Source organism: Pseudoalteromonas qingdaonensis (assembly GCF_038739665.1).
Taxonomy (GTDB): domain Bacteria; phylum Pseudomonadota; class Gammaproteobacteria; order Enterobacterales; family Alteromonadaceae; genus Pseudoalteromonas; species Pseudoalteromonas qingdaonensis.
The window spans coordinates 288,358-346,028 of the sequence record NZ_JBCGCU010000001.1 but is presented as its reverse complement, the minus strand read 5'-3'; the positions used below and the strand labels follow the sequence as shown (position 1 = coordinate 346,028).

The window sequence follows — 57,671 nt, the reverse complement described above, 5'->3', positions numbered from 1 at the left end:
AAATCGGGTAGCCATGACTGTCACGGCGCGCCTCTAGGTGATGAAGAAATCAAAGCGGCACGTGAATTCCTGGGCTGGAGCCATGATGCTTTCGTAATTCCACAAGAGGTTTACAGCCAGTGGGATGCTAAAGAAGCGGGCCAGAAAAAAGAGCAAAGCTGGAAAGATAAGTTCGCTGCTTATAAAGCCGAGTTCCCTGAACTAGCAGCGGAATTTGAGCGTCGTCAAAACAACGAGTTGCCTGCGGATTGGGCGGAAAAATCACAAGCCTATATCGAGCAGCTGCAAGCGAACCCGGATAATCCAGCAACGCGTAAAGCATCACAAAATGCCTTGAATGCCTTTGGCCCTATGCTGCCTGAATTTATGGGTGGCTCTGCGGACCTGGCCGGCTCAAACCTAACGCTTTGGAGCGGCTCTAAAGGCTTGACCAGCGATGATGCCAACGGCAACTACATCTTCTACGGTGTGCGTGAGTTCGGTATGTCGGCTATTATGAACGGTATCGCGCTGCATAAGGGCTTTATCCCTTACGGTGCCACCTTCCTGATGTTTATGGAATATGCCCGTAACGCGGTACGTATGGCGGCGCTGATGAAAACGCCAAGCATCTTCGTTTACACTCATGACTCAATCGGTCTGGGTGAAGATGGCCCAACGCACCAGCCGGTAGAGCAAATGGCGAGCCTGCGTTATACCCCTAACCTGGTTAACTGGCGTCCTTGTGATCAGGTTGAGTCGGCTATCGCCTGGCAACAAGCTATTGAGCGTAAAGACGGTCCAACGTCACTGGTATTTACCCGTCAGGGTCTGGCGCAGCAAGCGCGTACTGCAGAGCAGTTGGCTAATGTTAAGAAAGGCGGCTATGTACTAAGCTGTGACGGCAACCCTGAAGTGATCCTGATCGCTACCGGCTCAGAAGTTCAACTGACCATGGATGCAGCCGCTGAATTACGTGCTCAAGGTAAGCAGGTACGTGTGGTTTCTATGCCATCAACGGATCTGTTCGATGAGCAAGATGCGGCTTATAAAGAATCTGTACTACCGGCTGCTGTGACTCGTCGCGTTGCCGTTGAAGCCGGAATTGCCGACTTCTGGTACAAGTATGTAGGCCTTAACGGCAAGGTGATCGGCATGACTACCTTTGGTGAGTCGGCGCCAGCGGATGAGCTGTTCAAGCTGTTCGGTTTCACCGTGGAAAATGTGGTAGCAGCGGCTAACAGCCAATTCTAATCGCTTGTTTAAAGACATAAGAAAAAACCGCGCCTGGCGCGGTTTTTTTATGTTCTTAAATAGGTGGGCGACTTATTCGCTGGTCTTCGTCGTTTTAGCTTGTGCCAAACGCAGGGTGCGCTGCTGTACCAGCTGTGACAGGGGCACCAGCTCTATGCCTTCCGCTTGCAGCTCGCCCAGTGCACCTTGCAAAAAGGCAAAGGTTTCCGGGTAGGGATGAGCTATGGCCACCGCATAGTCATGCTTCTTGGCGATACGTTTGAGCTGTTCAAAACGAAAACGCAGTTGTTTTTCGCTGGTGATATTATCTAAAAATACATGTCGCGCTATATTCTCGACGCCATAGAGGCTGGCTATGCTTTGCGCCTTGGAGTGCGGCGTGGTTTTGCTATCGAGAAAATACAGCTCCTGCTCTTTGAGCACTTCCATGGTCCAATTCATCGGCATATTTTGCTGGGTCAGCAGTGAGCCCATATGGTTATTTACGCCCTTGATATTCGGCAAGCTGCTTAAGGCTTCTTTTAATCTGCTTTGGAAATCTTCCTTGGGCATATCCATGGTCAGGGCGCCGGGCCCTAGGGCTAGATCATTGAGCGATTGCATGGGCGCATGGAGCATAATCTCTTTGTTTTGTTCATTGGCTCGACTCGCAAATCGCGTGGCATAAGGGGTGAAGGGCAATATGGCAAAAGTAAGCTGGCCAGGTAAGTTTAAGGCGGACAAGTCATTACGGTGATAACCAATATCGTCGATAACTATGGCCACCTGTTTTGCTTGTACTGCCTGGCTGATCGCTTGATAAGCCAAGAGCACAACCACAGCAATCCATTTTAGTGTGTGCACAGTAATATTAATTCTTCTGTTGATGTTTTTATCTGAGCCAATGTTTTGCGCACTGGCTCACTATTATTATTTTTTAATATTCTTCCAGTAGTTGCTGGGCTTTTATTAACTGTGTGTCTAATAATGCAGTCAAATTGCTATCGGCACTTTTCCCAGCCGCTAAATTGATTATAACCTCTTTATTTGATTGGGAAAGGTCTGGTTGCAAAATAGCGACATCCGGAGTGATCCCTGTACCCTCAATGGAGATGCCGGCCGGGGTATAGTATTTAGCTGTCGTCAGTTTTAAGGCGCTGCGGCCATCGCCCAAGGGAATTAGGGATTGCACCGAGCCCTTACCGTAAGAGCGGGTTCCCACCACCTTGGCTCTGTGGTTGTCTTTTAAGGCTCCGGCTACAATTTCTGCCGCCGAGGCCGAGCCTTGGTTAATCAACACCACTATGGGCGCGCCTTCTAGTATATCCCCTGGCTGGGCATCAAACTTTTGATTGGCTTCGATAAAGCGGCCCCGAGTCGAGACTATGGTGCCGGTACTAAGGAACAGGTCAGCAATATTGATGGCACTGTCGAAGGTGCCGCCGGGGTTATCGCGCAAATCAATAAGCAGGCCTTTAAGTGCCGTGCCGCTTTGCTGCTGCATCTTGGTTATATGGCGGGCGACATCATGAAAACTGTGGTTATTAAAGCTGTTGATGCGCAGGTATCCGGTGCGATTGGCTTGCAGCTCGCTGTTTACGCTTTCTATATGTATGGGTTGGCGGGTGAGGTGAAAATCGAGTCGTTGTGAATGACCGGCACGGGCAATGGCCAAGGTCACTTCACCACTTTCGCGGCTGTTGATCAGCTTGGAGACATCTTCCAAGGATTTATCTATTACAGCTACATTGTTGATGGCCACTAAAATATCACCGCCTAACAGGCCAGCAGCCTGAGCCGGAGAGTTGGGCAGCGCCGAGACGATGACCACATGATTCTGGCGTTTTTCGACCTCTATACCTAGGCCCTTATATTCGCCATTGGTTACATCAAAAAGACGTTTTAATTCCTGCTCATCCAGGTATTCACTGTAGGGGTCAAGCTCGTTCAGCAGGCTGCTCAGCACATGTTGATCCAGCTTGGCACGATCCACTTCCTCGACATAAAAGTGATTTATATGAAATAAAACTTCTTCGAGCTGGCTTTCCTGCGCCGCTGCTGAAACACTGTAAATGCTTAGCGTTATAGCTAGGCACCAGTTTAAAAAGTGCCTAAAAATGAGTGCGTTATATGCAAACATAGGCTGCCCCTTGTGGCACAGCCGCTATTCAATTAGGAGGTCTTGCACCAGGTGGTTGGATTAACGGCACGTCCTTTGTGACGTATCTCGAAGTATAGACCAGGATCAACCTGACCGCCGCTCTGACCAACTAGGGCTATGGCTTCACCTTGATAGACCTGATCGCCCACTTCCTTGAGCAGGGCTTGGGCGTGGCCGTAAAGACTCATATAACCCTTGCCATGGTCAACCACCATGACCCAGCCAAAACCCTTAAGCCAGTCGGCAAATACCACCTGACCGTCTTCAATGCTATTAATATTACTGCCTTCTTTAGCATCGATCACCACGCCTTTCCAATTAAAGCCGGGGCGTTTGCGGGTGCCAAAACGGTGTTTTAACGGCCCACGGGTCGGCCAGGCCAATTTGCCCTTGCTGCTGCCAAGGCCAAGCATAGCAACCTGACGAGCCTTGGACTGTTCAAGCTCTTTTATGGTGGTGATCAGGGTTTGTTCGTTGTCTTTGAGGTAGGCGATGGCGCTTTGCAGTTGGTTCAATTCACCTTGCAGAGCCTTTACCTGAGCTTGACGCTCGGTCTTGGCGGCCAATAATTGCTGCCTTTGCTCTTCTTCCTGGCTGCGAAGCTGTTCGAGTTGTTCGCGGTTTTGCGCCAGCGCCAATTGGTTTTGTTCTATTTCTTCCAGGGTTTCTTTAAGTTCATCAAGCTGTTCCAAACGCGCCTTATTGAGGTAGTCGTAATAACTTATGGTGCGTTCTAATTTCGCGGTGTTCTGCTGATTGAGGAGTAACTTAGAGTAATCGTGACCGCCGACCATATAAGCGCTTTTAAGCTGCGCCGCTAAGGCCGTGTCTAAGGTTTTTCTATGCTGCTCTAATTCCTGCGCCTGGGTTTGTAATTCATTGTGTTGCTGGCGGTTGGCATCTATTTGGCCATCGAGTTCTCTTAGCTCTTTGGCGTTGTTGGCAATGGCTTGCTCTGATTTTTTTAATTGTTGTTGCAGCAAGCCCAGGGATCGTTTCTGGCTTGAGAGATTGTTCTGGTTTTTCTTAATCTCCTGCTGGACCTCGGTTAAGTCTTGCTTGGTGCGGTTTTCATTGCTGCTCGCGGGCAGGGCGCACAAGGACAAGAGTGCCGCGCTTAGCAGCGACACTCTTGTTTGCGAGCCTAGGTGGATAAACCTAAACATATGCGTATCGATTAACGCAGCAGCATGATTGGCGAGCCTGTCATTTCTGCGGGCTGCTCCATGCCTAGTAGATGCAACATGGTCGGTGCCACGTCGCTCAAGGTTTTACCCGCTACCGGCTCGGCATCGCGACCGACATAGATAAAGGGCACTGGCTCACTGGTGTGGGCGGTATGGGCCTGACCGGTTTGTGCATTTTGCATTTGCTCGGCATTACCATGGTCGGCGGTGATCAGTGCTTCGCCACCGCTTTGTTCCAGGGCTTCAAGCACACGGCCAATACAATGGTCAACCGCTTCACAGGCCTTCACTGCCGCTTCGAATACACCTGAGTGACCCACCATGTCGCCATTAGGATAGTTACAGATGATCACGTCATACTTGCCGCTGTGAATGGCTTCAACCAGCTTGTCGGTCAAAAGTTCAGAGTTCATTTCCGGTTGTAAGTCATAGGTAGCTACATCCGGTGATGGGATCAGCTCGCGACTCTCACCTGCAAATTCCTGCTCGCGACCACCACTGAAGAAGAAGGTCACGTGTGCATATTTTTCCGTTTCGGAAATACGCAGCTGAGTTTTATCATGCTTGGCCAGCCATTCACCGAGTACATTGTTAAGCGGCTCAGGCGGGAAGGCTACTGGTGCATCAATATCCGCAGCATATTCGGTAAGCATGACAAAGGCCGCCAGTTGTGGCGTTTTCTTTTTGTTGAAACCGTTAAAGTCGGCATCGACAAAGGTGCGCGTCATTTGGCGGGCACGGTCGGCGCGGAAGTTCATAAACAACACCGCATCGCCATCATTAATGGTGGCAGGGGTATCGCCAATCACGGTCGCTTTTACGAATTCGTCGTTTTCACCACGCTCGTAGGCGGCCTGTAATCCACTTACGGCATCCAGGGAGTGATATTCGGCTTCACCCAATACCATCAGGTTGTAGGCGCTTTCGATGCGTTCCCAACGGTTGTCTCTGTCCATGGCATAGTAGCGGCCAATCAGGCTGGCAATGCGACCCTTACCTACGCGCGCAAAGGTAGCATCGATATTCTTTAAGGTGGCTTCGGCGCTGCGTGGTGGCGTATCGCGGCCATCTAAAAAGGCATGAACATAAATTTCTTGGGCGCCGCGCTCAGCTGCAAGCTCAATGGCGGCAATAATATGGTCTTCATGGCTGTGTACGCCACCTGGGCTCATCAGCCCCATTAGGTGTACTGCCTTGCCTGCATTTACGGCGGCATCAATGGCGTTAACCAGGGCCGGGTTGGTGGCAAAGGTGCCATCTTCAATGGCCTTGGTGATACGGGTAAAGTCCTGGTATACAACGCGGCCGGCACCAAGATTCACATGACCTACTTCGGAGTTGCCCATTTGTCCATCGGGAAGACCTACGTCCATGCCCGAGCCGGAAATTAACGTATGTGGGCGTTGTTGCCAAAGTTTGTCTAAAACCGGTGTATTAGCGGCTAAAATAGCGTTACTTTCGCTTTCTTCACGATAACCCCACCCGTCTAAAATCATCAAAACGAGCGGCTTTTTGGGCTGTGTCATTGTATCTCCTCGGTAATGTACACGTTCTGTTAATATCCTACCGTTTTTTACGCTATATCGCAGTAGAAAAGTTTCTCATCAATTGGTAAGTGCAAGGCAAATGTGTATACTTGTGCCGCCCTCAAGGTTTGAATTAACAAAGTAAAACGTATGGAACAATACATAGAATTTATCGGTAATCATCCGATTTTAAGCGTTATCTGGTTGGTTATCGTGTTTATGCTTATTTCGGGATGGTTTAAAAGTAAGTTTTCGGCCATTAAGCAGATCAATCCACAACAACTCACCTTATTGGTGAATCGTGAAAACGCTGTAGTGGTTGATATTCGCGCCCAGAAAGACTTTACGGCGGGGCGTATTGCCAATGCCGTTCACCTAAGCGCGGAAAAAGCGAAACAAAGTGACTTTGCAGAGCTTGAAAAGCATAAAAGCCAACCCATTATATTGGTATGCGCTACGGGTATGACGGCTTCGGGTATTGCCAATAACCTAAGTAAAGCCGGGTTTGAGAGTGTCTTTATCCTTTCTGGTGGTATGCAGTCTTGGCAAAGTGCCGGCCTACCTCAGGTATCGGGCCGCTAATTATAAGAGCAAGTTATGAGCGATGTAGTTTTATACAGCAAAGATTATTGTCCCTTTTGTCAGCGTGCCAAGGCATTGCTGGATAAAAAAGGTGTAACTTATACCGAGTATGATATTGGTCTTCAGCCTGAGCTACGCGATGAAATGATCAAGCGTGCCAATGGTGGTTACACAGTGCCGCAAATTTTTATTGGCGACCAGCACATAGGTGGCTGCGACGATATGATGGCACTCGAAGCTCGTGGCGAATTAAACGCGTTACTAAACGTATAACAACTTATTAGATAACGGGCCGCAGCGACTGTGGCTCGTTACCCTTAACAGATTGAAAGGAACGACAATGGAAGAGCAAAATCAAGGCGCAGCACAAGAGCAACAACAAGCGCAATTCTCAATTCAACGTATTTACACTAAAGACGTGTCTTTCGAGACGCCAAACTCACCGGCTATTTTCCAAAAAGAGTGGAAGCCGGAAGTTAAACTAGACATAGATACGCGTTCAAACAAGCTTGAAAATGGCATCTACGAAGTAGTGTTGGCTCTAACAGTAACTGCGACTATCGGCGAAGAAACAGCTTTCCTATGTGAAATCCAACAGGCTGGTATCTTCACTATCGGTGAACTAGAAGAGCTACAAACGGCGCATATGCTAGGTGCTTTCTGCCCGAACGTACTTTTCCCTTACGCTCGTGAAGCCGTATCTAACCTGGTTAACCGTGGTACTTTCCCGCAGTTGAACCTGGCTCCGGTTAACTTTGACGCGCTATTTGCCCAATACATGCAGCAACGCGCTGCTGAGCAAGCACAGCAAGCTGACGCATAAGTTATGAGCACAACAGCACCTTCAGCTGTAACTGTTCTGGGGGCGGGGTCGTATGGCACCGCCCTTGCTATTTGTTTCGCCCGTAACGGCCACCCGGTGACCTTATGGGGTCGCGATGCCGAGCAAGTCGAAAAGCTGGCTCGCGAACGCAAAAACGAACAGTACCTCGGCGATATTCCTTTCCCTGAAACCCTGACTCTTGAAAGCTCGCTAGAAAAAGCGGTGCAAAGCAGCGACATCATTTTGGTGGTGGTGCCGAGCCATGCCTTTGCCGGGCTATTGGAAACCATTGCACCCATGTTGCGCAGCGATGCCAAGGTGGCTTGGGCAACCAAAGGCTTAGAGCCGGAAACTGGGCGCTTATTGCAGGATGTGGCGACGCAAAAACTAGGCGATAAGGTGGAACTGGCGGTGTTGTCGGGCCCGACCTTTGCCAAAGAAATGGCGGCTGGATTACCGACGGCTATTTCGGTGTCGGCGACCAGCGACAGCTTCTGTGAGCGCCTATCTAGTCTACTTCATTGCGGCCGCTCATTTAGGGTGTATCGCAATAATGACTTTATTGGTATTCAACTCGGTGGTGCGGTTAAGAACGTCATCGCCATAGGCGCGGGGATCTCAGATGGATTTGGCTTTGGTGCCAATGCCCGTACCGCGCTTATTACCCGAGGTTTAGCGGAGTTGTGTCGCCTGGGCTGTGCCCTGGGCGCCAAGTCGGAAACCTTTATGGGGATGGCTGGATTAGGGGATCTGATCCTTACCTGCACCGATAACCAGTCACGTAACCGCCGTTTTGGCTTAGCCTTGGGGCAGGGCCTGGACGTGGAAGCAGCGCAGCAACAGATTGGCCAGGTGGTTGAAGGCTATAGAAACACCAAAGAAGTCTATATGCTGGCTAAACGCAGTGGTATAGAGATGCCGATCACAGAGCAAATCTATAAGGTGCTGTATGAAAACAAAGACGTGAAAGAGGCCGCTATGGCGCTACTGGGGCGCGAACAACGCGCCGAGTAAGCTGGTAAGCAAGCTCTTTCAGTCATAAAAAAGCACGTTTTTGCCCGTGCTTTTTTTATGCTCTAAGCTGTAAGATCCGGAGAATACCAATTCTGTTAAGTATGTGATCAGAGATAGCGCTGGATAAATGATATGATCACAAGGCGGAATTTTTCTTATGTAGTTATTCTACATAGAAAAACTCCAACACAGTGAGCATGATATTTAGCCCGCTAGAATGATTAGCTATTTAAGTGAATTGGTATAACACCTAAAGGATGGATTCATGGCATCAACAAAGCAGGTGGACACTGAGCGTCGCCACGGCCAAAGGACTTTCAATCAACACTTCGCCAGGCTCACAGGTGAGCGGGTCGACAAGCTGTACAGCCTGACCAAATTAGGTTACGAGCTGGATTTTGTCCGCACCCATTGTCCACCACCTAGGCTGGCGGTGTTACACCGCAACCATGAACTTGTGGCTATTGACGCTCAGGGGGAGTGTGACTTTTATCCCGAAGTGCCCTTGCGCCATCAGTCCTAGGCTTTTACCATGACGGCAAAGTGATGGGAGGGCTTATGGCAATTAATGATCAAGGGATTTACGCCGGCGCGCAGCAGTATCCCTGCCCGCATTTCGATGCGCGACCACAGCAGGAAGTTTCACTGCTGGTGATCCACTGCATTTCCTTGCCCGAGGGGCACTATGGCACCCCTTATATCGATGACTTGTTTGCCGGGTGTCTGGATTGCGATGCTCATCCTAGTTTTAGTTCATTGCAAGGGGTTCGGGTGTCGGCCCATTGCCTCATTGACCGTGATGGCCGAGTGCGCCAATACGTGCCCTTTACTGAGCGCGCCTGGCATGCGGGTGTATCACAATTTGCCGGGCGCGAGCGTTGTAACGATTTCAGCATAGGGATTGAGCTCGAAGGCACAGACTGCAGTGAGTACACTCAAGCTCAATATCTGAGCCTGGCGCAACTGGCCCAGGCCATTATGGAGCGCTACCCAGAGATCACTCGCGAGCGCATTGTCGGTCACAGTGATATTGCCCCAGGTCGTAAAACGGATCCGGGGGAAGCATTTGATTGGACTTACTTTTTTGACCTTACATTTACCAGTAATTGCGATAGACTAAAAGAAATCTAAGTTAACTTATTTGCCACTATGACACTGATAGCCATAATTTTTGCGCTTATTGCCGAACGCCTCGGAGCGCGCTCTAAAACCTGGCAAATCGCCACCTATGCCCACTGGTATCAAGGGCAAAGTTTTGGTCTGCTTAAACGCTTTAGCAGCTTGGGCAAAGAAGCCGGAATGATCCTCTGGTTATTGATCCCTAGTCTGTTGGTTTTTGCCCTGGCTAATCTCAGTGACTTTGTTCTGTGGCAACTGCTTATTAATACCGCTGTTGTTTTAACTTGCTTTGGTTGTGCCACCCTGCGCGGCTATTACAAGGGCTATTTAAACGCTTTAACCCGAGACGATGGTGAAGCCGCTACCCTCTATGCCTTGCAAATGGGACAAAAACGCACCGAAGATGAAGAAGGGGGCGAAACCTTTGCGCAAACCCTGGCCTGGGTAAACTTTCGTTTTTATTGTACGGTTATTTTCTGGTTTGTATTTTTAGGGGCTGCGGGGGCCTTGTTTTATGCCTTAGTGCGCAGTTTCCTAGATTTTAGTGAGCAAACCGAACATGAATTGTCACCCTGGCATCAGGCTCTGGGTAAGATTATCTACTGGCTTGAGTGGCCGGTGGCGCGGGTGGCCAGTTTAGGTTATCTGGTGATAGGTAACTTTTCCAAGGGCACTCAGTGCTGGCTGCGCCACGTGCTTGATTTTTCGGTGTCAAACCGTCAGGTGATCACAGAAACTGCCTTGGCCGCAGAACAAATTGAAATAGAACATTATGGCTGCACCATTGAAGCCCAATGCATGATGCGTTTGGTTAAGCGTAATGTACTCTTCTTCTTAGCCCTTATTGCCTTACTTACCCTGTTCGGTGGTTTGTCTTAGAACCCATGCTAAGCTTGGGCCTCCTACCGAGGGTCTGTTTATCTTTGCGGTTTACTTTATGTTCAATCTAAACGCATTCTGATGAATATAATCACTAATTTATGTGGTCAAATTCATCCATGAAGCTTGGTTACATCGCGCATCCATGCGCTCACCTCGCTAAGCTGCGAAGCATTGCTTCGGTCTTGCTCGCCTATGTTCATAGCGAGTAACATAGAGCAGGATGCGTTTAGATGAACCCGCAGGGCAGCGCTTGTAGCGCATTTCTACTGTGTTGTTACATGTTTATGTAGAATAACTACACCACACATGTGCCGCCTTGTATAAATTCACTGCAAACTGCTGCAGAAACAAACAACAAAGGTCAACAGACCCTAAGGGGCTCGGCGGTTTTTATTTATACTCCCCCCTTACACTTGAGCCCCATGTCTATTACAATAGCGGCCATTCTTTTAAGACCTGCGTATAGGCAACTTTTCAAGGCGGTAGTCTGTAGTTATGGCAATTAAGCTGGCAATTAATGGCTTTGGCCGCATCGGCCGTAATATTTTACGTGCTTTATATGAGAGCGGACGCCGCAACGAATTTGAAATTGTTGCAATCAACGAGTTAGCCAAGCCAGAAGGCATAGCTCATTTACTCAAATATGATACCGCCCATGGGCGTTTTGCTTTTCCCGTGGAGCTAGGCGAGCAGGCCTTGATAGTCAATGGCGACAGCATTGCCTTATATTGTGAGCAAGATGCCAGCGCCTTGCCTTGGCAAGAGCACGAAGTTGATATAGTGCTTGAGTGCACAGGGGTCTATCACTCTCGCCTAGATGCGCAAAAACACTTGGATGCCGGCGCCAAAAAGGTGCTGTTTTCGCAGCCCGCCGATGCCGATGTCGATGCCACCATAGTCTTTGGCATTAACGACCACGAATTAAACGCTGAGCAGACAATTGTTTCCAACGGCTCTTGCACCACCAACTGCATTGTCCCTGTAATTCAGGTGCTTGACCATGCCTTTGGTATCGAGTCTGGCGCCATTACCACCATACATGCTTCCATGCACGATCAGCAGGTCATCGATGCTTATCATGATGATTTGCGCCGCACCCGTGCCGCAAGTCAGTCTATAATTCCGGTGGATACCAAATTAGCCCGTGGCATAGAGCGCATTTTACCTAAATTCCATGGCCGCTTTGAGGCCATTGCCGTGCGCGTACCCACCATTAATGTGACCGCCATGGACCTGAGCGTAACCGTTAACAGCGATGTGTCGCTCAGTGATGTTAACCAAGCCATAGCCAATGCGGTACATGGGCGTCTGGCGGGCATTTTAGACTATACCGAAGAGCCTCTGGTGTCGGTCGATTTTAATCATGATGCACATTCTTGTATCATCGACGGTACACAGACACGGGTTAGTCATAAACGTTTGATAAAACTATTAGTATGGTGTGACAACGAGTGGGGGTTCGCTCATCGAATGCTCGATACCTCGGCTGCGTGGATGCAACAATAAGCATCTAACTTTGTATAAAACGTATAACTAAGGAGATGAGAATGTCGGTCATTAAGATGGCGGATTTAGATTTAGCAGGCAAACGCGTATTGATCCGTGAAGATCTAAACGTGCCTATTAAAGATGGTAAGGTAAGTTCAGATGCACGTTTACGTGCCGCTTTGCCGACCATTCAATTGGCGTTAGACAAGGGCGCTAAGGTGATGATTATGTCGCACCTGGGCCGTCCTACCGAAGGTCAATATGACGATGCATTCTCACTGGCTCCTGTGGTTGATTACCTGAACGACAAGCTGTCACAAGATGTGCGTTTAGCGAAAGATTACCTAAACGGCGTAGAAGTTGCTGACAACGAAGTTGTGGTATTCGAGAACGTACGTTTTAATCCGGGTGAAAAAGCTAACGACGAAGCCTTAGCGAAGCAATTAGCCGCCTTGTGTGACGTCTATGTAATGGATGCCTTCGGCACCGCGCACCGCGCTCAGGCTTCAACGCACGGTGTCGGCATGCATGCTCCTGTAGCCTGTGCCGGTCCTTTGCTTGCCGCCGAACTAGACGCGCTAGGCAAAGCCCTTGATAACCCAAGACGTCCTTTAGTTGCCATTGTTGGTGGCTCTAAGGTATCAACCAAGCTAACCGTGCTTGATTCACTATCAAATGTGGTTGACCAACTGGTAACAGGTGGCGGTATTGCCAATACCTTTATCGCAGCGGCCGGTCACTCGGTAGGTAAGTCTTTATATGAGCAGGACCTTATCGGCGAAGCGCAAAAGCTAACCGAGAAAGCCCGTGCTAACGGCGGTGACATTCCAGTGCCTGTTGATGTGGTTGTGGGTAGCGAATTCTCTGAGTCGGCGGTAGCCCAGCTTAAAGACGTGCAGGAAGTAACCGACGAAGATATGATCTTCGATATCGGCCCGGACACGGCGAAAGAGCTTGGTGACATCATTGCTAAAGCCGGCACTATCGTATGGAATGGCCCGGTTGGCGTATTTGAGTTTGACCAATTTGGTAACGGCACACAAAGCATAGCTAAAGCCATTGCCGAGTCGGATGCCTTCTCGATTGCCGGTGGTGGTGACACCTTAGCGGCCATTGATAAATATCATGTGGCTGATAAAATTTCATACATCTCTACCGGTGGTGGTGCCTTTTTGGAATTCCTAGAAGGGAAAAAACTACCTGCGGTTGCTATGCTAGAAGAGCGAGCAAAACAATAAAATACTATAAGGCCGGCCTCTCACTTTTGCCGGCCTTGTGTTTGGAGCCAAGAGGCTCCTGTTTGAAATAATTCAAACATCATCCCGTTCAAAAAACCCGATAGTCTGGTGCTATCAAAAATTGGAGATAAGCGAAATGGCTTTGATCAGTATGCGTCAACTTCTCGACCATGCGGCGGAATTTGGTTACGGCGTACCAGCCTTCAATGTAAATAACCAAGAGCAAATGCGTGCCATCATGGAAGCGGCCGACAAAACAAACAGCCCGGTTATTGTGCAAGGTTCTGCCGGCGCGCGTGCATACGCGGGTGCCCCTTTTATTCGTCATATGATTTTGGCAGCAATCGAAGAGTGGCCACACATCCCGGTAGTAATGCACCAAGACCACGGTACTTCACCGGCGGTATGTCAGCGTTCTATCCAGCTTGGCTTCTCATCGGTAATGATGGATGGCTCATTGCTTGACGATGGTAAAACGCCTTCATCTTATGAGTACAATGTAGATGTAACTCGTCGCACAGTAGAAATGGCCCACGCTTGTGGTGTTTCTGTTGAGGGTGAGCTAGGTGTACTAGGTTCACTTGAAACCGGTGAAGCCGGCGAAGAAGATGGTATCGGCGCGGTAGGTAAACTATCTCACGATCAGCTGCTTACAGACCCAGAAGAAGCGGCGGACTTTGTTGCTAAAACCGGTGTTGATGCCCTAGCAATTGCCTGTGGTACTTCGCACGGTGCTTACAAGTTTACGCGTCCACCTACGGGCGACATTCTTGCTATCGATCGCATTAAAGAAATCCACAGCCGTATTCCTAATACGCACCTGGTAATGCACGGCTCGTCATCGGTTCCACAAGAGTGGCTAGCTGTGATCAACGAGTTTGGCGGTGAGATCCCTGAAACTTACGGTGTGCCGGTAGAGCAGATCGTTGAAGGTATCAAGCACGGTGTACGTAAGGTAAATATCGACACAGATCTACGTTTGGCGTCAACCGGTGCTATCCGTCGTCATTTAGCGCATAACCCAGCTAACTTCGATCCTCGTAAGTTCCTTGCCGAAGCAACTAAGGCAATGACAGAGATCTGTGTGGCGCGTTATGAAGCTTTCGGTACTGCCGGTCAGGCAAGCAAGATCAAGCCTATCTCGCTTGATGATATGCACCTGCGTTACCTAAGCGGTGAGTTAAGCGCTAAAATTAAGTAATTTTAGTGACTTAGTCCGATAAAAAGCCTCGTATTTCACGGGGCTTTTTTGGATCGGTCTTTTATCAAGAAGGATCTTTTACCAATTCACTTAAATAGCTAATCATTCTAGCGGGCTAAATATCATGCTCACTGTGTTGGAATTTTTCTATGTAGAATAACTACATAAGAAAAATTCCGCCTTGTGATCATATCATTTATCCAGCGCTATCTCTGATCACATACTTAACAGAATTGGTATTTGGGATCAGATTTTTATCAACCTTGGGGCATTTTCGGATCACCATCTTACCTATTGCCCGCTAAGGGCCGTAAACACTGATTAAGAAGTAAACAAATATCAGTATCTTAGTTTGAGCTAACTTGACGCAACTAGGTATAAAACTGATCCCGAGCGGGATCAATTAGTAAAATATTGATCCAAAACACCTGTGCTTGGTAGAAATCTGATCCTGTTAAGCTAGCTTGGTAAAACACTGATCCCTGTGGATCAAAAAGAGATTTTTGCGAGATCAGGGTTAGGGGTGTAATCTTTCATAAAACTGTCACAAAAAGTCATAATAATGACATCAGTTCAATAAAACTGATTAGAGATAAATGGAATGTCACGTAAAGTTCTTGTTGTTGATGATGAAGCACCCATCCGCGAAATGCTGGTGTTTGTATTAGAACAAAATGGTTTTCAGGCTATCGAAGCTGAAGATTACGATTCTGCGATAGCGGCCATGGTTGAGCCTTACCCTGATATGGTGCTACTGGATTGGATGCTTCCCGGTGGCAGTGGTATTCAAATTGCTAAAAAGTTTAAGCAAAATGAGCATACCCGTCAGATCCCCATTATAATGCTGACTGCTCGTGGTGAAGAAGAAGACAAGGTTCGTGGTCTTGAGGTTGGTGCCGACGATTATGTCACCAAGCCGTTCTCACCAAAAGAGCTAATGGCACGTATTAAAGCCGTTATCCGCCGCGTGGCGCCGACTTCTTTGGAAGAGGCCATCGAGGTACATGGTCTACGTCTGGACCCTATTTCACACCGCGTTACCTCGCAGGGCAGTGAATTGGATATGGGCCCGACCGAGTTCCGTTTATTGCACTTCTTTATGACTCACCCTGAGCGCGTGTATAGCCGCGAACAGTTACTGGATCATGTGTGGGGCACAAATGTATATGTGGAAGACAGAACAGTGGATGTGCATATTCGTCGCTTACGTAAAGCCATCTCACCTAAGGGCCATGATCGTTTAGTACAAACCGTACGTGGCGCCGGCTATCGTTTTTCAAGTAAGGTTTAGCCTGCCATCAATTAGATTTCACGGATGAGTGGGCTTGTGCTCGGCTAGCCGAGCCGAGCATAAAGCAGAGATATTTTATGTATCGAGTAGTTAATAAACGAACCCTAACCAAGCGTTTGTTTATGTATTTTTTACCATTGGTGCTGATAGGCGTGCTTGTAGGCGCGCCTTTTTTGCTTATCTTCCTCGGCGCCTTTACCCTCTTGTTATGGCATTATCGCCAACTGTATCGTCTCAGCGACTGGTTGATAAATCAGCGCAGCTTTAATCCCCCCGAAGGAGAAGGGGCCTGGGAGCAGGTCTTTGAAGGGATCTACCATCTGCAACAACGCAATCGCAAAAAGCGCAATGAACTGGCCGATTTAATTCGTCGTTTTCGTGAAGGTGCCGAGGCGGTGCCCGATGCGGTTATCGTGCTGCAGCGAGATCTCAGCATAGGCTGGTGTAACCAATTGGCGCTGCAATTATTAGGACTGCAATGGCCTACCGATCATGGCCAGCGCATCGACAACCTGATCCGCCACCCTAAATTCAGCAGTTATATGGCCGATGGTGAGTATGAGGAAGCCCTGGAGCTGGATATAGCCCACAATGGTGAGCAGGTGTTGGAGTTTCGGGTGATGCCTTATGCTCAGTCGCAGATCATGATGGTAGTGCGCGATATCACCCGTTTAAAACAGCTTGAGCAGATGCGTAAAGACTTTGTCGCTAACGTCTCTCACGAGTTGCGCACGCCGCTGACCGTGGTCACCGGCTATCTGGAAATGATGGACAGCGATAATATGCCGCCGCCAGCGATATGGAATAAGGCGCACGGCACCATGATAGAGCAGTGTCAACGCATGGACTCGCTGGTTAATCAATTGTTGTCTTTGTCCCGCATCGAAGGGGCGCGCAAACATGACAATGATAAGCCGGTGCATGTACCACAGATGCTGGAAATTATTCATACAGAGGCGCAGTCGCTTAATCAGGATAAGGGCCATACTTTGGTCTTTGAGGTGGATGCAGAGCTCGATATTCTCGGCGCCGCCGATGAATTACGCAGTGCGTTTTCGAATTTGGTATTCAATGCCGTACATTACACCCCCCAGGGCGGTGAAATTATCGTACGCTGGCAGCGCAAGGATGGTAACGCCCACTTTAGCGTAAACGACAACGGCGAGGGCATAGCACCTGAGCATCTTAATCGTTTGACCGAACGTTTTTATCGCGTTGATAAGGCGCGCAGCCGTAAAACCGGTGGTTCAGGCTTAGGTCTGGCCATTACCAAGCATGTGTTGTCACGCCACGATTCTCAGTTGCATATAGAAAGCACTGTGGGCGAAGGCTCGTGTTTTTGGTTTACTTTCGCGCCGAGCTGGATAGTGACCAATAACCAGAACTCAGTACTTTCTGCAAAGTCATAAAAGTGTCATTTTCAAGTAATCTAACTGTCATTTTATCACTGCACAATGGTCGCAGTTGAAACATGGGACGATAAATTGGAGAACCCAATGAAATTTAAAAACTTAGTTGCTGCAATGGGCGTTGCTGTTAGTGCCCTAACTGCAGGTCAGGCGATGGCCACAGATAAAGCGATCGCAGAATACGAAAAAACAAGCGGCATCTCTGGTAACTTTTCATCAGTAGGTTCTGATACCTTAGCCAACATGATGACTTTCTGGGCCGAAGAATATAAGCGTATTTACCCTAACGTAAATATCCAGATCCAAGCGGCTGGTTCATCTACTGCGCCACCGGCATTGACTGAAGGTACAGCCAACTTTGGCCCTATGAGCCGTAAGATGAAGTCGAAAGAAATCGAAGCTTTCGAAAAGCGTCACGGTTACAAGCCTACTGAAATCCGCGTAGCGATTGATGCGCTTGCTGTATTCGTACACAAGGACAACCCAATTGAAGGTCTACGTATCGACCAGGTAGATGCTATTTTCTCATCTACTCGTAAATGTGGTGCCGCAGAAGAAGTTAACCGCTGGGGCGACGTAGGCCTTGAAGGTGACTGGACTGCTAAAGACATCCAGCTTTACGGTCGTAACTCAGTATCTGGTACTTATGGTTACTTCAAGAAGAAAGCACTTTGTAAAGGTGACTTCCGTAACAATGTAAACGAGCAACCAGGTTCTGCTTCTGTAGTACAGTCAATCTCGTCATCAGTTAACGCTATCGGTTACTCAGGTATCGGTTATAAAACTTCTGGTGTTCGTACCGTACCTCTAGCGAAGAAGGGCGATAAGTTTGTAGATGCAACGCTAGATAATGTAGCTACTGGTAAGTACCCACTATCACGTTTCCTTTACGTTTACGTGAACAAGCACCCGAATAAACCACTAGCGCCTATCGATGCTGAGTTTATCAAAATGGTACTTTCACAAACAGGTCAAACTATTGTTGAGAAAGACGGTTATGTACCACTTTCTAACACTATGGTTGAAGCTGAGCTTAAAAAGCTAGGCTTGATGTAATCCTTTGAATCTTGTTGATTAGATAGCAAAGCCCCTCATTGAGGGGCTTTTTTGTGCCTGTGTTTTAGGGTTTGGCTTACCAGCAGCTTTGATAGATAAGCTCTTTTATGATCTGCTGTGACGGGGCGATACGCTCCATGGCCAAAAATTCATTGGGCTGGTGCGCCTGCTCAATAGAGCCTGGCCCCATAACTATGGTTTCACAGCCCAGTTGTTGGATAAAAGGTGCTTCGGTGCAGTAGTTAACCGCCACCGCCTGTTGTTGTGAGAGCTTTTCTGCCAGCTTCACCAGGGCGCTGTCCTTGGTGCCGGCAAAGGCAGGAATAGGCTCGTGCATATCCCAAACCTCCACAGAGCCTGGATAGCGGGTATTGATCTCCTTGGTGGCATCAAGCAGCATGGCCTGTAGCTCGGCGATGCTAAGCCCGGGCAGCGGGCGCATATCCAGCTGTAATTCACAGCAGCCGCAAATGCGATTGGCATTGTCGCCACCATGGATATGACCCAGGTTCAAAGTAGGGTAGGGAATAGCAAAATCTGCAACTGAATATTTATTCTTTAATTCTTCTTTTAACTTCAGCAGATTTTGAATCACCAAATGCATCACTTCAATGGCATTGATGCCACGCTCCGGATCTGAGCTATGGCCGCTTTTACCAATAATGCGAATGGCCGAAGTCATATGCCCCTTATGAGTAAATACCGGCACCATGTCGGTGGGCTCACCGATAATACAGCGCTCGGGTTTAAGGTCTGGATAACGGGCCACCTCTTGAGCGCCGGCCATGGTGGTTTCTTCATCGGCGGTGGCCAACAACAATAAAGGACGTTGTTGTTTGCTGCTATCAAGCTCGGCAATGGCATTGAGCACAAAAGCAAAGAAGCCTTTCATATCAATGCTCCCCAAACCATAGAGCTTGTTATCTACAGCACTGAGTGTAAAAGGGTCGCGCTGCCAACGGCCTTCATCAAAGGGCACTGTGTCCGTGTGCCCGGCCAGCATTAAACCACCGGCGCCGCTGCCGCGTTTGGCCAGCAGATTGTATTTGCCGAGGGCGCTTTGCAGTTCGATAACTTCACAGTGAAAACCCAGGGACTCACACCAGGTTGCCAGCAGTTCAATAACACCACGGTTACTCTGGCTAAGCGCAGGATCGAGGGAGCTTATCGAGGGGGCGGCGATAAGCTGCTGGTAGCGCGTTAGAAAATCTGGGTTCGACATATAAATTCCAAATATTTATTCATAAAGATTGCATAACAATATAAATGTCTTTATAGTGAATATCAATTCACATTTTAAGCATAAATATTGGTTTAGGTTAATGGTTCACTACCTCTTTAGCATAACGTCACGACGATAGTTCGAGTACACATATCTCCCTTGTGTGTACTCGCTTTTTTTCGTCGGGCGTCTCGCCCGTTACTTGGTTCCTAATTTTGAGTGTAATTAATGAATATTGTAATTATTGGCGCGAGTGGCTATAGCGGTGCGGAACTAGCCAAATTAGTCGCAACACACCCTCATTTTCAACTTGTTGGCTGTTATGTATCTGCCGGTAGTGCGGATCTTCATAAACCTTTAAGCGCTCTGTATCCAGAGCATAAGGGCATAGTGGATCTGCCGCTGCAAGGCATGGACGAGAATGCGATTGCCAACATAGCGGCGCAGGCTGATGCCGTGTGTCTGTGTACAGATCATAAAGTCAGTGTAGAACTGGCTCCTCAGTTTCTTGCCCATGGCTTGAAGGTGTTTGATCTATCCGGTGGCTTTCGTCTTGCCGATGCCCATTTGTATGAAGAATTCTATGGTTTCGCCCATCAACATCCCGAGCTATTAGCGCAGGCCGTGTATGGTTTAGCGGAATGGCACAGCGAAGCGCTTAAAAGTGCGCAGCTGGTGGCTGTGGCCGGTTGTTACCCAACCGCCAGTTTAAATGCCCTTAAACCTTTGCAGCAGGCAGGCTTGTTGGCTGGCGATCAGCAGGTGATCATCAATGCGGTATCCGGGGTAACAGGAGCCGGGCGTAAAGCCGCTATTGGTACCCACTTCTGTGAAGTCTCTTTGGCTCCTTATGGTTTGTTTAACCACCGCCATACACCGGAAATCGAGCAGTCTTTGCAGCACCCTGTGCTCTTTACGCCACACCTGGGTAATTTTAAACGCGGCATTTTGGCCACTATTTACGCCACCTTAAATGCCGGTGTGACTCTGGATGATGTCAGCAGTGCCTACCAGGTACTGGCCGACGAACCTCTAATTCGCCTGTTGGGCGCCAATCAGGTGGCCTCCATTAAGGGCATAGAAAATCAACCCTATGTCGACATCGGTTGGCATGTAAAAGGGCAGCAGCTGATTGTCAGCGCCGCCATAGACAACCTGCTCAAAGGCGCCTCGGGTCAAGCCCTGCAGTGCATGAACCTGAATGCGGGTCTGGCCATTAACACCGGTTTGGTATGAGGAACACATGATGACTACTAAGAAAACTTGGGTAATCAAACTCGGTGGTGCGGTATTAAATAATCCCGCGGCGCTTGATGCGCTCTTTGTGGCTTTGGGCTCGCAGCAACAGGCAAATTTTGTGCTTGTTCATGGCGGCGGTGCTCTTGTTGACAGCTGGCTGCAAGACGCAGGTTTTGCTACCGCCAAACATCAGGGCTTACGTATTAGCCCGGCGGAGCAAATGCCTTATATCGTCGGCGCCCTGGCCGGTTGTGCTAACAAGCAATTACTTGGTGCAGCGCTGAAAAACAAGCTAAAGCCAGTGGGCTTAAGCCTGTTTGAGGCGGGCATTAATGCCGAGCAAAAGCTAAAGGCACTGGGCCAGGTGGGTGAGTGTATCCCCACTGCGGACTCAATTTTACCCCTGCTTATTGAAGCCGGGCGGTTAGCCCTGGTGAGCTCTATTGGTTTTGATGAACAAGGACACTGGTACAACGTTAACGCCGATGAAGCAGCGGCGGCCATCGCCAAGCTACTTGGCGCCGAACTTATTTTTATGACGGATGTGGAAGCCGTGCTGGACCAACAAGGTCAAGCTTTGCATCAGTTAGATAAAGCACAAATAGAAGACCTGATAGCGCAAGGAGTTATCTCGGGCGGGATGGAGGTCAAAGTAAAGACCAGCCTTCTTGCCGCCCAGCATTTACGACGTGGTGTGTATATCTCCAGCTGGCAAAAGCCAGAAAACCTTATTGCATTGCTCCAAGGAGAGCATGTCGGCACCCAAATTAGTATGTAGATAACACCATGAAACAAGATTTTATTACCGGCCTTGAGCTGGACGAAAAAAAGATTTTAACGCTTTTATCCTTGGCGCAAAAAATGAAGGCGCAGCCACAGGACTATGCGCAGGCACTGGCTGGCAAGTCTATTGTCACCTTATTTGAAAAGCAGAGCCTGCGTACAAGGCTGAGCTTTGATATTGGCATTAACAAACTCGGCGGTCATGCGGTGTATCTTGACCAGCAAAATGGTGCCATGGGTTCACGGGAGTCGGTGAAAGACTTTGCCCTGAATATCAGCACCTGGGCCGATGCCATTGTGGCTCGGGTTAACCAGCATAAAACGCTGGAAGAGCTGGGCGAGTTTTCTTCCAAGCCAGTGGTGAACTCTTTGTGTGACCTTTACCACCCTTGTCAGGCATTAGCCGACTTTTTGACGCTGCAGGAAGTGTATGGCGATGTCAGCCAACTTAAACTGGCCTATTTAGGTGAAGGCAACAATGTCACCCACTCGCTGATGTTGCTGGCGGCCAACCTGGGCACCGACTTTGTCGTCGTATGCCCTAAAGGCAGCAGCCCGGATGCGCAGATTGTGAAGCAGGCGGAGCAGATAGCCGCCAGTAAGGGCGCCTCTATCCTGGTCAGTGACAGAGTAGAAGCGGCAACGGGTGCCAATGTTCTGTACACAGATACCTGGGTCTCCATGGGCGATAACACCCCGCTTGAGCAGGTAAAAGAAAAATATATGCCATATCAGCTTAACAAACAGCTGCTAGATATGACCGGAGCACAAACGGTTTTGCATTGTCAGCCCGCGCATCGTGAGTTTGAAATTACTTCCGAAGTGATGGACAGCGACTATTCTAAGATTATTCAACAGGCGGAAAACCGTATGCACGCACAAAACGCCCTGTTAGTTACATTATTAAACCCAAATTTTTAAGGACTTGAGATGAGCACTATTAAAAAAGTTGTATTGGCCTACTCGGGTGGTTTGGACACCTCGGCAATTGTGCCTTGGTTAAAAGAAAACTACGGCTGTGAAGTGGTTGCCTTTGTGGCCGATGTGGGCCAGGGCGCAGAAGAGCTGGCAGGGGTGGAAGAAAAGGCCATAGCCTCGGGCGCATCTGAGTGTCATATCGTTGACCTTAAAGAAGAAATGGTTGCCAATTATATCTATCCAACATTGAAAACCGGTTCTATTTATGAAGGCACCTATCTGCTTGGTACCTCTATGGCTCGTCCTATTATTGCCAAGGCCCAGGTTGAAGTGGCCCGTAAGGTTGGCGCCGATGCGCTGTCGCACGGTTGCACCGGTAAGGGTAATGATCAGGTGCGTTTTGAGTCTTGTTTTGCTGCCTTGGCGCCGGATCTAAAAGTGATCGCCCCTTGGCGTGAGTGGGATCTTTCCAGTCGTGAGTCTCTGCTTGATTACCTGGCCGAGCGCAATATTCCTTGTGCCGCGTCGGCGACCAAGATCTACAGCCGTGATGCCAATGCCTGGCATATTTCTCATGAAGGCGGCGAGTTGGAAGACCCTTGGTGTCAGCCAAGCGATCAGGTATGGACCTGGACCAATTCACCAGAGCAAGCACCGAATGAACCTGAGTTGGTCAGTATCAGCGTTGAAAAAGGCGAGATTGTTGCGGTAAATGGCGAGCAACTCAGCCCGTATCAGTGTCTGGTGAAGCTGAATGAATTGGCGGCGCCTCACGGTGTTGGCCGTGTTGATATCGTTGAAAACCGTCTGGTGGGTATGAAGTCGCGCGGTTGTTATGAAACTCCGGGAGGCACAGTAATGATGGCGGCGCTGCAGGCCATTGACGAATTGGTGCTGGATAAGGCCAGTCGTAAGTGGAAAGAAACCCTGGGCGGTGAGTTTGCACACCTAGTCTATGACGGCCGTTGGTTTACGCCATTAAAAGACAGCATTCTGGCTGCGGCCGAGGCATTTGCCGAGTTTGCCAGTGGTGAAGTGGTGTTGAAAATGTATAAGGGTCAGGTTGTGGCGGTGCAGAAGAAATCACCAAACAGCCTATACAGCGAAGATTTCGCTACCTTTGGCGCCGATGATGTATATGACCAATCACACGCTGAAGGCTTTATTCGCTTGTTCTCGCTCTCAAGCAGAATAGCGGCGTTGAAGAAGTAAGGTAGGAGAAGGCAATGGCACTTTGGGGCGGACGGTTTTCATCGGGTCCAGATGAAGCATTTAAACAGTTTAACGATTCTTTGCCGTTTGACTATGTGATGGCGGAGCAAGATATTATCGGCTCTGTGGCATGGGCGGGAGCGTTAAATCGCGTTAACGTGTTAACCGATGACGAGCACCAGCGTTTGGTGGCGGCATTGTATGAGCTGCTTGAAGAGGTTCAGGCAAATCCTGACAGTGTTGCTCTTAGTGGCGAAGAAGATATTCACTCCCATGTTGAGGCGGCGCTGATCAACAAGGTAGGCGACCTGGGTAAGAAGTTGCACACAGGGCGTAGCCGAAACGATCAGGTGGCCACCGACTTCCGCCTCTGGTGTAAGCAAACCGCAAGCACCATTGCCGATGCCCTTATTGCCATCAAGCAGTCGCTACTGGCCTTAGCCGAGCGCGAGTTTGGTACGGTTCTGCCTGGTTATACGCATTTGCAACGGGCTCAACCTGTGCTCTTTAGTCACTGGTGTATGGCTTATGTGGAAATGCTTGAGCGTGATGCCAGCCGTTTACAAGATGCGGTTAAGCGCATGGATCAATGCCCACTGGGCAGCGGTGCTTTAGCCGGTACTGCTTATGCCATCGACCGTGAGTTATTGGCTCAGGATCTGGGCTTTGCTCAGGCAACGCGCAACAGTTTGGATGCGGTGTCGGACAGAGACTTTGTGGTTGAGCTATTAAGCACGGCATCGATTTCCATGCTGCATCTGTCGCGTTTTGCCGAAGACTTGATCTTCTACAACTCAGGCGAGGCGGGTTTTGTGGAGTTGGCGGATAACGTTACCTCAGGCTCGTCCTTGATGCCACAAAAGAAAAACCCCGACGCCCTGGAACTGATCCGTGGTAAAACCGGACGGGTTTTTGGCGCCATGAGTGCCATGATGATGACACTTAAGTCTTTGCCCCTGGCCTATAACAAGGATATGCAAGAGGACAAAGAAGGCCTGTTCGATGCCTTGCCAACCTGGTTAGCCTGTTTGCATATGGCGCAGTCTTGCATTAACGGTATTAAGGTCAATGGCGAGAGAACCAGAGCGGCGGCCCAAGGTGGCCATGCCAATGCTACCGAGCTGGCGGACTACCTGGTTGCTAAAGGGATCCCTTTCCGTGAAGGGCACCATATCGTCGGTCAATTGGTGCAGGTGGCCATAGGTGAAGGTAAAAATCTGGAGCAGCTGACCCTTGAGCAATTCCAGGCGGTGAGCAGTGTTATTGAAGAAGATGTCTATCCGGTACTTGAGTTGGATGCCTGCCTGCAGGCGCGTAAAGCCTTGGGGGGCACCTCGCCGCAGCAGGTTGCTAATGCCATTAAGCATGCACAGCAACAGCACACTATTACTGTGCGTGACGCCAACTTGCATGATGTTGAAGCCATTAGCGAGCTAATTCAGTATTGGGCCAAGGTCGGTGAAAATTTGCCGCGTGCTAAAAGCGATATGGTGCACTCAATTAATGAATTTGCTGTCACCGAGGTCAATGGCAAGGTCACCGGCTGTGCTTCGCTCTATATCTATGATACCGGCTTAGCGGAGATACGTTCGCTGGGGGTCAATCCGGATTGTGGCGTCAAAGGGCAGGGTCGTTTGCTGGTGGAACACTTACTGGTAAAAGCCAAAAGGTTGGCGCTGAAACGGGTAATAGTATTAACGCGTGTACCTAACTTCTTTGCTAAACTTGGGTTTGGGCAAAGCAGTAAGGACAGCTTACCGGAAAAGGTAATGAAAGACTGTGAACTCTGTCTACGCAAGGCGAACTGCGACGAGGTGGCAATGGACTTCTACCTTCAGCATGCGCCCCTAGGCGAGATACCTTGTAAGCTAATTACTTAAAGTTTAGAACGCGCTGCTAACTTTGGCACGCGTTCTGCATTCATTAAATTAGTCGCTAAGATTTTTCTTTGTAGTGTGACAGCAACGCCAAGTGTGTTATTTTGACACTGGTGTTAATAAAAATTTAACTTAGTTTATTAAGGAGATTAACTATGCAAGTTAATGCCAACACACAAATTCAAGCTCAAGCTTACACCAAATTACAACAGCAAACTCAACAGCCTACAGTGCAAACTACTAGCACTCAGACGCTACAATCTGATACAGTGACTTTATCAAGTGGTGCACTGGCTGCCAGTGAAGCTGAAATCCAGCGCGGTGGTGGAGATCTTCCAACTAATCCACCTAAGAAAAAAGAGAATTAAGAGTTAATGCGAGATGAAGGATGGTATTTGAGCAAAGCCTAGCAATTTTTATGGGAGCCTTTGTAGTATGGGGCTTCCTTATGGCCATGCTTTTCAATTTAATGCTACTCGGCTTTAAGGCCAAGAATGACCTTAAGTTGGTTTGGGTCAGCATTGTTATGTTCATCTCGTATTTTATTAGTGATAATTTTCACGACTTTTTTAGGACAACGGAAGTATTTTTGACTTGGTTTTACTACGATCTTTTTACTCTCTTATTCATCTTTCCAGTCATTTATCTATGTAAAACCAAAACATCTCCTGGAGTGTTGTATGCAATAATAGGTTTGTCGTTTAATTCCATGTTATTTTTGCTCCTTCACTACGATGTTGTTATTAGGGGGAATCTTGAACCTTGGTGGTTATGGAGTGTGTATTCAATAGGCATAAACATATCTGACTTACTAATGATCGTTGCTCTAATCGTTGATAGAGATATTCTTGGATTTATTGCCATAAAAAACTACATCAAGAGCAAAGTTACTAGCCAGAAACCATCACTTCTAAATAAATTTACCCAGACCTTGCAGATTCAGTAGGGTTAACTTCCCATCTAACTCCTTATCTGTAAAAATCAGTCGCAATGAGTTTTCCGTTAAAAGAGATTTAAATCGACATTTTCAATGAGACTATGAGAATTACTGTCTTAGTTATTAAGTGAGAATGCGGGTGGGTCGTTGATTGAAGTCTATGTATGGCGAGATAATAATTAAAATAAAGGCCAGGATTAGATGCTTTTTGCTAGCCCAGAATTAGGGCAACTGTTAAATACCTTCGTTAATTGGGGCTTTATGATGGCGCTGCTGTTTAACCTTGTGAGTTATTCCGAGGTTAGTTATCGAGCACGCTCGCCCTTATGGCTCTGTCTGACCATTAACCTTTCTTATTTAGCCACTTCTGTTATTGATGTGACTTACATATATCCATTCTGGGCGACTGCCGATTTGTTGACCCTTGCCGCCTTGTTTGTAGTTCAAAAAAAGCGGGAGCAAATTCCTGCACTTTATTACTGTGCGGTTGGTTTGGCTTTGAATGCGTCGCTACATCTCACCATGTATTTGGATATAGATGTACTGAACAACTACGACCCTTGGTGGCTTTGGACTTTGTATTCGGTAGGCATCAATTTGAATGATGCCTTGATGATAATCGCGCTGGTGGTGAACCGGGATTTTCTCGGCCTGTGCCGCGCTGGCCGTTTGTTAAAAACGGTATTCCAGCGCCAGGCTCAAGGCTGAGTGGGTGTCTGAGTCCAGGTCATTCGACTCTCGCCAGAGGTGGCCGGTGATATTGACTAAGGCGCCAAATACACCTTGCTGATAACCTATCTCAAGACGAGAAATATCTGTATTCAGATACTCGGTTTCGATGCGACCCAGCTTTAAATGCGCACCATAGCCACCCATGCGATGATAGGTGGCACCTAGGGTCACAGCTTCGGCATCTGCGCCTATTGCCGGGCCTAGGTTTTGCTCTCTATGCTGGTAGCCTTGAGCTATGCCTGGGTTGCCATAGTTACAGTTGTACTCGGGCAGTTGCGACACACACTCACTGCCGGTATCCGTGTATTCAATATAACCGCTGAGCAGTGATTGCTCCGTACCATAATGGGTTTGCGCACCTAAGGTTAGGGCGCCATCTTCGGCTATCAGAGCCGATTCGATATGGCCGGCATATTCGCCATAGATAGACAGGGGCAGTGTGCCAAGCATGGTGGAGTATTTAATATCCAGGCTGCTGAGCTTTTGTTCGTTGGCAAGCTCATCCATGGCCAGGTCGCTAATAGACTCGGGGTAGTGCAACCATTCGCTCTTGGTTTGGCTTAGGCCAAGCTCAAGACCTTGGATGGGAGTGGCACTGAAGCGCCAGCCCCAGAAATCGCCGTCTTCGACTTTTTCTTCGTCAATTTTACTCACCTGACTTTGCTGCTTGGCGGCAATGGCGGTGAAGTTCCAGGGGCCAATAAAGGCAAGCCAGCTTGGGCCATAGTAATTGGTATCGTGGCGAGTCAGGCGTACGCCTGTCATGGCTTGGGCATTGTTCGATAGCACCAGAGCATTTTCCTGGCCCGGTCCCCACCAGTGGTTAATTTTCTCGGCGCTTACGGACCAATTGCCCAGCAGGGCGGCGACGTAACTGCCATCGTAATTAACATATTCGCCATCGTTACTGTCGTCACGGTAGCTGACGCTGACCTTGGCGCTGGCGGTTTTACCCGTCAGGCTGCCACTGGTTTCAATGCCGCTTTTGGCCTGATTGCGTTGACCAAAGCCCTGAAAAGTTTCTGGCTCTGAATTGGTAAAGACGCGCACGCGGGAAACCGTGCCTTGCTGGGCGTATTTCAGCGCATGTTGCACATGGTGATAGGCAAACTGGGCTTGCGGCGTTAAATCCTGTATCGACACGTTTTGTAAATCACCGGCAATGCCTTTCCACATCAGCGGATAAGTGTTTACGGGGCGCTTAATCACGCCTTGATTTACCAGCATATCAATGGAGCTGCGTAGCAGCGCCGAGTCGGGTTCAATCCAGGGGCCAGCTTGAGCCTGGGCGGCACAAAACAAGGCACTAAGGGCCAGCGCACAACGAGATAGGGTCATTTTGATAATTTTTCCTTTAATGCCGCCGCCACTTCTGGGGCAACAAATTCTGATACATTGCCGCCATGCAATGCGACTTCCTTGACGAGCGTTGAGGAAATAAAGGTATTTTCCTCGGCTGGGGTAAGAAACACGCTTTCCAAATCCGGGTTCAGTCTGCGATTCATATTGGCAAGCTGAAACTCGTATTCGAAATCAGACACGGCGCGAATACCACGTACCAGCACATTGGCGTTCTGGGTTTTGGCCAGATCAGCTAACAGGCCGGTAAAGCCAATAACCTTAACATTATCTAAATGGGCAACGATTTTTTGTGCCAGGTCGACTCGTTCATCCAGGCTAAAACAGGGTTTTTTGTTTGGGTTGTGGGCGATTGCCACTATCACGCTGTCAAACATTTTTGCTGCGCGCTCAATGAGATCTAAGTGGCCATTGGTCAAAGGATCAAAGGTGCCAGGATAGAGTGCGGTTACCTTCATTATCGTTCTCATTCTTTTAAGGTGCTGGGCGCATTTTAACAATCTTTGCCCATGTTGCCAGCCCCAAATAGGCGACAAATAAGGAGTCATTGTTCAGCTAAGCCAAGATTGTTTATACTGCTAAGGATAAAAAGCTGGGTAGAAGTAAGTATGAGTACTAAGGAACGCATTATTCAGGCGAGCATCGAATTGTTTAATCGCCACGGCGAACGCGCCATCACCACCAATCATATCGCTGCCCATTTGGGCATAAGCCCGGGTAATCTTTACTATCACTTTAAAAATAAAGAAGATATTTTACGGCATATTTTTATGCTCTATCGTCAACACCTGGACACTCAGTTCAAGCCGCTGCAAGACGATGTCGAAGTTTTAAGTCAGTTAACCCATTATTTTGATGCCCTGTTCGAGCTGATGTGGAATTTCCACTTCTTCTACGACAACATGACCGACATTCTCGCCCGCGATGCGGAGCTAAAGGCCGACTATATTCAATTTCAACAACGCTTGTTTGAGCAGGTCAAAGATATTGTCCTAGTGCTTAACAACAAGGGCATTATTGCTATTGCCGATGAAGATGCGGCGGAGCTGACCCATATGTTAAAGCTGACAGTGAGCTTTTGGACGCCCTATATCAAGGCCAGACGCCAAAGTGGCGAGCTTAATCGTGCTGATATCTATCAAGGCTTGCTCAAGGTGATCACCTTGTTCTCCGCCTTTGCTACCGATGCTGGGCGCGAACAATTAGCCGCATTAAAGCAAACCTATCAGCAACGTCAGGATAACATCTAGCGGCGCAAAGCCGCATTTGCGTAACATCTTCGCTATTATACCAATTCACTTAAATAGCTGATCATTCTAGCGGGCTAAATATCATGCTAACAGTGTTGGAATTTTTCTATGTAGAATAACTACATAAGAAAAACTCCGCCTTGTTATCATATCATTTATCCAGCGCTATCTCTGGTCACATACTTAACAGAATTGGTATTATTTCCGTAAGCGCGTGGTTTTGCTATAATCGCGCGCTTTGAATCCAGGGCCGCGGAAATGGGCATTTTCCCGTTAGCCGTTGGCCGATATTGAGCCGCTACGAGTAAGTCATGATCAAGTTTATTGTTAAGTTGCACCCAGAGATTGCGATCAAGAGTAAGTCTGTTCGCAAGCGTTTTACCAAGGTTTTGGAAAACAACATCAAGATCATGATGCGTCGCATTGATGAGCAGGTAAAGGTACGCAACAACTGGGATAACCTCACGGTAGAATCCTTAAGTGGCGATGACGCGGTGCGCCTTGAAATGGCCGATGCCTTAGGTCGTATTCCCGGTATCGTGCTATTCAACGAAGTGACCGAGGTGGAATTTACTACCTTGGATGATATCTATCAGCAAGCGCAGCTGTTACTTGCCGACCAAATCGCCGGTAAAACCTTCTGCGTGCGCTGTAAGCGCCAAGGTCAGCATGACTTTACCTCTACCGATGTGGAGCGTTATGTAGGTGGCGGCTTAAACCAGCACGTTGAAGGGGCGCGGGTCAAACTGAGTCGCCCGGAAGTAACGGTTAAGATTGAAATCAAGGACCAGCGCGCTTACATAGTAACGCACGCTCACAAGGGCATGGGTGGTTTCCCGTTGCCAACACAAGAAGATGTGTTGTCGCTGATGTCCGGCGGCTTCGACTCGGGTGTGGCCAGCTACCAAATGATCCGCAAGGGCGCCCGTACTCACTTCTTGTTCTTTAATCTTGGTGGTGCAGCTCACGAAATCGGTGTAAAGCAAGCCAGCCATTATATTTGGTCGCGCTTTAGCTCTACCCACAAGGTGAAGTTCATTACCGTGGATTTCGAACCTGTGGTGGCTGAAATCCTGGAAAATATCGAAGACTCGCAAATGGGCGTGGTACTTAAGCGCATGATGATGCGTGCCGGTAGCCAGGTGGCCGAAAAGCTAGGTATCCAAGCCTTAGTAACAGGTGAGAGCATAGGTCAGGTATCGAGCCAAACCCTGGCTAACCTGAGTGTGATTGACCGTGTAACCGACACCCTGATCCTGCGTCCGCTGATTCAGCACGATAAGCAGGAGATCATCGATATCGCCCGTGCCATAGGCACTGCGGAAATGGCCGAAGCCATGCCTGAATATTGTGGTGTGATCTCGCGTAAGCCTACGGTTAAAGCCAAGCTTGATGTGATTGAAAAGCAAGAGCAAAACTTCGACTTTGAGATACTTGATACGGTTGTCGCCAATGCCACCATTATGGACGTGCGTGACATTGAAACCCAGGCCAAGGAAGAGGTAAAAGAAGCCGAGTCTGTATCTCAGCTACCGTCAGATGCTGTGGTTGTGGATATTCGTTCGCCTGAGGAAGAAGACGCCAACCCACTTGAGCTCGATGGCATTGAGGTAGTACACCTGCCGTTTTTCCGCCTTGCTACTAAGTTTGGCGACCTGCCACAGGATAAGGAGTATTACCTTTATTGCGCCAAGGGTGTGATGAGCCAGTTGCAAGCGCTGATCCTGCATGAAAATGGCTTTAAAACCGTTAAGGTGTATCGCCCTTAATACGCTGATAATAAAGCTGATTAACCGGCGCAGCCAAGCCTAATTGCTGCGCCGTTTTATATACATAGCCGCACATGGCGTCTATTTCCGTTTCCCTTCCCAATAATTTGTCTTGCAGCATGGAGCAGCGGTTTTGTGCAGTCTGCGCCATCACCTTATAGGCCAAATTAAGCGCCTGAACTAACGAAAAATCCAAGCCCTGAGCCTTGGCTACAGTGATGGCTTCATGCACCAGCGCCATAATATCGCTGGCATACTCGGGTGCGCGCAGGGCGCCATTACGCTCTTGTTGCCAGGTGGCCACCGGATTAATGGCTAAATTAACCAGAAGCTTTTGCCAGCGAGCATGGTGGATATTATCACTGCCCACCAGATTGGGTATTTGCTGTTGCCACAGGGGAAGTTGACTAGCTAAAGACTTTTCAGCACCCTGGTTGGCGGCGCCAAGTGTGCTTAGGCCCTGACTTACATGCACTACCTTATCCGCCGCCGGTTTATAGGCCGCCTGTTGCGTAAGCATAAAATACAATGACTGATTTGGCCCCAATAGCTGGTTTAGCGCCCTTAAGTCACTCATGCCGTTATGGCTGATAACTATTTTTGCATCGCTCTTTAATGCCGGCAGCAACGGCGTAAGTGCTTCAAGAACCTGATGCGCCTTAGTAAAAAGCCAAAGCTCGCCTATTTGTTGTTGTGGCGCCTGCCCCCCTGAGGGAGAGGGGGTACACTGCACCTGCAAGGGCTCGCTATGTGATTGATAAGTATATTGATAATCTTGGGGGTGGTGAGCCTTGGTAAATAGCGTGACCGGGCGATGCTCACTAAAGTGCTTGGCAAAGGCCAGACCCAGTGCGCCCGGGCCTAGGATATAAACCGGCGTTAACCGTTCTTTTTTTGCCATCGCTTTTGCCAAATATAATGCAGAACAAAGTAGCTGGCGGCACCACTGGCATCGGCGATAAAGTCACCGATTGAGGCCTGACGATAGGGCAGCATATTCTGCATCCACTCAATGGCGGCGCCGTAGAGGCTAAGAAGAATGACCTGGACGAAAAAGGGTATTTTAAAGGCTTTATCCATAATAAAGGCGAGGATAAAGAAAATACCAAAGTGGGCGACCTTATCAATGTGCGGAAACAGGTTGACCGCCGCGCCTTTAACTTCTTTGGCAAACAGCATAGTACAAACAACTAGGCTTATTAAAAATAACCCCTGATAGACACGCCGCGTCACTATCACTACCTTAAAATCTGGTGAAAACGCAGGCAGTATAACAAACTAAAAACTGAATTCACTGTGTACTAACGCACAAAATTGTAAATCTCAGGGTATAATACCAATTCACTTAAATAGCTAATCATTCTAGCGGGCTAAATATCGTGCTCACAGCGTTGTAATTTTTCTATGTAGAATAACTACATAAGAAAAAATTCCGCCTTGTTATCACATCATTTATCCAGCGCTATATCTGATCACATACTTAACAGAATTGGTATAATCCAAAATTTAAGTTTAGGAGAGCCCCCATGCCTTCATTTGATATCGTCTCTGAAATTGATATGAGCGAAGCCAAAAATGCCGTTGAAAACGCCAAGCGTGAATTGGAAACGCGTTTTGATTTTCGTGGTGTTGACGCCAAAATTGAGCTTGATAACGAGCAAATCGAACTGACTGCCGAAGCCGAGCAGCAAGTTATGCAACTGTTTGATATCTTTGCCAGTAAAGCATCCAAGCGTGGTCTTGATGTAAACAGCTTTGAAATTCAAAAGGCCGACCTGCATGGTAAATACGTGACCCGTAAGGTGGTTATGAAGCAGGGTATCTCTAAAGAGGTGGCCAAGAAGCTGGTTAAAGCCATTAAAGACAGCAAGATCAAGGTACAGGCCGCGATTCAAGGCGAAGAAGTACGTGTAACGGGTAAAAAACGTGATGACCTTCAAGCCGCTATGCAAGTGGTGCGCGAAGCCGATCTAGGTCAGCCGTTCCAGTTCAAGAACTTCCGCGACTAAAACAGCCCGATTCTAGGGTTGTAATTATTTTGTCAATGGATGTATAGACGTCCATTGACTTTCCCCTCCTTACTGCGCACAATAACGCCGCCTTGTTATGGTGCCTTGCAGAACTCGCCCATTGGTTATGTGCTCAGGGATAATCGGGAAGTAGGTGTGAATCCTACGCTGCCCCCGCAACGGTGATTTTGGTATTTGCCAATCAGTCCGGAGACCGGCCATAACGCTTATCTAACCAATTATAATCCTGTGCGGTGGGCGCGGGTTAAGGGATCTACATGTATAGCAAAACCTCAGTGGCCTTGTCTTTAGCGGCGCTTTTCTCTACCTCTGTGGCGGCTCAGTCACAGGCAATCGAACATATCACGGTAACGGCCAACAAGTTTGAACAACCGATTGGACAGGTGCTTGCCAGCCTTGATGTGATCACCCGTGATGATATTGAACGCACCGGCGTGCGCGACTTGCCCGCATTGCTTTCTAACTATGCCGGTATTGATATTGTCCGCAGCGGCGGCCAAGGGCAAACCAGCAGCTTATTTATTCGCGGTGCCGCCAGTCGTCACTCGCTGGTGGTTGTGGACGGCGTCCGTGTTGGCTCTGCCAGCCTCGGCTACAAAGCGCTTGAAACCATGCCGCTTAACAGTATTGAGCGCGTGGAAATCATCCGCGGTGCCCGTGCCGCCTGGTATGGCTCAGATGCTCTGGCTGGGGTGATCAACATCATCACCCGCAATGGCGACAGTAAAACTCTGTCGGTATCGAGCGGCAGCGATAATTATGTGAATGTTCAAGGTGCCTATGCCCTGACTCAGGGAGCTTTTAAGGGCGCTATTAACCTGGGTTATGAGCAAACCGATGGCTACAATGTGACCACAGGTCAGGACCAGGATCGCGACGGTTATGAAAACCAAAATATCGGCGCTCGCTTAAGCTATGACTTTGATACCTTAGGTAAACTTGAGTTTGTCGGTCAATACAGTGATGCCGAAGTGGAATATGATGGCACCAGTAGTGATTTCAGTAAGTTTGAGAATTATCACCTGCAACTAGGTTGGCAAAAAGCCCATGGCCGTTATGCCCATACCCTGAAAACCGCTTTGGTGAAGGATGACAACTACAACACCCTGAAAAACCCGTACCCAGGTTATAAGGCCAATCAGTATATTACCGAGCGCGATGAGCTGGGTTATCAGCTGAATATCGCCCTAAATGACGCCCTGACCATCAGCTCGGGTCTGGATTACTACTATGAGGATGTGGGCGATTCAATCAATGCTTACGCCCTTGAGGGTCAGCCGCAGTCCGGTTTTGTCAAGGAAACACAGAGCAACAAGGGTGTGTATGTGGGGGCCTACTATCTTCATGACGCCTTTAGCACCAATGCCGTGGTACGTAACGACGATCACAGCGAGTTTGGCGGCGAGTCTACCTATAACCTGGCGCTTGGCGTCCCTTTCGCCGATATCGCTACCTTACGCGCCAGCTACGGCACCGGCTTTAAGGCACCGACCTTTAACGATGCCAGCTCTATTTGGGGTGCTAACCCTGACTTAAAGCCGGAAGAGTCGACCAATGCCGAGGTTGGCCTGCGCCTGAATATCGCTGGCGGCCAGTACGATGTGGCCGTGTATAAAAATACCTTTGAGAACCTGATTGACTGGGGCTTTAATGGCCCGGAAAACATCAATAAAGCCAGCTTTGAAGGTATTGAGTTGAGCGCCGAAGTTGAGGACGGACTTGGCATTAACCATACGCTGAACTTAAGCTATGTGGATGCCCAGGACGACAACACAGGTGAAGACCTGGTACTGCGTGCTAAGCGCAGCTTTAACTGGGGTCTGGGTAAGGAATTCGATAAATGGTATGTGGGCGCCCAGCTGCAATACCGCTCGGATCGTGTGAGCTACTACCGCACACACCTGCCAAGCTACACCTTGATTAACGTCAATGCGCGTTATCAGCTGGTGGACAATATCAGCTTTGATTTTGCTATTGAAAACCTAACTGATAAGGAATACGTCACCAATGTTGCCGCTACAGATTGGGCAACCGGTGCCATTGCTTCTGAATATATCGGCGCCGAGCGCAAGGTATATGCAGGGGTGAGTTTGTCGTTGTAATTGATTAGGGCCTCCGAAAGGGGGCTTTTTTATGGCCGGCGCTTTGCATTCTTTAGGTCAGTGCCCTGCGCCGACATTTCAACAAAATCGCTTTACGGATGCCATTTAATATTATTGCCAAACACTTCTTTGGCTTGTTCTTCCTGTTGTTGCAACCACTCGCTTCTTTCTTTTTCATCCTCGATATAGACGCTTAAATCACGTACAAAATCAAAGTAAAGTCCGTGTTTAATGGCTGCGTGGTAGAGAGATTGCATCGCAGTATTTAAGAATAAAGATTTTTGTTCCGGGCGATTTAAAAACAACTCAAGTAATTGTGCCCGATGCTCCTTCACTTGCTCATCGCCCCATTGACCTGCAGCGGCCGTGGTTCGGTGTGCCATCAAGCGCAAGACATCTGAAGTAAGGCCATACTTTTCAATAATATTTTCTATATGGTCACCCTGATGCACCTCATGATCCAGATCGTTTTGCAGCAACAACTCAATATACAGGGGAATATATTTCGCATCATGCATGCAAAGTACGTAGGCGGCAGGTTCGCCCAGCGGGTTTTCTTCATCTCCCCAATGCTCCAGGGTGGTTGCTTTACAATAATTGGTGACCTGATAAATAAAACTGACCGCTTTTCGCTCCAAGGCTGGGGCCGAGGTGAATTTAGTAAAGACTTCTTCTTCGCTCAGCACACCTTCGGGTGTAATAACATTAATTTCAACTGGGCAATTCCATTGGCAGTCTGCGGAATATTCGGCAAGTTTGGAGGCGATTTCGATATAAGCATCGGCCAACATATTGAGAGTATCGAATGAGTGAATTTCATCAACTTCGATATTAATAATGAGTTCGTTGGCGCTACTTTTTACCGTTTTTTTCATAGTCCTGTCCTGTGACTTAAATAGGCTTTTATTTAAACTTTTTGCTGGTGCGTTTTTATTGGGGACTTTTACGCCCTGTTGAGGGGGGAGTAAGGCGGCACCAAGCTAACGGCATTGTGCCATAAAGATAAAGCCAAAACTTTGGCTTGAGACCACCAAGCATGGGAAGGGTTTTTAATTGCTATTAGAGCTCAGCGATGTGCGATAGGGTTTCAGGATGACGCTGAACCAATTTTAGAAGGGTCACAGCTTGTCCATTTGGTGCGCTGCGCCCTTGTTCCCAGTTTTCCAAGGTACGAGATGAGGTGTGTAGCAAGCGGGCAAACACACCGCGGGACATATTAAACGGAGGCGTAAGGTGTTCACCTAGAACAAGCTGCTGCTAGGAGCGTTACCAAACTTCCACTATTGGCTCTGAAGGTAGATCTTGTCGCGTTGGGTGAGCGCGTTAAGAAAATAGTCCGGTGGACTATTTTTAGCAAGCGAACGCCTTGAGCCAGCGAGAGGCCGGAGACGACAACCAAAGAGGGATAAATTAGCTTGGATGCATATAATTCGTCCATGAAGCTGGGTTCCTGTCGGCATCCATGCCTCCACCTCCGAGCGCTGCGAAGCGATGCTTCGGTCACTCGTCGCCCCTCTTTGGAAACTCCGCGAACCCGTGATTCGCTAATGCTTGCGAACTCGGGTTTTTGTTAAGCGCTCCGCTTAGTCCTTGATACGATTTAACAGCACATCCATGTCCTGATAAATCTAGCTCGGCATCGTGCCTCGCTATCAACTCCACGCTCCACAACAAAAGCCGATTTCTCCAGCGCGAATCTAAACGGGGAGAGCGATACCTGTTGGTTTGGAGGTGTTCGATTGGGCGCTGATACTGAGTGAGAAACTAAAATACATAGAGAGCCAAGCAAGGTTCGAATAAGTGAAGGCAAGTTTGTTGGCTTCTGTCTTGATTGCTTGTGAGAAAAACACCTGATAACTTGCTGCTATTATTGAATAAAAGTTTTATTGGTGGGGAAAGGAGAGGTTTTGGATAACTTCCTTAACCAGGAGTTCGCGCTAATACACTGTTATATTTTATGGAGAGTCCGTGAGTATTTGTTTAACTATTTCAAAAATTGACTGGGCTATAACCAAGGATGTTTTTGCGATTATTGGAACAATATCAGCAGTTATTATTGGTATTGTCGGTTTAACCACTTGGCGTAGACAATTAAAAGGCACAAGTGAGTATGAAGTAGCTAAAAAAGCTATATTGCTAACATATGAAGTGGAGCAAGCCATTCAAGGTGTGCGAAACCCAATGTTACATCTTCCTAAAGACGAAGTTGAAGCTGGGCGTAAACTGGAAGCTGAACAAAAGATTTATTCAGATCGCTTTGCCGTCCTAGAAAATAAATGGGCAGAACTACAAACCATTAAACTTGAATCTAAAGTCATTTGGGATAATCCTGCTGCCGATAGCTTTAATGAACTACGAGATATTATCGGTAAATTAAGAGGTGGTATATGGCTCCACTTCTGGATGAAAGGAGCCTATGCAGGTCCAGGTACAACAGTCGATAGTCGTGCTGAACGAAGAATAGAAAATGATAAAATCGTTTACTTTATCTCCGAAGATGATGAGTTTTCGTTAAAAATCAAACATGCTGTTGAGCATGTTGAAAACTTCTTTAAAGACAAAGTTCGCAGTAAATAAAATATAACAAATGCCTCCACAAAGGACTCAAAAAGCCTGGCTTGCGTCACTTCATTTTTAATTTTAGCCAAGCACCTTGCGCCTGTTAGGCGGGCGTTACCTAACTTCCGCTGTTTGCTCTTAACTGAGTTACAGTTTGTGATTACCGTTACTTATAATGCAGGTGTGTCAGCCGAATCCCCTTACATTGCATCCGAAACGCGGGACGAGAAGAGTAATCGCCCGTGGGATGACGGGCGAAAACATGCCCAGTACAGGGATGTGCTGTGCATGTTGGTTACGTTCATTTCTCGTGGCGCGCTGAGGAAATAATGCAATGTTGGGGCGCCTTGGGGTTCCAAGGGGTGGTTGGCGTAAACCACCCTTTGGGTGTCGTCGCCACCGCGACAAGATCTAAACTTAAAAGCCTTTGTCAGTGGGTTATTAGGCCTAAATTGCTTGGCTGTAAGCCAAAAGCAATTAAGGCGTCACACCAAATAAGCATCAAACTCCTTCTCAAATTTGGCTATTTTCGGGGCGATAAGCAGATTGCAATAAGGCTGCCTTGGGTTGGTGCTAAAGTAATCCTGATGATAGTTCTCGGCAGGGTAAAACTCCTTAGCCGGAAGGAGTTCAGTGACTATGGCATCGTCCAGGTGCTCTTGCAGGCGCTCTATAACCAGCTCGGCCTGATGCTTTTGCTGATCGCCATGATAGAAGATCACGCTGCGATACTGGGTGCCGATATCATTGCCCTGGCGGTTTAAGGTGGTGGGGTCGTGCAGGGCGAAAAACATCTTTAATAACGTGGGGTAGTCAACCTTGCGCTCGTCATAAATCAGCTCTACTACTTCGGCATGGCCTGTGTCTTCGGTACAAATTTGATGATAGGTGGGGTGCTCAATATGGCCGCCGCTGTAGCCGGAAGTAACCTTTTGCACGCCTTTGACCCGCCTGAAGGCGGCATCGATACACCAAAAGCAGCCACCACCTAAGGTGGCCGTACGTAACTCACTCATAACTCTGTTTCCTGTCTTGCTAGTACCTAAGTGTAGCGCGATTAGGTGCTAAGAATAGCAAAAAGGCAGATTGCTCTGCCTTTCTAGGGTTAGTCTTCTTGCAGCGGATGCTGCTGTACCTGCTTGTTGAGGCGGTTTTGCAAAAACTCCGGGGATTGGGTTTTACGCGCCAGGGCATAATAGGCGCTGGGCACCACAAACAGGGTCAGCAAGGTGGCCACGGTAACACCGGTGAAGATCACCACACCTATTACCATGCGGCTTTCCGCTCCCGGGCCACTGGCCAGTACTAGAGGCACAGAGCTCATAACCGTAGTCAGCGAGGTCATAATAATAGGGCGCAAACGCTGCTTGGAAGCTTGCAACAAGGCGGCACTAAATTCCATGCCCTTGTCGCGCAACTGGTTGGCAAATTCCACTATCAGGATACCGTTTTTCGCGCTTAGACCAATCAGCATAACTATACCTATCTGGCTGTAGATATTCAGGGTGAGTCCTGTGACATACAGGCCAAACAGTGAGCCTGCTATGCCTAAGGGCACGGTCAGCATAATAACGAGAGGGTGTACAAAGCTTTCAAACTGCGCCGCCAGCACCAGGAAGGTCACCGTCAGTGCCAGAACAAAGACATACACCATGGCCGAGGCGCCTTCATAGAACAGCTGAGATTCGCCCTTGTAGTCGATGGCGCCGTCGATGTCATTTTCTTCCATTGCCACCTGGTTGAGAAAGTTCAGCGCCTCTTCCAGGGTGTAGCCATCGGCCAGGTTGGCGCTTAGGGTAATGGCACGCATGCGGTTATAGCGGTTAAGCTGTGACGCGGTGGCCTCTTCCGAGACGCTAATCAAGCTGTCCAAAGGCACCAGCTCGCCGGAGCGGGAATTAACATAGATGTTTGATACGTCCTGAGGGCTGGCAAAGTCTTGCTTCTCACCCTTTAAGATCACGTCGTATTCTTCACCGCGGTCGATAAAGGTGGTAACGCGGCGCTGACCCAGCATGGTTTCCAAGGTGCGGCCGATATCCGACACTGACACCCCTAAATCGGCGGCCTTGTTCTTATCTATGCTTACCAAGAACTGCGGGAAGGTTTCCTTATAGTCATGGTCGATACGCACTAGGCCGGGGTTTTGTTGGGCACGGGCTATGATGCGGTCGCGCCAGTCGGCCAGTTCGTCATAATCATTGCCTTGCAGCACAAATTCGATAGGACGTGACGAGCCACCACCGCCTATGCCGCTGCGCATAATGGCGAAGGCACGCACATCGGTCACTTCACGCATCTTGCCACTGATCTCACCCATTACCGACCAGGAATCGCGTTTACGCTCATCCCAGTCGGCCATGCCGATAATGGCCACGCCGCCTTGGCCGCCCCAGCCGGGCACACGCACCAGCACGCGGTTAAGCTCGCCGGATTCTACATAAGGCAGTAAGCGCTCTTCAATTTTTGCCATATTTTCAGCGTTATTTTCGTAACTGGCGCCCTCAGGGCCATTCATCATTACGAAGAAGGTACCGCGGTCTTCTTTTGGTGTGAGTTCCGAAGGAATTTTCTGGAACAGGCCATAACAGGCGACACCGGCCAGCAACAACATAATGGTAAGCATGCCAGAGCGGCGAATATTGCCAGCTAGGGTGCGCTCGTAGGCATTTTCTAAGCGGGCAAACTGATGGTCCATCCATTGGCTAAAGCGTCCCGAGTTAGTGCTTTGTTTAAGCACCTTGGAGCATAGCGCTGGGGAGAGGGTCAGTGCGGTTACGCTGGAGAAAAGCACTGCGGCGCTGACCGCCATGGCAAATTCAGTGAACAGGGCGCCGATGCGACCGTCCATAAAGACCAGGGGCACAAATACCGCTATAAGCACGAGCGTAGTGGCGACAATAGCAAAGCCCACCTCGCGGGCACCGCGATAGGCGGCAAGCAGGCGCGGCTCACCAAGCTCGATACGACGGTGAATGTTTTCCAGCATAACGATGGTGTCATCCACCACCAGACCTATGGCCAGCACCAGAGCCAACAGGGTGAGCAGGTTAATGGAGTAGCCCATGGCCAGCAGGAAGATAAAGCTGCCTACAAGGGCTACAGGTACTGTCACCGCAGGGATCAGGGTAGCGCGAATATTGCCAAGGAATAAGAAGATGACTAACACCACCAAGCCCATGGAAATGGCCAGGGTGCGATACACCTCGTTGATCGATTCCTTGATAAAGACGGAAGAGTCGTAGCTGTCTTCAATCGTAGTGCCCGGAGGCAGATTGCGCTTAATATTTTCGATTTCTTTACGGGCGTTTTCCACCACAGTCAAGGTGTTGGCCTTGGCTTGTTTCACTATCCCCAGACCTATCATATTGCGGCCATTACCACGGAACATGCTCTCTTCGTCGGCGGCTTCCAGTTGCACGTCGGCTACCTCATTGAGGCGTACCAGGTAACCTTGTTCGCCACGGGCCACCACAAGATTACGAAAATCCTGCGGGTCGAGGTAACTGCGGGCGGTACGTACCGAGAAGTCGCGGTCTTTCGACTCGATTTCACCAGCCGGAAGCTCAACGTTTTCGGCGCGCAGTACGCGCTCGATATCGGCTGCGGTAATGCCACGGGCGGCCATGGCCTGACGATTAAGCCAGATTTTCATGGCGTACTGGCGCTGACCACCAACGCGGACGTTAGACACGCCATCTACTACCGCCAGGCGGTCAACGATATAACGCTGGGCATAGTCTGAAAGTTGCAGTGAATCCATACTGCCGCTGTTAAGCACAAACCAGGCGATAGGGCTTTCATCCGAGTTAGACTTAGATACCTCCGGCGGACGTACCTGATCCGGCAGGCTGTCCAAAGCGCGGGAAACGCGCTCGCGCACATCGTTGGCGGCGGCATCAATATCACGGTCGATATTAAATTCTATGGTGATATTGGAGCGGCCATTGCGGCTTGATGAGGTAATGCTTTTAATGCCCTCGATGCCGGAAATGCGGTTTTCGATCACCTGGGTGATCTTGGTTTCGATAACCTCCGACGAAGCGCCTGTGTAGCTGGTGCTCACACTGACAATGGGGCTTTCTATGTCTGGGTATTCGCGCAGCGGCAACATTGAGAAGGCCACTAAACCAAAGGTAAGCAACAGCAAGTTGATTACTATGGCGAAAACGGGGCGTTTTACTGCGGTATCTGTGATCTTCACTGTTCGCTCTCCTGTGCATTCACAGGCGAGCCGGAACGAATTTTAATAACGCCTTCGGTCACCACCTGGGCGCCTGCTTGCAGACCTGAGCTAATACCAACCCAGCCGTCGTAGCGTTTATCCACCTTCACTTCCACCTCTTGGGCTATGCCGTCTACTACTTGAAACACAAAATGCTTGTCCTGGCGTGGAATAATGGCTTTTTCCGGCACTAGCAGGGCCTCGTAGGTTTTAAGCTCCAATATGGTGTTAAGTAACATGCCCGGGCGCAGCAGGGCTTCTTTATTGGTAAAGCTGGCACTAATGGGCACGCTGCGGGTATTCATATCGACACGCGAGCTTACATGGGTGACCTTGCCGTTAAAGGTGCGCGCTGGGTAGGCATCGCTGCGGGCGCGTACCGACATGCCGACACGCAGTTGCGCCAGGTATTTTTCCGGCACATTAAAGTCGACCTTGATCACGCTAAGGTCATCCAGCGTGGTAATTTCTGTGCTATTAGATACAAAGGCGCCCTTTGAAATCATGCGTTTGCCTAAGGTGCCGGCAAAAGGAGCGCGCACCTGCATTTCTGCCAGCTTGGTTTTTGCGGCTTCAAGTTGCGCCTGAGTGGCTTCAAATTTGGCTCTTTGCTCTTCCAGTAAAGACTTGGCGGCCGCTTGCGAGCGGGCCAGCTCGGTGAGGCGGTTTAATTGGCGCTCTACCTCGGAGAGGTTGGCCTCTAATTCTTTTACTCTGAGCTTTTCTTCTGTGTCTCGTAATTGCACCAGTAGTTGCTCTGCCTTAACCTGCTCGCCATCGTCAAAGTAGATATCATCCACATAATCGCTCTGGGCGCTTTTAATAAAAATGGCCTGATTGGCACGGCTGCTGCCGATGCCATCAACACTCACGGCGCGCTGTTGTTGCTCAACGGTATGCACTTGCACCTTGGTTGGCTGCATTTGCATGGTATTTTGTTGCGATTGGCCGTTAGGCAGGTACAAATAAACGCACAGCCCTAAAAAGATAATAATAAAAACGGGAAACAGCGCCTTGCCCGAGTGCTTACTGTGGTTCATTGATGATGCCTTTTGTTGTTTTTTAGCCCGAAGATAGTGTACGAATTTGTCGGCGTACACATAGACCGCCAATCCTGTATTTTTGTGTGTTAACCGAAAATAACGATTTTGTGATGAAAAATTACAAAAACAAGAACAAAAAAGGCAACTAGCCATTGCCTGGTATCTTTATATACACTCAAGATAGAGTATAGGATTTGGGGGCGAGTTATGGCGCACAATTCTTCGCCACAGCATCAGGATGAAAATAACGGCTATCAGGGCGCTAAGATCCGCGCTCAAGGGTCCCGTTATGGTGCGCAAACCTTGTTGATCAGCGCCGGTGTATTGCTTGTGCTGGTGGCTGTGATCAAGTTCCGTCCCGGTGAGGTTTTGCTGGCGGAAATCTTTATTCTGAGCGCCTCTTTAGTCGGTGTTCTGGTGGGCTTTTTGAAGTTGCGCGAGCCTTTTTACAGCATTTATCTTGATAAGGGTAAGCTCAGTTATAATCATAAATACGGCTGCTGGCAGTTAGCTGTGGGTAATCTGGCTCGGGTTGGGGTGGTGCAGGTGCAGCGTCAGGGGCAGGTTTTAGATCTTAACGTGATAGGCATTTGCCTGCGTGATGAAGATGAATTTTTAGGGCGACTGTCGCCGCGCTTGGCCGGGCGCTTATTGGTAGAGCAGCGCCACTTTTTAATACAGGCGATTAAGGCCTATTGCCAGGATGGCAAGGAATGTCCACCGCACTGGCTGGTGGAAGACACCGACTATATAAGCGAGACAGGCTGCAAATATACTGGATTATTAGCCATGTTTGCTAATAGAATGAACAACCTAAAACTATTAACTGGATACCATATTCTGCTGCCCGCGGCGGCATTGGATAGAGATATCTGGACCTTCAGCTATATGTTACACCGTTGGCAACAAGACCCGGAGCTTACCGTGTCCCGGTTGCGACGAGAGCTGTCAGTAGCAAGTGGTAAGTGACAAGGAAATTCCCATGGCCGATGAAAGAGCGTTTATTAAAAGTGGTCGTAATACACTGATCCATAAAGTTAAAAAGGTAGACTTGGTGGTGGTTAACGGTGAGGACCACCCGAAAATCAAGGTAACTCAACATGGCCTTGAGCCCTTTAAAGAGCCTTTGCCGCGTAATCGCCGTGAGGCCAGGGAGCGTTATCTTGAGGTGGTGTATATTGCCAGCGCCGATATTTTTGCCGAGGAAAAACGCCTGTTGTTTATTCAGGCGCTCGATGGCAAAGAATATAAAATAGATTACTCCAAAGTTGGCACTAAAATGTTTGTGCGTATTCATCAGGAAAGCTATCTCTAATTCTCAAGCTGTGCTGATCTCCCCCTCGGTAATACATGCTTACATTTTGTGCTGCCCAATTCTTGTCAGTGGCGGTAATGCCTTTATTGGTCACCGTAAATCGGCGTCGGTATCAGCAAAACTGATGATCGATGGCAAGGTGGTTGATAGCACCAGCAAAACGCGCAATTCGGCGGGTGGCTTTAAGGGCTCTTGCTCTGTATTAGCACACACAGTAAATACTCTTGGCAGTGATATTGCCAAGTGGGTCAAGTCTAGTAAGAAGCGACTATAACGACATATATTGTTGGTTCAGAAGATATAAAAACCGGCTTAGGCCGGTTTTTTAGTCCCATCGTTTTCCAGTTTGGGTTTTATACAGTGCTTTACACAGTATTTTATGGCCTTCTAATTTCATATTTGCGAAGATAGGCAAAACAACCTTCTTCTCTTATGGTCATGAAGAAATTTATCCATATCGATATGGATTGCTTTTATGCCGCAGTGGAAATGCGCGATAACCCCAAGCTTGCCAATGTGCCGCTGGCTATCGGTGGTAAGAGTCGTCGGGGGGTGTTGTCCACCGCCAATTATATCGCCCGTCAATATGGGGTGCGCTCGGCCATGTCCAACTATCACGCCAAGCAGCTTTGCCCTGAGCTGGTGATAGTGCCCGGGCGCATGCAGGTGTATAAAGAAGTCTCTCAGCAGATACGGGCTATTTTTCGCCGTTATACCGAGCTGATAGAGCCCTTGTCGCTGGACGAGGCTTATCTCGATGTCACCCAGGCTCAGGCTTGCCAGGGCAGCGCTACCTTGATTGCCGCGCAAATCAGGCGGGAAATCCAGGCCGAAACAGGGCTTACGGCATCTGCGGGCATAGCACCCATCAAGTTTATTGCCAAAATTGCCAGCGACGAAAACAAGCCCAATGGTCAGTGTGTGATCACCCCAGATCAGGTGCCAGCGTTTTTAGCGGCGCTAGACCTTAAAAAAATCCCCGGAGTGGGCAAGGTCACCATAGAAAAACTGCACGCCCAGGGGCTGTTTAAAGGTCAGGATGTGCTGGATAAGGGCATGGCTTGGATGCAGCAACACCAGGGGAATTTTGGTGTTTCTCTATATCAAAAATGTGCCGGTCAGATCATCGGCGCTATCAGCACAGATCGGGTGCGTAAATCCCTTAGTGTGGAACATACCTACGAATACAATAAAGTGACTCTGGCCCAGTGCCAGCAAGCCCTCCCAGCTTTACTTGAAGAGCTCACCACGCGATTGGACAGACAGCAGTTGCACCCAGCTATCAACAAACTCTCGATTAAGGTGAAGTTTGCCGATTTTCATGTCACCACGGCGGATCAAAGCGGTCGCAGCCTGAATCTTGAGGTGTTTAATGCCTTGCTGGCCAAGGCCTATGAAAGGGGCGTAACGCCAGAGGTGAGGCTGCTGGGATTAGGCGTGGGCATAGACAGCGAGCAAGCCGATGTGCAGCAGCTAAGCATCTTAGACTAAAGCGCTAGTGAATTTTTACACTATGCTGATAAGGTGAATCTGAGCTTTTGCGTAAACGCGTTCGTGCTTAAGGGTCGCGTTACTATGCTTAATACCAATTCTGTTAAGTATGTGATCAGATATAGCGCTGGATAAATGATGTGATAACAAGGCGGTATTTTTCTTATGTAGTTATTCTACATAGAAAAATCCCAACGCCGTGAGCACGATATTTAGCCCGCTAGAATGATTAGCTATTTAAGTGAATTGGTATAACTCTGTGACTACTAAAACAAAGAGAGAAGACTATGCAATCGGTTGTTATTGTCTTGCTTGGCATCGTCGGCATGTTATTTGGCTGGCTGGTGTATTCCAAGTTTATCGCTGAAAAAATATTTCGCATGGATGACAGGTTTGTAACGCCAGCTCATGAGCTTGAGGACGGTGTAGATTATGTGCCCACCAACAAGGTAGTACTTTGGGGGCACCATTTTACCTCGGTAGCCGGGGCAGCACCCATAGTGGGGCCAGCCATCGCTGTGTACTGGGGCTGGGTGCCGGCGGTGCTCTGGGTAGTCTTTGGTACCATCTTCTTCGCCGGGGTGCATGATATGGGCGCCCTTTGGGCCAGTGCTCGCCATAAGGGTAAGTCCATGGGCGCGCTGTCGGAGTCGGTGATAGGTAAGCGCACCCGCTCATTATTTATGATAGTGGTGTTCCTGGTGCTGCTGATGGTGAATGCGGTATTTGGGGTGGTGATCGCCAATTCTTTTGTGGCGCAGCCCAATGCGGTGTTCCCGGCCTGGTCGGCCATAGTGGTGGCGCTGATCATAGGTCAGCTGCTGCACCGTAAGGTGCCGCTTATTCCCCTGTGCGCCATAGGCGTAGGTGTGCTTTATGCCACCATCTATATGGGCAGCTCCATGCCACTGGCACTGCCCACGGAAATGTTTGGTCTGGCCGATAAGGCTAACTGGATCATCATTCTTTTTATCTATGCCGCCATTGCTTCTTTGCTGCCGGTGTGGATGTTGCTGCAACCGCGCGACTTTATCAACGGCATGCAATTGTTGGTGGGTCTGGTGCTGCTCTACGGTGCGGTGTTTGTTTCCATGCCGGATATCACGGCGCCGGCCTTTAACACCCAAACCGCGGTCGATACCCCGAGTATAATCCCGTTGTTATTTGTGACCATAGCTTGTGGTGCCGTGTCCGGCTTCCACGGCATCGTCTCCTCGGGTACCAGCTCTAAACAACTGGATAAGGAAACCGATGGTCGCTTTGTTGGTTATCTCGGCGCCGTGGGCGAGGGTTGTTTGGCGCTGATCACCTTAGTTGCGGTCAGTGGTGTGGCCTTGGCGGTGTCGCCCGAGGAATGGCATGAAATTTACAGTCACCTGGGAGCCGGTAGCGTGAGCGCCTTTATTACAGGTGGTGCCAATTTAATCGAAAGCGGCTGGGGGATCTCCACCGAGGTGGCCTCGACCCTCTTGGCTGTGATGGTGGTGCTCTTTGCCGGGACGACTATGGACTCCGGGGTGCGTTTGCAACGCTACATCATTCAGGAGTGGGGCGAAATCTATAACCTAGGTGTGCTGAAAAACGGCATTATCGCCACCTTGCTCGCCGTGGCTTGCTGTTTGCTGCTGGCCTTTGGCGCCGGTGGTTCATCGGGCAGCGGTGGTATGATCATCTGGCCTTTATTTGGTTCAACCAACCAGATCCTTGCCAGCCTTACTCTATTGGTGATTTCTGTGATGCTGATCAAGGCGGGACGCCCGGCCATTTATACCCTGATCCCCATGGTCTTCGTACTCACCATGGCCTTCTTTGCCGGCTTGATTAAACTGGTTGAATATTACGAGCAGGGCAACTGGCTGCTGGTCAGCCTGGATGCCATAGTGCTGGTGGTCAGTGTGCTGGTTATGCTTGAAGCCTGGTCGGTCATAATCACCCACAGGCGCGATAAACGAGCAAATAAAGCCTCATCGTAAGCCTTGCTTGCCAAGCTCCTTTACAGGCCGAGGTGTTAAGCCTTGCACCCGGTAGTAAAGGGGCGCTAAATCACCGATAATAAAGGTCCTTTGTTTTAATTTAGGACCTTTTTTATGTCTTATGCCCACGCTATCGCCTGCGCCGGTCTTGATGCCGCAAACGCCCAAGGCCAGTTCGATGCGCTTATCATTATCAGTGCCAATCTGGACTCAGTACCTCAGCCTTACCTTGACCAAGTGCTTCAAAACAGCGCCGTAGACAGCCGCATTGGTAAGCAATGCACGCTTTTGGTATCTGAAGCGGCGCCGGGCCAGCGTCTTATTATCGCTCCGACCGGACCTTTGACTCGCGACTATGATGATGTTCGCCGCGTATTTGCCGCTGCTAAGGCCGGTATTGAGCTGGCGAAGCAGGCCGGTGCCGTAAAGCCTGCCTTGTATGTGTCTGGTATCAGCGAGCTAGCCGGGTATGAGTTTGCCAGCGAAGTGGCCTTTTTGGGGGCTAATCAGGCGCTATGGCAGCCTCTTGAAGCCCGTGAGTATCACGGCGAAGCCATCTCACCTATTCAAGCCATAGGCGTTGTTGGCGCCGATGACGAGCAGCTTAAGCAGATGAATGCCATTGCCGCTGGTCAGTATGCCGCTCGTGACCTGTGTGGTACTGAGCCAGAGCGCATGGCGCCGCCACGTTTTGCCGATTACTGCGTGGAGCTATTTCAGGGCACCAAGGTAACCACCGAGGTGATCAGCGATATCGCCACTATCGACAAGGATTACCCGCTACTTAGCACGGTAGCCCGCGCCTCTTATGCGGTCGAGCGCCATCATCCGCGCGTGGTGAAACTGGCCTATGTGCCAGAGGGCGACGTTGAGCGTACCCTTATCTTCGTGGGTAAAGGTCTGGTGTATGACACAGGTGGTGCCGATCTTAAGGTAGGCGGTTTTATGGCCGGTATGAGCCGTGATAAGGGCGGTGCCGCATCGGTAGCCGGTTTTATGAAGGCGGTAGCCGAAGCGCAGCCTAAAGGCGTTAAGGTTATTGCTTATCTGGCCGTGGTGCGTAACTCCATCGGCTCTGATTGTTTCGTTCCCGATGAGATCATCACCGGCCGCGAAGGCGTGCGTGTACGCATAGGTAACACGGATGCCGAAGGGCGTCTGGCCATGGGTGACTTACTGAGCGAAGCCAAAGACCTGGCGAAAAACGAAGTGAATCCTCAGATTTTCACCGTGGCTACGCTTACCGGTCATGCCGCCCGAGCGGTAGGTCCTTACAGCGCCTATGTTGAAAATGGTCCGGCACGCGCCGCCAAGGTATCGCAGCAGCTGGTTGAGCATGGCGACCTGTGGGCCGATTGTGCCGAGGTTTCGCGCTCGCGTCGTGAAGACTATGACTTTGTGCAGCCGCGCACTCAGGCCGACGACCTGCTTTCGAGCAACAATGCACCATCGGCGGTTACCGCTCGTGGTCACCAATTCCCTATGGCCTTCCTAGCCATAGTGTCGGGCTTGGATAAGCATGGTCTGGATAGCGATCAGCCATTGCCTTATGTGCATATGGATATTGCCGGCAGCGGCGTTGAAGGCGGCGATTGGCAGCATGGTAAGCCGACGGCACCGACCGTGGCTGCCCTGTTCGCAAAGTATTGCCGTTAACAAGTTGAAAAAGGTCCGGGCTCACAATGTTAGTTGTGAGCCCGTGATGTTTTTAAGCTTAGGTTGTGAGCCGGTGCTGTGGGCGAGGCTTTAGCCTTGCAAGCTTGTCGGCCTGTTAGGTAACTGCTCCTGCGTTACCCTAGTACCGCCATCCATGGCGGCAAAGGCCAACTTAGAATCAAAGACATAAAAAAGGCTGGGAATTCCCAGCCTTTTTACGTTTAAACCCGATTACTTTTCTTCCATGTCGAAGTGACGGTTGAAGAAGTCGGTAATGGTCTGATGCAGGTGAGTTTGTACTTTTTTACCGCGCAAGCTGTGTTTTGAGCCCGGGTAGGTCATCATTTCAAACGGCAGGGCCTTATCCTGCAACTGTTTAAACAGCTTGGTGGCATGGGTGAACAACACGTTGTCATCGGCCATACCGTGATAAATCATCAGCGGGCCTTTTAGACCATCAACATAAGGGAACACCGAGCTTTGCTCATAACCCTTGGCATTGGTTGCCGGGTGGCTCAGGTAGCGCTCCGTGTAGTGAGTGTCGTACAGGGCCCAGTCGGTCACAGGAGCACCGGAAACACCGGCCTTGAAGTAGTCCCCGGCTTTAAACATGGTCATCAGTGCCATATAGCCGCCGTAGCTGTGGCCATAAATACCGATACGCTCTGGGTCGACGTAATCCAAAGTACGTAAGAACTCCACGCCCTTGATCTGGTCACGCACTTCGGCCTCACCCAAGTGCTTGTAGATCACATCTTCAAAGCGCTTGCCGCGGTTGTAAGAGCCACGGTTATCAAGCTGGAATACCACATAACCCTGTTGCACCATGTATTGGAAATACAGGTTCTTGCTGCGCCAGCTGTTGGTCACGCGCTGGGCATGTGGGCCGCCGTAAACATTCACCATCACAGGGTGCTTTTGCTTTTTGTTCAACTTGCGTGGCTTGAACAGACGATAGTGCATAATTTGCCCGTCTTCCGCCTCAATAGTGCCGTACTCAGGCTCCACCAGGTCGCTCAGATAAGGCGTAAGCGGGTGCGTCTTGTTTAGCTCGTTTTGCTCCAGCCAGGTAATAAAGTCGCCATTGGCTTTGCGCAGTGCCACATAAGGAGGGCGATTAACCGCAGAAGCGCTGTCGATAAAGGTTTGCTGATCGTCCGCCATCACCACATTGTGGTATTCACCGCTTTCGGTGATCCGGCTGATCTCGCCTTGCTCAAACAGCGGCGTGCTGTAGAGATGGCTTTCAAGTGGCGTGTCTTTGCGACCGGCAAAGTAAATCAGGCCCTTTTTCTCATCAATGCCTTTAATGGCTTCAACAATCCACTCACCCGAGGTGATCTGGCGTACCAAGGTGCCATCGTTTTTGTACAGATACAGGTGCTTAAAGCCGTCGCGCTCCGAGGCCCAGACAAAGTGTTGTTTGTCTTTTAAGAACTTAAGGTCGAAGTGCAGGTTTATCCAAGTCTCGCTGGTTTCTTTTAGCGCTACTTTTTGTGTTTTCGTTTCGCTGTTATAAAAACGCAGTTCCAGATTGTGCTGAGCACGGTCTTGCCACTGATAGGCCAGGGTCTTGCTGTCTTTTAACCAGTCGGCACGGGCAATATAGATGTCTTTTTCTTCACCCAGGTCAACCCAGTCGATTTGCTGGTCGTTAAGGCTGACAACACCCAGTTCAATTTCAACATTGTCGGTGCCGGTGAAGGGGTAGCGCTGAGTGAACAGTTTTACTTCTTCGGCATAGATTTCGTTGCGGATAGCCTCGGCAACCGGCGTTTCATCGATGCGGGTAAAAGCAATTTTGCTTTCATCACCGGCCCACCAGTAGCCTGTCATACGGCTCATTTCTTCCTGCGCCACAAACTCGGCCATGCCGTTTTTGATTACGCCGCCGCCGTCCTTGGTTAGCTGGACTTCTTTGCCACTGTCGAGCGCCAGGGCGTAAAGGTTTTGCTCACGAATAAAGGACACATAATTGCCCTTGGGCGAGAAACGGGCATCGGTTTCAAAGGCTTCAGTCTCGGTCAGCTTGCGGCTTTTGCCTGTGGCCAACTGGTAGTAGTAAAGATCGCCATTAAGTGGAAATAACAGTGCCTGGCCGTCTTTCGACCAGGTGTATTCTAAAATACCGCGGCCAAAAATACGCTGGCGTTCACGACGCGCCTTTTCTTCATCGGACAGGGTTTCTGGGCCGGAGAACAGCGCCTGGGAGTCAACTAACAGGCGATTGCTGTTGTCTTTGAGGTTGTATTCCCATAAATCGTAGCGGTTGTAGTCGTCTTTTTTACCCTGCAAATAGGTAACGCGGCTGCCATCGGGAGAAAATTTTAATTGCACTGGCGCCGTGCCGGCAAGGTTAGGGTCGTCGAAGATACGCTCCAGGCTAAGCTCTTTGGCACTGGCGGCACTGCACGCCAAACCGCTGGCTAGCGCCAGAGATAAGTATTTGGTTGTTTTAGACACGGGTAAACCTTATTGTTGTAATCCTATGCCCGATGGTACTCATGCACCTTGGGCAGCGCAACTTTATGCTATCAAACAATAGGATCACATATGTTTTCTTTGGCGCCCGAATTACAAAAAGACTGTATTGAACTGGCCGACTGGCCTTTGTGTAAGCTGTTGCTGATGAATGACAGTCAGTATCCCTGGTTTATCCTGGTGCCGCGCAAAGAAGGGGTGACGGAGATCATCGACCTAACTGAGCAGGAGCAGCTTATGCTGATGCAGGAGTCGGCGCAATTGAGCAGGCTACTACAATCCGTGTTTAACCCGGACAAACTCAATATAGCGGCGCTGGGCAACATGGTGCCACAGTTGCATATTCATCATATTGCCCGCTATCGCAGTGACATCGCCTGGCCTAAACCCGTGTGGGGGCTGCATCCGGCTGTGCTATACAGCGAGCAGCAAATTGCCGAGCTAAAGCAGGCCTTGCAACTGCCTTAAAACGAAAAACGGCATCCAATGGATGCCGTATTAAAAGATGAACTATTTTATGTCGCCGAGCTTCTCGGCCTGCTCTTTACAGCGGTTATACGCTTCCTGGCACTGTGCCACACAAACCTGATTGGTCATGCTTTCATCTATGCTGCTGTTATTACAGCTGTTCTCACATTGGAAGTTTTGTTGCGCACATTGATTGAGCTCAGGGTTGTTAACGCCGTTTTGACAGCCACCCAGTACCAGCATGAGTGCGCCCGCAAAAGCCGCAGAAGTTATCGCTTTGTTCATCCTATCACCTTGTTTATTCTTCGCTTTATTTACAGTCTAGCGGTAAATTGTCGATAAGTCTTACTTTACCGACAAAAGCGGCGGCTAAAATAACCAGTTCACCGTCTTGCTGCTCGGCGCGACGCAAGGTATTGCGCTCGGCAATATTGAAGTAATCAACAATCAGGCCTGTGCCAGCGATACGCTCCTTGGCGCGCTGCTCCAGATCGGCAAAGTCTTTAATGCCGTCTTCTATCTGCTCCTTGACCCAGTTCAGGGTTGAAAACAGTACTGTAGCCTGCTGCTTTTGCTCGTCGCTCAGATAACCATTACGTGAGCTTAGGGCCAGGCCGCTGACGTCACGCTTAGTTGGTACACCCACCACTTCCACTGGCATGGAAAGGTCGCGCACCATGGTTTTGATCACTTGCAACTGTTGAAAGTCTTTCTCGCCAAAACAGGCAAAATCCGGTTGTACCAGGTTAAACAACTTGGTCACTACTGTGGCTACACCGCGGAAGTGGCCGGGACGTGAACCGCCACAGTAACCCATGGATACTTCGGGCACATCGACATAGCTTTGGCTGCCCAGGCCATTGGGGTAGATGGTCTCTACCGTGGGCGTAAACAGATAGTCGGCACCGCGCTCGCTAAGGCCATGTTGGTCTTGCTGTAGGGTACGCGGATAGGCATCCAGGTCTTCATTGGCACCAAATTGCATGGGGTTAACAAAGATGCTGACCACCACTTTGTCGGCCAGGGTCTTGGCTTTATCGACTAAGGAAAAATGACCTTCATGAAGGTTGCCCATGGTAGGTACAAAGGCGACGCTTAGCCCCGCCTGGCGCCAGGCTTTCACCTGACTACGAAGAGAACGGATTTCGCTGGTTGTTTGCATGCACTAATTTCGCTTAATTGAACTCGTGGTCAGGCCCTGGGAAGGCGCCACTTTTTACATCGTCACAATACTTCTTCACCGCCGCCGGCATATTGCCGGTTTCCGCTAGGAAGTTTTTTGAGAACTTGGGGATATAACCGGCAGAAATACCCACAAGATCATGCATTACTAAAATCTGACCATCCGTGTCTTTACCTGCACCTATGCCGATAGTCGGAATGCTGACCGCTTCGGTAATGGCTTTAGCAAGTACGCTGGGAATACACTCAAGTACCAGCAGCTGAGCGCCTGCAGCCTCAAGGGCTTGGGCGTCGGCAATCATTTTATCGGCCTGCTCTTTATCGCGGCCCTGAATTTTAAAGCCGCCAAACACATGCACCGACTGTGGCGTTAAGCCGAGGTGACCACAAACAGGCACACCTTGTTGCGTCAGGGCGCGAATGCTGTCGTGCAGCCACTGGCCGCCTTCGAGTTTTACCATGTTGGCACCGGCACGCATCAGCGTGGCAGCGTTGGCGCAGCTCTGCTCGACATTGTTATAGGTCATAAAGGGCATGTCGGCAATAACGAAAAGCTCGCGGCTGCCAGCGCGCACGCACTTGGTGTGATAGGCAATATCATCAATGCTGACCGCCAATGTGTCATCGCCGCCTTGCAGTACCATGCCCAGAGAGTCGCCTACCAGCACGGCATCAACGCCATTGTCGGCAAACAGTTTGGCAAAACTGGCGTCATAGGCGGTTAAAGAAGTGATTTTTTCACCGGCTTGCTTCTTTTTAAGCAAGGAGGATACAGAGATCTTCGCCATTAGCTTTCCTTATTGGAGTTGTTCTAGGCCATTGCGAGGCACTTGTGTTGTCAGGCTGCGTACCGAGCTGCCATCGGGCAACGCGAGTTCCGGCGCCAGTTCACACAGGGGGTAGAGTACAAATTCACGTACCTTCATGCCGTAATGGGGCACGGTTAAACGTTCATCATTTATGCTTTGGTCGCCAAACAGCAGTATATCTATGTCCAGGGTGCGTGGCCCCCAGCGCTCGGCCTTACGAACGCGGCCGAGGTTTAATTCAATGGCCTGAGTGGCATCGAGCAGTTCATGGGGGGCGAGCTTGCATTGCAGCTCCATCACCGCATTCACATAATCGGGCTGGTCTTGCGGCCCCATGGGCTTGCTGGCATAAAATGCCGAGCAGCGGTGCGCCCGGGTGCCGGGCAGCTGCGTTAAGGCATTAACCGCCTGTTGCAACTGCGCGATGGGATCATTGAGATTGGCTCCCAACCCCAGGTACACGGTGTGATAACTCATGATGACTCGCCCGCTGCCTTATCGCCTTTGCGTTTTGAGCCGCCACTGCGACGTCGACGGGGGCGACCGCTGCCTCGGCTAGTACCACCGAGCGATTTCACCATCATCTTTTGGCCGTTCACATCGGCGTTGAGGTAGGCGGTCCACCAGTCACAGAGTTCTTTTAAGTCGTCCTGGCCGCTGTCGACCAATAACAGCATAAAGTCATAGGCGGCCTTAAAGCGTGGCTGCTGACTTAAACGATAGGCACGTTGGCCGCCACGCTTATCAAAGCGATGTTGAATATGCCAGATATCGCGGGCACCCAGGGTAAAGCGTTTTGGCACAGCAACCTGCTGGGCGCTTTCGCTCAATACCTGATTCATGGCTGCCGCCAAGGCATCAAAATGAGGCAGCTGTTCGCGCTGCATCAGTTCCTGACAACGTTGCAGCAGCGGGAACCAGAGCAGGGCCGCAAAGATAAATGCCGGGGTGACCTTTTTATCATTGTTGATGCGCGTATCGGTATTGATAAACATCTGGATAATAAAGCGTTCTTGCATCGAGTCCGGATTGGCATCGAGGATCTTATCGAGTGCCGGGAACAGGTGTTTGAACAAACCAAATTCACGCAGGGCCTTAAAGTTGGCCTCGGCTTTACCGCTTAAAAACAGCTTTAAGCACTCTTCGAACAAACGTGCCGGTGGAATGTTGGAGAGCAAGTCCGCCAGTTTCTTGATAGGCTTGGCCGTGGCTGGAGAAATAGACATATCCAGCTTGGTGGCAAAGCGAATGGCACGCAGCATACGCACCGGGTCTTCGCGGTAGCGGGTTTCCGGATCACCGATTAGCTCAATGCGACGATTTTTAATGGCTTTAACGCCATTGGCATAATCGTAAATGCAGAAATCTTTAATCGAGTAATAGAGCGCATTGATAGTGAAATCGCGGCGTTCGGCGTCTTCATCTATGGTGCCATAAACATTATCGCGTAATAACTGACCGTGTTCCGAGGCGTGGCTGACATTGTTTTTACCGCCGCCATCACCGTGGTGGCCACGCATAGTGGCTACTTCGATAACTTCGCGACCAAAAACGATATGAGCCAGGCGAAAACGACGACCTATTAAGCGACAGTTGCGGAACAGTTTTTTGACCTGCTCTGGAGTGGCATTGGTAACCACATCGAAGTCTTTCGGTTGCAGGCCTAACAGGAGATCGCGCACACAGCCACCCACCAGATACGCCTCATAACCGCCGTCTTTTAGGCGGTACAACACCTTCAGGGCGTTGGGGCTAAACTGGCTACGGGAAATCCCGTGCTCACTTCGAGGAATGATCACCGGCTCGTTTAAGGTGGTGATTTGCCCATGCTCGGCATCACTTGCGTCTTTCGCTGACAATACCTGCCGGCATAGCTGAAACAGTTTAGAAATGATAATCGCTCTCCCAGGGTCTGTTTATCTTAGCGGTTTACTTTATGTTCAATCTAAACGCACTCTGATCACGACGCTCGTTATACCGCATAGTTATTCTATGCCAGTAACGAGCAACACAGAGCAGAATGCGTTTAGAAGAACCCATAGGGCAGCGCTTGTAGCGCATTTCTACTGTGTTGTTACATGCTCATGTAGAATAACTACACCACGCATGTGTCGCCTTGTATAAATTCGCTACAAACTGCTGCAGAAACAAACAGAAAAGGTCAACAGACCCTAAGCTACAGTTATGGCGATTGTGAAAGTGGCTTATAATATACCAGCGCGGCAGAAAAATTAAGCGAGCGCGGATAAAAATCGCTGCGCTAAGCCTTGGCTGTCGGTTATAACTGCTGAATTAGGGTATTGCCCAGGGCGTCTTCGCTCACTTGTACTTCCAGGGCGCGACGCAAGGCTGGGCGTTGATATGCTTGATGCGCCCAATTTAGGATATCGGCAACCGGGTAGCTGAGTAATTCCGGTGGCGGCGCAAAGCCAAGAAAGTGCAGTGCATCAACCAAGGCGGGTTGGGGGTTTTGCTTGTCTATGGCCGGGGCGTAGTTTTGTTTTGACAGTTTAAAGCCGGGGCTGGCCACCGCCAGTGGCAAATGCAGATATTCGGGCGCTTTGTGCCCTAACTGCTGAAATAAGCCGATTTGTCGAGCCGTGGGAATAAGCAAGTCGGCGCCGCGCACCACATGGGTTATGCCTTGGTCAATGTCGTCAATAACTACCACGAGTTGATAGGCGAATAAGCCATCGCGGCGTTTAATTATGTAGTCTTCTTCGGCCTCAGCGGCGGCAATATCAACCCGACCTTGCAGTGCATCCAGATAATGATAAATGGGCTGCTCTTGCTTGAGGCGCAGCGCCAGGTGCTCACCACTTAAATGCAAGTTGCGGCAATGGCCATTAT

Annotated in this window: 54 protein-coding genes, 1 pseudogene and 1 riboswitch (2 of these 56 only partly in view); of the genes and pseudogenes, 34 read left to right on the top strand and 21 right to left on the bottom strand. The window is 49.5% G+C overall.

The genetic code is table 11. The features are described 5' to 3' along the window. A protein-coding gene (tkt, locus tag WCN91_RS01580; protein WP_342675667.1) for a transketolase crosses the window boundary here: on the top strand, nt 1-1,233 show its 3' portion. Its footprint begins 759 nt before the window's first position; only the last 1,233 of its 1,992 coding nucleotides appear in the window; its start codon lies off the left edge, out of view; its stop codon occupies nt 1,231-1,233. Nucleotides 1,234-1,305: 72 nt separating this feature from the next. Here the strand turns inward: tkt and WCN91_RS01575 are convergent, their stop codons facing one another. From WCN91_RS01575 to gpmM, 4 genes are all read right to left on the bottom strand, one after another. Continuing rightward, nucleotides 1,306-2,076 (bottom strand): divergent polysaccharide deacetylase family protein, encoded by a 771-nt coding sequence (locus tag WCN91_RS01575; protein ID WP_425415992.1) that lies wholly within the window; start codon nt 2,074-2,076, stop codon nt 1,306-1,308. A 73-nt stretch (nt 2,077-2,149) separates the two neighbouring features. Next, on the bottom strand, nt 2,150-3,352 hold the full coding sequence (locus tag WCN91_RS01570) for a S41 family peptidase (protein WP_342675666.1): 1,203 nt from the start codon (nt 3,350-3,352) through the stop codon (nt 2,150-2,152). Nucleotides 3,353-3,384: 32 nt separating this feature from the next. Next, the gene (locus tag WCN91_RS01565) at nt 3,385-4,539 is read right to left on the bottom strand and encodes a murein hydrolase activator EnvC family protein (RefSeq protein WP_342675665.1); all 1,155 of its coding nucleotides are present in this window, start codon (nt 4,537-4,539) and stop codon (nt 3,385-3,387) included. An 11-nt stretch (nt 4,540-4,550) separates the two neighbouring features. Next, nucleotides 4,551-6,086: a 2,3-bisphosphoglycerate-independent phosphoglycerate mutase gene (gene gpmM, locus WCN91_RS01560; protein WP_342675664.1), complete on the bottom strand. Its 1,536-nt coding sequence runs from the start codon at nt 6,084-6,086 to the stop codon at nt 4,551-4,553. A 150-nt stretch (nt 6,087-6,236) separates the two neighbouring features. Between gpmM and WCN91_RS01555 the strand changes: the two genes are divergently transcribed. The 13 genes from WCN91_RS01555 (at nt 6,237) to WCN91_RS01495 (ending at nt 18,189) form a co-directional block, all read left to right on the top strand. Beyond that, nucleotides 6,237-6,668: a rhodanese-like domain-containing protein gene (locus tag WCN91_RS01555; protein WP_342675663.1), complete on the top strand. Its 432-nt coding sequence runs from the start codon at nt 6,237-6,239 to the stop codon at nt 6,666-6,668. Nucleotides 6,669-6,683: 15 nt separating this feature from the next. After that, on the top strand, nt 6,684-6,941 hold the full coding sequence (grxC, locus tag WCN91_RS01550; protein ID WP_105199470.1) for a glutaredoxin 3: 258 nt from the start codon (nt 6,684-6,686) through the stop codon (nt 6,939-6,941). Nucleotides 6,942-7,008: 67 nt separating this feature from the next. After that, complete coding sequence (gene secB, locus WCN91_RS01545) at nt 7,009-7,491, top strand: protein-export chaperone SecB (protein ID WP_105199471.1); 483 nt, start codon at nt 7,009-7,011, stop codon at nt 7,489-7,491. A 3-nt stretch (nt 7,492-7,494) separates the two neighbouring features. Then, nucleotides 7,495-8,505: an NAD(P)H-dependent glycerol-3-phosphate dehydrogenase gene (gene gpsA / locus WCN91_RS01540; protein WP_105199472.1), complete on the top strand. Its 1,011-nt coding sequence runs from the start codon at nt 7,495-7,497 to the stop codon at nt 8,503-8,505. A 265-nt stretch (nt 8,506-8,770) separates the two neighbouring features. After that, entirely contained in the window at nt 8,771-9,028 is a 258-nt protein-coding gene (locus WCN91_RS01535) for a hypothetical protein (RefSeq protein WP_342675662.1), read from the top strand. A gap of 35 nt (nt 9,029-9,063) precedes the next feature. Next, nucleotides 9,064-9,636 carry a 1,6-anhydro-N-acetylmuramyl-L-alanine amidase AmpD gene (ampD, locus tag WCN91_RS01530; RefSeq protein WP_342675661.1) on the top strand — a complete coding sequence of 191 codons (573 nt, stop codon included), beginning with the start codon at nt 9,064-9,066 and terminating at the stop codon, nt 9,634-9,636. Nucleotides 9,637-9,654: 18 nt separating this feature from the next. Further along, nucleotides 9,655-10,503 (top strand): beta-lactamase regulator AmpE, encoded by an 849-nt coding sequence (ampE, locus tag WCN91_RS01525; protein ID WP_342675660.1) that lies wholly within the window; start codon nt 9,655-9,657, stop codon nt 10,501-10,503. Nucleotides 10,504-11,001: 498 nt separating this feature from the next. Continuing rightward, nucleotides 11,002-12,012, top strand: a complete 1,011-nt coding sequence (epd, locus tag WCN91_RS01520; protein WP_342675659.1) for an erythrose-4-phosphate dehydrogenase — start codon at nt 11,002-11,004, stop codon at nt 12,010-12,012. Between the two features lie 41 nt (nt 12,013-12,053). Further along, nucleotides 12,054-13,232: a phosphoglycerate kinase gene (locus WCN91_RS01515; RefSeq protein ID WP_342675658.1), complete on the top strand. Its 1,179-nt coding sequence runs from the start codon at nt 12,054-12,056 to the stop codon at nt 13,230-13,232. 136 nt (nt 13,233-13,368) lie between these two features. After that, the gene (gene fba / locus WCN91_RS01510; RefSeq protein ID WP_342675657.1) at nt 13,369-14,433 is read left to right on the top strand and encodes a class II fructose-bisphosphate aldolase; all 1,065 of its coding nucleotides are present in this window, start codon (nt 13,369-13,371) and stop codon (nt 14,431-14,433) included. Nucleotides 14,434-15,034: 601 nt separating this feature from the next. Continuing rightward, nucleotides 15,035-15,724 carry a phosphate regulon transcriptional regulator PhoB gene (phoB, locus tag WCN91_RS01505; RefSeq protein ID WP_105199479.1) on the top strand — a complete coding sequence of 230 codons (690 nt, stop codon included), beginning with the start codon at nt 15,035-15,037 and terminating at the stop codon, nt 15,722-15,724. A gap of 77 nt (nt 15,725-15,801) precedes the next feature. Further along, nucleotides 15,802-17,133, top strand: a complete 1,332-nt coding sequence (gene phoR, locus WCN91_RS01500) for a phosphate regulon sensor histidine kinase PhoR (RefSeq protein WP_342675656.1) — start codon at nt 15,802-15,804, stop codon at nt 17,131-17,133. Nucleotides 17,134-17,220: 87 nt separating this feature from the next. Continuing rightward, the gene (locus WCN91_RS01495) at nt 17,221-18,189 is read left to right on the top strand and encodes a PstS family phosphate ABC transporter substrate-binding protein (RefSeq protein WP_342675655.1); all 969 of its coding nucleotides are present in this window, start codon (nt 17,221-17,223) and stop codon (nt 18,187-18,189) included. Nucleotides 18,190-18,265: 76 nt separating this feature from the next. On the opposite strand, the gene argE is transcribed toward WCN91_RS01495, so the two are convergent. Next, complete coding sequence (argE, locus tag WCN91_RS01490; RefSeq protein ID WP_342675654.1) at nt 18,266-19,411, bottom strand: acetylornithine deacetylase; 1,146 nt, start codon at nt 19,409-19,411, stop codon at nt 18,266-18,268. A gap of 228 nt (nt 19,412-19,639) precedes the next feature. Between argE and argC the strand changes: the two genes are divergently transcribed. The 8 genes from argC to WCN91_RS01450 all read left to right on the top strand — a co-directional run bounded on the left by argC (nt 19,640) and on the right by WCN91_RS01450 (nt 27,085). Continuing rightward, on the top strand, nt 19,640-20,647 hold the full coding sequence (gene argC / locus WCN91_RS01485; RefSeq protein WP_342675653.1) for an N-acetyl-gamma-glutamyl-phosphate reductase: 1,008 nt from the start codon (nt 19,640-19,642) through the stop codon (nt 20,645-20,647). Nucleotides 20,648-20,657: 10 nt separating this feature from the next. Beyond that, a complete protein-coding gene (gene argB / locus WCN91_RS01480; protein WP_342675846.1) occupies nt 20,658-21,428 on the top strand; it encodes an acetylglutamate kinase in 771 nt (256 codons plus the stop codon). An 8-nt stretch (nt 21,429-21,436) separates the two neighbouring features. Further along, entirely contained in the window at nt 21,437-22,354 is a 918-nt protein-coding gene (locus WCN91_RS01475) for an ornithine carbamoyltransferase (protein ID WP_342675652.1), read from the top strand. A 9-nt stretch (nt 22,355-22,363) separates the two neighbouring features. Then, nucleotides 22,364-23,563, top strand: coding sequence for an argininosuccinate synthase (locus WCN91_RS01470; protein WP_342675651.1), 1,200 nt, complete (start codon nt 22,364-22,366; stop codon nt 23,561-23,563). A gap of 14 nt (nt 23,564-23,577) precedes the next feature. Beyond that, nucleotides 23,578-25,443 carry an argininosuccinate lyase gene (gene argH / locus WCN91_RS01465; protein WP_342675650.1) on the top strand — a complete coding sequence of 622 codons (1,866 nt, stop codon included), beginning with the start codon at nt 23,578-23,580 and terminating at the stop codon, nt 25,441-25,443. A gap of 152 nt (nt 25,444-25,595) precedes the next feature. Continuing rightward, nucleotides 25,596-25,808 carry a hypothetical protein gene (locus WCN91_RS01460; RefSeq protein WP_342675649.1) on the top strand — a complete coding sequence of 71 codons (213 nt, stop codon included), beginning with the start codon at nt 25,596-25,598 and terminating at the stop codon, nt 25,806-25,808. A 20-nt stretch (nt 25,809-25,828) separates the two neighbouring features. After that, nucleotides 25,829-26,386 carry a hypothetical protein gene (locus WCN91_RS01455; RefSeq protein ID WP_342675648.1) on the top strand — a complete coding sequence of 186 codons (558 nt, stop codon included), beginning with the start codon at nt 25,829-25,831 and terminating at the stop codon, nt 26,384-26,386. Nucleotides 26,387-26,578: 192 nt separating this feature from the next. Beyond that, entirely contained in the window at nt 26,579-27,085 is a 507-nt protein-coding gene (locus WCN91_RS01450; protein WP_342675647.1) for a hypothetical protein, read from the top strand. On the opposite strand, the gene WCN91_RS01445 is transcribed toward WCN91_RS01450, so the two are convergent. Both WCN91_RS01445 and coaD read right to left on the bottom strand, forming a co-directional pair. Further along, complete coding sequence (locus WCN91_RS01445; protein WP_342675646.1) at nt 27,050-28,447, bottom strand: capsule assembly Wzi family protein; 1,398 nt, start codon at nt 28,445-28,447, stop codon at nt 27,050-27,052. The genes WCN91_RS01450 and WCN91_RS01445 overlap by 36 nt on opposite strands. After that, nucleotides 28,444-28,926: a pantetheine-phosphate adenylyltransferase gene (coaD, locus tag WCN91_RS01440; RefSeq protein WP_105199491.1), complete on the bottom strand. Its 483-nt coding sequence runs from the start codon at nt 28,924-28,926 to the stop codon at nt 28,444-28,446. Before coaD ends, WCN91_RS01445 begins: the two co-directional genes overlap by 4 nt. 150 nt (nt 28,927-29,076) lie before the next feature. On the opposite strand from coaD, the gene WCN91_RS01435 reads away from it, so the two are divergent. Both WCN91_RS01435 and thiI read left to right on the top strand, forming a co-directional pair. Next, a complete protein-coding gene (locus tag WCN91_RS01435) occupies nt 29,077-29,718 on the top strand; it encodes a TetR/AcrR family transcriptional regulator (RefSeq protein ID WP_342675645.1) in 642 nt (213 codons plus the stop codon). Between the two features lie 311 nt (nt 29,719-30,029). Further along, nucleotides 30,030-31,487: a tRNA uracil 4-sulfurtransferase ThiI gene (gene thiI / locus WCN91_RS01430; protein WP_342675644.1), complete on the top strand. Its 1,458-nt coding sequence runs from the start codon at nt 30,030-30,032 to the stop codon at nt 31,485-31,487. Here thiI and WCN91_RS01425 read toward each other — a convergent pair. Together WCN91_RS01425 and WCN91_RS01420 are read right to left on the bottom strand one after the other, a co-directional pair. Further along, complete coding sequence (locus WCN91_RS01425) at nt 31,468-32,388, bottom strand: ketopantoate reductase family protein (protein WP_342675643.1); 921 nt, start codon at nt 32,386-32,388, stop codon at nt 31,468-31,470. The two genes, thiI and WCN91_RS01425, sit on opposite strands and share 20 nt — an antisense overlap. Beyond that, nucleotides 32,367-32,720 carry a VanZ family protein gene (locus tag WCN91_RS01420; protein ID WP_342675642.1) on the bottom strand — a complete coding sequence of 118 codons (354 nt, stop codon included), beginning with the start codon at nt 32,718-32,720 and terminating at the stop codon, nt 32,367-32,369. The genes WCN91_RS01425 and WCN91_RS01420 overlap by 22 nt, the downstream gene beginning before the upstream one ends. Before the next feature lie 293 nt (nt 32,721-33,013). Between WCN91_RS01420 and WCN91_RS01415 the strand changes: the two genes are divergently transcribed. Together WCN91_RS01415 and WCN91_RS01410 are read left to right on the top strand one after the other, a co-directional pair. Continuing rightward, a complete protein-coding gene (locus WCN91_RS01415) occupies nt 33,014-33,496 on the top strand; it encodes a YajQ family cyclic di-GMP-binding protein (protein WP_342675641.1) in 483 nt (160 codons plus the stop codon). Between the two features lie 81 nt (nt 33,497-33,577). Next, nucleotides 33,578-33,733: riboswitch (cobalamin riboswitch) on the top strand. 41 nt (nt 33,734-33,774) lie between these two features. Beyond that, nucleotides 33,775-35,619, top strand: coding sequence for a TonB-dependent receptor domain-containing protein (locus WCN91_RS01410; RefSeq protein WP_342675640.1), 1,845 nt, complete (start codon nt 33,775-33,777; stop codon nt 35,617-35,619). A gap of 92 nt (nt 35,620-35,711) precedes the next feature. Here WCN91_RS01410 and WCN91_RS01405 read toward each other — a convergent pair whose 3' ends face one another. Together WCN91_RS01405 and WCN91_RS01400 are read right to left on the bottom strand one after the other, a co-directional pair. Then, entirely contained in the window at nt 35,712-36,494 is a 783-nt protein-coding gene (locus WCN91_RS01405; protein ID WP_342675639.1) for a hypothetical protein, read from the bottom strand. A 184-nt stretch (nt 36,495-36,678) separates the two neighbouring features. Then, nucleotides 36,679-36,840, bottom strand: a pseudogene (locus tag WCN91_RS01400) (helix-turn-helix domain-containing protein); the annotation flags it as partial. A 747-nt stretch (nt 36,841-37,587) separates the two neighbouring features. Here WCN91_RS01400 and WCN91_RS01395 point away from each other — a divergent pair. Next, nucleotides 37,588-38,196, top strand: coding sequence for a hypothetical protein (locus WCN91_RS01395; RefSeq protein WP_342675638.1), 609 nt, complete (start codon nt 37,588-37,590; stop codon nt 38,194-38,196). Between the two features lie 467 nt (nt 38,197-38,663). Here WCN91_RS01395 and msrA read toward each other — a convergent pair whose 3' ends face one another. From msrA to WCN91_RS01380, 3 genes are all read right to left on the bottom strand, one after another. Beyond that, entirely contained in the window at nt 38,664-39,194 is a 531-nt protein-coding gene (msrA, locus tag WCN91_RS01390; RefSeq protein ID WP_342675637.1) for a peptide-methionine (S)-S-oxide reductase MsrA, read from the bottom strand. An 89-nt stretch (nt 39,195-39,283) separates the two neighbouring features. Then, nucleotides 39,284-42,382: an efflux RND transporter permease subunit gene (locus WCN91_RS01385; RefSeq protein ID WP_342675636.1), complete on the bottom strand. Its 3,099-nt coding sequence runs from the start codon at nt 42,380-42,382 to the stop codon at nt 39,284-39,286. After that, entirely contained in the window at nt 42,379-43,443 is a 1,065-nt protein-coding gene (locus WCN91_RS01380) for an efflux RND transporter periplasmic adaptor subunit (protein ID WP_342675635.1), read from the bottom strand. The genes WCN91_RS01385 and WCN91_RS01380 overlap by 4 nt, the downstream gene beginning before the upstream one ends. A gap of 210 nt (nt 43,444-43,653) precedes the next feature. Here WCN91_RS01380 and WCN91_RS01375 point away from each other — a divergent pair, with 210 nt between their 5' ends. The 6 genes from WCN91_RS01375 (at nt 43,654) to WCN91_RS01350 (ending at nt 49,881) form a co-directional block, all read left to right on the top strand. Then, nucleotides 43,654-44,415: a DUF2982 domain-containing protein gene (locus tag WCN91_RS01375; protein WP_342675634.1), complete on the top strand. Its 762-nt coding sequence runs from the start codon at nt 43,654-43,656 to the stop codon at nt 44,413-44,415. Nucleotides 44,416-44,428: 13 nt separating this feature from the next. After that, nucleotides 44,429-44,761 carry a hypothetical protein gene (locus WCN91_RS01370; protein ID WP_342675633.1) on the top strand — a complete coding sequence of 111 codons (333 nt, stop codon included), beginning with the start codon at nt 44,429-44,431 and terminating at the stop codon, nt 44,759-44,761. A 46-nt stretch (nt 44,762-44,807) separates the two neighbouring features. Further along, complete coding sequence (locus WCN91_RS01365; protein WP_342675632.1) at nt 44,808-45,035, top strand: hypothetical protein; 228 nt, start codon at nt 44,808-44,810, stop codon at nt 45,033-45,035. A 164-nt stretch (nt 45,036-45,199) separates the two neighbouring features. Then, nucleotides 45,200-46,252, top strand: a complete 1,053-nt coding sequence (dinB, locus tag WCN91_RS01360) for a DNA polymerase IV (RefSeq protein WP_342675631.1) — start codon at nt 45,200-45,202, stop codon at nt 46,250-46,252. Nucleotides 46,253-46,539: 287 nt separating this feature from the next. Continuing rightward, entirely contained in the window at nt 46,540-48,225 is a 1,686-nt protein-coding gene (locus WCN91_RS01355; RefSeq protein WP_342675630.1) for a carbon starvation CstA family protein, read from the top strand. Nucleotides 48,226-48,339: 114 nt separating this feature from the next. After that, nucleotides 48,340-49,881, top strand: a complete 1,542-nt coding sequence (locus WCN91_RS01350) for a M17 family metallopeptidase (RefSeq protein WP_342675629.1) — start codon at nt 48,340-48,342, stop codon at nt 49,879-49,881. A 231-nt stretch (nt 49,882-50,112) separates the two neighbouring features. Here the strand turns inward: WCN91_RS01350 and WCN91_RS01345 are convergent, their stop codons facing one another. Next, a complete protein-coding gene (locus tag WCN91_RS01345; protein WP_342675628.1) occupies nt 50,113-52,344 on the bottom strand; it encodes a S9 family peptidase in 2,232 nt (743 codons plus the stop codon). 90 nt (nt 52,345-52,434) lie between these two features. Between WCN91_RS01345 and WCN91_RS01340 the strand changes: the two genes are divergently transcribed. Beyond that, nucleotides 52,435-52,830 carry an HIT domain-containing protein gene (locus WCN91_RS01340; protein WP_342675627.1) on the top strand — a complete coding sequence of 132 codons (396 nt, stop codon included), beginning with the start codon at nt 52,435-52,437 and terminating at the stop codon, nt 52,828-52,830. Nucleotides 52,831-52,872: 42 nt separating this feature from the next. Here WCN91_RS01340 and WCN91_RS01335 read toward each other — a convergent pair whose 3' ends face one another. From WCN91_RS01335 to gluQRS, 6 genes are all read right to left on the bottom strand, one after another. Then, nucleotides 52,873-53,115: a hypothetical protein gene (locus tag WCN91_RS01335; protein WP_342675626.1), complete on the bottom strand. Its 243-nt coding sequence runs from the start codon at nt 53,113-53,115 to the stop codon at nt 52,873-52,875. A 25-nt stretch (nt 53,116-53,140) separates the two neighbouring features. Then, nucleotides 53,141-53,992 carry a pantoate--beta-alanine ligase gene (panC, locus tag WCN91_RS01330; protein ID WP_342675625.1) on the bottom strand — a complete coding sequence of 284 codons (852 nt, stop codon included), beginning with the start codon at nt 53,990-53,992 and terminating at the stop codon, nt 53,141-53,143. Nucleotides 53,993-54,005: 13 nt separating this feature from the next. Next, complete coding sequence (gene panB / locus WCN91_RS01325) at nt 54,006-54,800, bottom strand: 3-methyl-2-oxobutanoate hydroxymethyltransferase (protein WP_342675624.1); 795 nt, start codon at nt 54,798-54,800, stop codon at nt 54,006-54,008. Between the two features lie 9 nt (nt 54,801-54,809). Next, complete coding sequence (gene folK, locus WCN91_RS01320; RefSeq protein ID WP_342675623.1) at nt 54,810-55,298, bottom strand: 2-amino-4-hydroxy-6-hydroxymethyldihydropteridine diphosphokinase; 489 nt, start codon at nt 55,296-55,298, stop codon at nt 54,810-54,812. Beyond that, nucleotides 55,295-56,680, bottom strand: coding sequence for a polynucleotide adenylyltransferase PcnB (gene pcnB, locus WCN91_RS01315; RefSeq protein ID WP_342675622.1), 1,386 nt, complete (start codon nt 56,678-56,680; stop codon nt 55,295-55,297). Before pcnB ends, folK begins: the two co-directional genes overlap by 4 nt. A 419-nt stretch (nt 56,681-57,099) precedes the next feature. Beyond that, on the bottom strand, nt 57,100-57,671 hold the 3' portion of the coding sequence (gene gluQRS / locus WCN91_RS01310; RefSeq protein WP_342675621.1) for a tRNA glutamyl-Q(34) synthetase GluQRS. 364 nt of this gene lie beyond the right edge of the window; 572 of the gene's 936 nt are visible here — the last part of the coding sequence; the start codon falls outside the window, past its right edge; the stop codon is at nt 57,100-57,102.

Excerpts from the sequence above, each read along its gene's own strand:
- WCN91_RS01570 (WP_342675666.1), bottom strand. The coding sequence starts at position 3,352 with ATGTTTGCATATAACGCACTCATTTTTAGGCACTTTTTAAACTGGTGC.
- WCN91_RS01565 (WP_342675665.1), bottom strand. The coding sequence starts at position 4,539 with ATGTTTAGGTTTATCCACCTAGGCTCGCAAACAAGAGTGTCGCTGCTA.
- gpmM (WP_342675664.1), bottom strand. The coding sequence starts at position 6,086 with ATGACACAGCCCAAAAAGCCGCTCGTTTTGATGATTTTAGACGGGTGG.
- WCN91_RS01555 (WP_342675663.1), top strand. The coding sequence starts at position 6,237 with ATGGAACAATACATAGAATTTATCGGTAATCATCCGATTTTAAGCGTT.
- grxC (WP_105199470.1), top strand. The coding sequence starts at position 6,684 with ATGAGCGATGTAGTTTTATACAGCAAAGATTATTGTCCCTTTTGTCAG.
- secB (WP_105199471.1), top strand. The coding sequence starts at position 7,009 with ATGGAAGAGCAAAATCAAGGCGCAGCACAAGAGCAACAACAAGCGCAA.
- gpsA (WP_105199472.1), top strand. The coding sequence starts at position 7,495 with ATGAGCACAACAGCACCTTCAGCTGTAACTGTTCTGGGGGCGGGGTCG.
- WCN91_RS01535 (WP_342675662.1), top strand. The coding sequence starts at position 8,771 with ATGGCATCAACAAAGCAGGTGGACACTGAGCGTCGCCACGGCCAAAGG.
- ampD (WP_342675661.1), top strand. The coding sequence starts at position 9,064 with ATGGCAATTAATGATCAAGGGATTTACGCCGGCGCGCAGCAGTATCCC.
- ampE (WP_342675660.1), top strand. The coding sequence starts at position 9,655 with ATGACACTGATAGCCATAATTTTTGCGCTTATTGCCGAACGCCTCGGA.
- epd (WP_342675659.1), top strand. The coding sequence starts at position 11,002 with ATGGCAATTAAGCTGGCAATTAATGGCTTTGGCCGCATCGGCCGTAAT.
- WCN91_RS01515 (WP_342675658.1), top strand. The coding sequence starts at position 12,054 with ATGTCGGTCATTAAGATGGCGGATTTAGATTTAGCAGGCAAACGCGTA.
- fba (WP_342675657.1), top strand. The coding sequence starts at position 13,369 with ATGGCTTTGATCAGTATGCGTCAACTTCTCGACCATGCGGCGGAATTT.
- phoB (WP_105199479.1), top strand. The coding sequence starts at position 15,035 with ATGTCACGTAAAGTTCTTGTTGTTGATGATGAAGCACCCATCCGCGAA.
- phoR (WP_342675656.1), top strand. The coding sequence starts at position 15,802 with ATGTATCGAGTAGTTAATAAACGAACCCTAACCAAGCGTTTGTTTATG.
- WCN91_RS01495 (WP_342675655.1), top strand. The coding sequence starts at position 17,221 with ATGAAATTTAAAAACTTAGTTGCTGCAATGGGCGTTGCTGTTAGTGCC.
- argE (WP_342675654.1), bottom strand. The coding sequence starts at position 19,411 with ATGTCGAACCCAGATTTTCTAACGCGCTACCAGCAGCTTATCGCCGCC.
- argC (WP_342675653.1), top strand. The coding sequence starts at position 19,640 with ATGAATATTGTAATTATTGGCGCGAGTGGCTATAGCGGTGCGGAACTA.
- argB (WP_342675846.1), top strand. The coding sequence starts at position 20,658 with ATGACTACTAAGAAAACTTGGGTAATCAAACTCGGTGGTGCGGTATTA.
- WCN91_RS01475 (WP_342675652.1), top strand. The coding sequence starts at position 21,437 with ATGAAACAAGATTTTATTACCGGCCTTGAGCTGGACGAAAAAAAGATT.
- WCN91_RS01470 (WP_342675651.1), top strand. The coding sequence starts at position 22,364 with ATGAGCACTATTAAAAAAGTTGTATTGGCCTACTCGGGTGGTTTGGAC.
- argH (WP_342675650.1), top strand. The coding sequence starts at position 23,578 with ATGGCACTTTGGGGCGGACGGTTTTCATCGGGTCCAGATGAAGCATTT.
- WCN91_RS01460 (WP_342675649.1), top strand. The coding sequence starts at position 25,596 with ATGCAAGTTAATGCCAACACACAAATTCAAGCTCAAGCTTACACCAAA.
- WCN91_RS01455 (WP_342675648.1), top strand. The coding sequence starts at position 25,829 with ATGGTATTTGAGCAAAGCCTAGCAATTTTTATGGGAGCCTTTGTAGTA.
- WCN91_RS01450 (WP_342675647.1), top strand. The coding sequence starts at position 26,579 with ATGCTTTTTGCTAGCCCAGAATTAGGGCAACTGTTAAATACCTTCGTT.
- WCN91_RS01445 (WP_342675646.1), bottom strand. The coding sequence starts at position 28,447 with ATGACCCTATCTCGTTGTGCGCTGGCCCTTAGTGCCTTGTTTTGTGCC.
- coaD (WP_105199491.1), bottom strand. The coding sequence starts at position 28,926 with ATGAAGGTAACCGCACTCTATCCTGGCACCTTTGATCCTTTGACCAAT.
- WCN91_RS01435 (WP_342675645.1), top strand. The coding sequence starts at position 29,077 with ATGAGTACTAAGGAACGCATTATTCAGGCGAGCATCGAATTGTTTAAT.
- thiI (WP_342675644.1), top strand. The coding sequence starts at position 30,030 with ATGATCAAGTTTATTGTTAAGTTGCACCCAGAGATTGCGATCAAGAGT.
- WCN91_RS01425 (WP_342675643.1), bottom strand. The coding sequence starts at position 32,388 with ATGGCAAAAAAAGAACGGTTAACGCCGGTTTATATCCTAGGCCCGGGC.
- WCN91_RS01415 (WP_342675641.1), top strand. The coding sequence starts at position 33,014 with ATGCCTTCATTTGATATCGTCTCTGAAATTGATATGAGCGAAGCCAAA.
- WCN91_RS01410 (WP_342675640.1), top strand. The coding sequence starts at position 33,775 with ATGTATAGCAAAACCTCAGTGGCCTTGTCTTTAGCGGCGCTTTTCTCT.
- WCN91_RS01405 (WP_342675639.1), bottom strand. The coding sequence starts at position 36,494 with ATGAAAAAAACGGTAAAAAGTAGCGCCAACGAACTCATTATTAATATC.
- msrA (WP_342675637.1), bottom strand. The coding sequence starts at position 39,194 with ATGAGTGAGTTACGTACGGCCACCTTAGGTGGTGGCTGCTTTTGGTGT.
- WCN91_RS01380 (WP_342675635.1), bottom strand. The coding sequence starts at position 43,443 with ATGAACCACAGTAAGCACTCGGGCAAGGCGCTGTTTCCCGTTTTTATT.
- WCN91_RS01375 (WP_342675634.1), top strand. The coding sequence starts at position 43,654 with ATGGCGCACAATTCTTCGCCACAGCATCAGGATGAAAATAACGGCTAT.
- WCN91_RS01370 (WP_342675633.1), top strand. The coding sequence starts at position 44,429 with ATGGCCGATGAAAGAGCGTTTATTAAAAGTGGTCGTAATACACTGATC.
- dinB (WP_342675631.1), top strand. The coding sequence starts at position 45,200 with ATGAAGAAATTTATCCATATCGATATGGATTGCTTTTATGCCGCAGTG.
- WCN91_RS01355 (WP_342675630.1), top strand. The coding sequence starts at position 46,540 with ATGCAATCGGTTGTTATTGTCTTGCTTGGCATCGTCGGCATGTTATTT.
- WCN91_RS01350 (WP_342675629.1), top strand. The coding sequence starts at position 48,340 with ATGTCTTATGCCCACGCTATCGCCTGCGCCGGTCTTGATGCCGCAAAC.
- WCN91_RS01340 (WP_342675627.1), top strand. The coding sequence starts at position 52,435 with ATGTTTTCTTTGGCGCCCGAATTACAAAAAGACTGTATTGAACTGGCC.
- WCN91_RS01335 (WP_342675626.1), bottom strand. The coding sequence starts at position 53,115 with ATGAACAAAGCGATAACTTCTGCGGCTTTTGCGGGCGCACTCATGCTG.
- panC (WP_342675625.1), bottom strand. The coding sequence starts at position 53,992 with ATGCAAACAACCAGCGAAATCCGTTCTCTTCGTAGTCAGGTGAAAGCC.
- panB (WP_342675624.1), bottom strand. The coding sequence starts at position 54,800 with ATGGCGAAGATCTCTGTATCCTCCTTGCTTAAAAAGAAGCAAGCCGGT.
- folK (WP_342675623.1), bottom strand. The coding sequence starts at position 55,298 with ATGAGTTATCACACCGTGTACCTGGGGTTGGGAGCCAATCTCAATGAT.